This window comes from Micromonospora sp. WMMD956 (assembly GCF_029626125.1).
GTDB classification, from domain to species: domain Bacteria; phylum Actinomycetota; class Actinomycetes; order Mycobacteriales; family Micromonosporaceae; genus Micromonospora; species Micromonospora carbonacea.
This window is the reverse complement of the sequence record NZ_JARUBI010000005.1, coordinates 4,819,978-4,877,648: the sequence shown is the minus strand read 5'-3', so window position 1 is coordinate 4,877,648 and position 57,671 is coordinate 4,819,978. Positions and strand designations below refer to the sequence as shown.

Annotated in this window: 49 protein-coding genes (2 of these 49 only partly in view); 26 read left to right on the top strand and 23 right to left on the bottom strand. The window is 75.8% G+C overall.

The window, feature by feature from the left end:
- The 9 genes from O7628_RS22050 to O7628_RS22010 form a co-directional block, all read left to right on the top strand.
- Positions 1–1,508 carry the 3' portion of an ATP-binding protein gene (locus tag O7628_RS22050; protein WP_074479420.1) on the top strand. 247 nt of this gene lie to the left of the window's left edge, so only the last 1,508 of its 1,755 coding nucleotides appear in the window; its start codon lies off the left edge, out of view; its stop codon occupies positions 1,506–1,508.
- A 12-nt stretch (positions 1,509–1,520) separates the two neighbouring features.
- Positions 1,521–2,669, top strand: coding sequence for an exonuclease SbcCD subunit D (locus tag O7628_RS22045; protein ID WP_278133277.1), 1,149 nt, complete (start codon positions 1,521–1,523; stop codon positions 2,667–2,669).
- On the top strand, positions 2,669–5,143 hold the full coding sequence (locus tag O7628_RS22040) for an SMC family ATPase (RefSeq protein WP_278133275.1): 2,475 nt from the start codon (positions 2,669–2,671) through the stop codon (positions 5,141–5,143). Before O7628_RS22045 ends, O7628_RS22040 begins: the two co-directional genes overlap by 1 nt.
- Before the next feature lie 53 nt (positions 5,144–5,196).
- The gene (locus O7628_RS22035; RefSeq protein WP_246384509.1) at positions 5,197–6,168 is read left to right on the top strand and encodes a hypothetical protein; all 972 of its coding nucleotides are present in this window, start codon (positions 5,197–5,199) and stop codon (positions 6,166–6,168) included.
- Positions 6,168–7,025, top strand: coding sequence for a fused MFS/spermidine synthase (locus O7628_RS22030; RefSeq protein WP_074479410.1), 858 nt, complete (start codon positions 6,168–6,170; stop codon positions 7,023–7,025). Before O7628_RS22035 ends, O7628_RS22030 begins: the two co-directional genes overlap by 1 nt.
- Positions 7,026–7,109: 84 nt before the next feature.
- Positions 7,110–7,808, top strand: coding sequence for a sigma-70 family RNA polymerase sigma factor (locus O7628_RS22025; RefSeq protein WP_043962562.1), 699 nt, complete (start codon positions 7,110–7,112; stop codon positions 7,806–7,808).
- Positions 7,805–8,590, top strand: coding sequence for a zf-HC2 domain-containing protein (locus O7628_RS22020; RefSeq protein ID WP_178063963.1), 786 nt, complete (start codon positions 7,805–7,807; stop codon positions 8,588–8,590). The genes O7628_RS22025 and O7628_RS22020 overlap by 4 nt, the downstream gene beginning before the upstream one ends.
- A gap of 207 nt (positions 8,591–8,797) precedes the next feature.
- The gene (locus tag O7628_RS22015) at positions 8,798–9,457 is read left to right on the top strand and encodes a hypothetical protein (protein WP_278133268.1); all 660 of its coding nucleotides are present in this window, start codon (positions 8,798–8,800) and stop codon (positions 9,455–9,457) included.
- A 339-nt stretch (positions 9,458–9,796) separates the two neighbouring features.
- Entirely contained in the window at positions 9,797–10,714 is a 918-nt protein-coding gene (locus O7628_RS22010) for a DNA-3-methyladenine glycosylase 2 family protein (protein ID WP_278133266.1), read from the top strand.
- Between the two features lie 57 nt (positions 10,715–10,771).
- On the opposite strand, the gene O7628_RS22005 is transcribed toward O7628_RS22010, so the two are convergent.
- A complete protein-coding gene (locus O7628_RS22005; protein ID WP_278133264.1) occupies positions 10,772–11,287 on the bottom strand; it encodes a DUF1990 domain-containing protein in 516 nt (171 codons plus the stop codon).
- Between the two features lie 56 nt (positions 11,288–11,343).
- The gene (locus O7628_RS22000) at positions 11,344–11,556 is read right to left on the bottom strand and encodes a hypothetical protein (RefSeq protein ID WP_074479416.1); all 213 of its coding nucleotides are present in this window, start codon (positions 11,554–11,556) and stop codon (positions 11,344–11,346) included.
- Positions 11,557–11,691: 135 nt separating this feature from the next.
- Between O7628_RS22000 and O7628_RS21995 the strand changes: the two genes are divergently transcribed.
- Entirely contained in the window at positions 11,692–12,804 is a 1,113-nt protein-coding gene (locus O7628_RS21995; RefSeq protein ID WP_278133260.1) for an ATP-dependent DNA ligase, read from the top strand.
- Positions 12,805–12,852: 48 nt separating this feature from the next.
- Positions 12,853–14,436: an alpha/beta hydrolase gene (locus O7628_RS21990; protein WP_278133258.1), complete on the top strand. Its 1,584-nt coding sequence runs from the start codon at positions 12,853–12,855 to the stop codon at positions 14,434–14,436.
- A gap of 33 nt (positions 14,437–14,469) precedes the next feature.
- Here O7628_RS21990 and O7628_RS21985 read toward each other — a convergent pair whose 3' ends face one another.
- Complete coding sequence (locus O7628_RS21985) at positions 14,470–14,946, bottom strand: potassium channel family protein (RefSeq protein ID WP_278133255.1); 477 nt, start codon at positions 14,944–14,946, stop codon at positions 14,470–14,472.
- Between the two features lie 74 nt (positions 14,947–15,020).
- Here O7628_RS21985 and O7628_RS21980 point away from each other — a divergent pair, with 74 nt between their 5' ends.
- Positions 15,021–15,473 (top strand): GNAT family N-acetyltransferase, encoded by a 453-nt coding sequence (locus O7628_RS21980; RefSeq protein WP_278133253.1) that lies wholly within the window; start codon positions 15,021–15,023, stop codon positions 15,471–15,473.
- A gap of 154 nt (positions 15,474–15,627) precedes the next feature.
- Here the strand turns inward: O7628_RS21980 and O7628_RS21975 are convergent, their stop codons facing one another.
- Genes O7628_RS21975 through O7628_RS21960 form a run of 4 tightly spaced genes read right to left on the bottom strand, consistent with a single transcriptional unit; the run spans position 15,628 to position 23,495 of the window.
- Positions 15,628–16,422 carry an ABC transporter ATP-binding protein gene (locus tag O7628_RS21975; RefSeq protein WP_278133251.1) on the bottom strand — a complete coding sequence of 265 codons (795 nt, stop codon included), beginning with the start codon at positions 16,420–16,422 and terminating at the stop codon, positions 15,628–15,630.
- Positions 16,419–17,411, bottom strand: a complete 993-nt coding sequence (locus O7628_RS21970; protein ID WP_278133249.1) for an ABC transporter ATP-binding protein — start codon at positions 17,409–17,411, stop codon at positions 16,419–16,421. The genes O7628_RS21975 and O7628_RS21970 overlap by 4 nt, the downstream gene beginning before the upstream one ends.
- A gap of 55 nt (positions 17,412–17,466) precedes the next feature.
- Positions 17,467–20,307 (bottom strand): FtsX-like permease family protein, encoded by a 2,841-nt coding sequence (locus O7628_RS21965; protein WP_278133247.1) that lies wholly within the window; start codon positions 20,305–20,307, stop codon positions 17,467–17,469.
- Entirely contained in the window at positions 20,304–23,495 is a 3,192-nt protein-coding gene (locus O7628_RS21960; RefSeq protein ID WP_278133245.1) for an FtsX-like permease family protein, read from the bottom strand. Before O7628_RS21960 ends, O7628_RS21965 begins: the two co-directional genes overlap by 4 nt.
- A gap of 159 nt (positions 23,496–23,654) precedes the next feature.
- Here O7628_RS21960 and O7628_RS21955 point away from each other — a divergent pair, with 159 nt between their 5' ends.
- Positions 23,655–23,951 carry a hypothetical protein gene (locus O7628_RS21955; RefSeq protein ID WP_278133243.1) on the top strand — a complete coding sequence of 99 codons (297 nt, stop codon included), beginning with the start codon at positions 23,655–23,657 and terminating at the stop codon, positions 23,949–23,951.
- Positions 23,952–23,981: 30 nt separating this feature from the next.
- On the opposite strand, the gene O7628_RS21950 is transcribed toward O7628_RS21955, so the two are convergent.
- Positions 23,982–24,173, bottom strand: coding sequence for a hypothetical protein (locus O7628_RS21950; protein ID WP_278133241.1), 192 nt, complete (start codon positions 24,171–24,173; stop codon positions 23,982–23,984).
- 88 nt (positions 24,174–24,261) lie between these two features.
- Here O7628_RS21950 and O7628_RS21945 point away from each other — a divergent pair, with 88 nt between their 5' ends.
- Positions 24,262–24,603, top strand: coding sequence for a hypothetical protein (locus O7628_RS21945; protein ID WP_278133239.1), 342 nt, complete (start codon positions 24,262–24,264; stop codon positions 24,601–24,603).
- A gap of 3 nt (positions 24,604–24,606) precedes the next feature.
- Entirely contained in the window at positions 24,607–24,867 is a 261-nt protein-coding gene (locus O7628_RS21940; RefSeq protein WP_278133238.1) for a hypothetical protein, read from the top strand.
- 50 nt (positions 24,868–24,917) lie between these two features.
- On the opposite strand, the gene ligD is transcribed toward O7628_RS21940, so the two are convergent.
- A complete protein-coding gene (gene ligD, locus O7628_RS21935) occupies positions 24,918–25,946 on the bottom strand; it encodes a non-homologous end-joining DNA ligase (protein WP_278133237.1) in 1,029 nt (342 codons plus the stop codon).
- A gap of 47 nt (positions 25,947–25,993) precedes the next feature.
- Between ligD and msrB the strand changes: the two genes are divergently transcribed.
- On the top strand, positions 25,994–26,404 hold the full coding sequence (gene msrB / locus O7628_RS21930) for a peptide-methionine (R)-S-oxide reductase MsrB (RefSeq protein WP_278133234.1): 411 nt from the start codon (positions 25,994–25,996) through the stop codon (positions 26,402–26,404).
- A 43-nt stretch (positions 26,405–26,447) separates the two neighbouring features.
- On the opposite strand, the gene O7628_RS21925 is transcribed toward msrB, so the two are convergent.
- Positions 26,448–26,723, bottom strand: a complete 276-nt coding sequence (locus O7628_RS21925) for an isoamylase early set domain-containing protein (RefSeq protein WP_278133233.1) — start codon at positions 26,721–26,723, stop codon at positions 26,448–26,450.
- 160 nt (positions 26,724–26,883) lie between these two features.
- Between O7628_RS21925 and O7628_RS21920 the strand changes: the two genes are divergently transcribed.
- From O7628_RS21920 to O7628_RS21905, 3 genes are all read left to right on the top strand, one after another.
- Positions 26,884–27,144 carry a hypothetical protein gene (locus O7628_RS21920; protein WP_043962543.1) on the top strand — a complete coding sequence of 87 codons (261 nt, stop codon included), beginning with the start codon at positions 26,884–26,886 and terminating at the stop codon, positions 27,142–27,144.
- A gap of 115 nt (positions 27,145–27,259) precedes the next feature.
- A complete protein-coding gene (locus O7628_RS32710) occupies positions 27,260–27,850 on the top strand; it encodes a GNAT family N-acetyltransferase (protein WP_347405202.1) in 591 nt (196 codons plus the stop codon).
- A gap of 124 nt (positions 27,851–27,974) precedes the next feature.
- A complete protein-coding gene (locus O7628_RS21905) occupies positions 27,975–29,075 on the top strand; it encodes a lytic polysaccharide monooxygenase (protein ID WP_278133231.1) in 1,101 nt (366 codons plus the stop codon).
- A gap of 130 nt (positions 29,076–29,205) precedes the next feature.
- On the opposite strand, the gene hemQ is transcribed toward O7628_RS21905, so the two are convergent.
- Genes hemQ through hemE form a run of 3 tightly spaced genes read right to left on the bottom strand, consistent with a single transcriptional unit; the run spans position 29,206 to position 32,422 of the window.
- The gene (hemQ, locus tag O7628_RS21900) at positions 29,206–29,907 is read right to left on the bottom strand and encodes a hydrogen peroxide-dependent heme synthase (RefSeq protein WP_278133230.1); all 702 of its coding nucleotides are present in this window, start codon (positions 29,905–29,907) and stop codon (positions 29,206–29,208) included.
- A complete protein-coding gene (gene hemG, locus O7628_RS21895) occupies positions 29,904–31,316 on the bottom strand; it encodes a protoporphyrinogen oxidase (protein ID WP_278133228.1) in 1,413 nt (470 codons plus the stop codon). The genes hemQ and hemG overlap by 4 nt, the downstream gene beginning before the upstream one ends.
- 14 nt (positions 31,317–31,330) lie before the next feature.
- Positions 31,331–32,422, bottom strand: coding sequence for a uroporphyrinogen decarboxylase (gene hemE / locus O7628_RS21890; RefSeq protein ID WP_278133226.1), 1,092 nt, complete (start codon positions 32,420–32,422; stop codon positions 31,331–31,333).
- A 196-nt stretch (positions 32,423–32,618) separates the two neighbouring features.
- On the opposite strand from hemE, the gene O7628_RS21885 reads away from it, so the two are divergent.
- Positions 32,619–33,191, top strand: coding sequence for a DUF3000 domain-containing protein (locus tag O7628_RS21885; RefSeq protein ID WP_074473999.1), 573 nt, complete (start codon positions 32,619–32,621; stop codon positions 33,189–33,191).
- A gap of 198 nt (positions 33,192–33,389) precedes the next feature.
- Here the strand turns inward: O7628_RS21885 and O7628_RS21880 are convergent, their stop codons facing one another.
- Positions 33,390–34,490: a hypothetical protein gene (locus O7628_RS21880; protein ID WP_278133224.1), complete on the bottom strand. Its 1,101-nt coding sequence runs from the start codon at positions 34,488–34,490 to the stop codon at positions 33,390–33,392.
- 86 nt (positions 34,491–34,576) lie between these two features.
- Positions 34,577–35,884 (bottom strand): trypsin-like peptidase domain-containing protein, encoded by a 1,308-nt coding sequence (locus O7628_RS21875; RefSeq protein ID WP_278133222.1) that lies wholly within the window; start codon positions 35,882–35,884, stop codon positions 34,577–34,579.
- Positions 35,885–36,098: 214 nt separating this feature from the next.
- On the opposite strand from O7628_RS21875, the gene O7628_RS21870 reads away from it, so the two are divergent.
- From O7628_RS21870 to O7628_RS21855, 4 genes are all read left to right on the top strand, one after another.
- Positions 36,099–37,427 carry a ribonuclease D gene (locus O7628_RS21870; RefSeq protein WP_278133219.1) on the top strand — a complete coding sequence of 443 codons (1,329 nt, stop codon included), beginning with the start codon at positions 36,099–36,101 and terminating at the stop codon, positions 37,425–37,427.
- A 268-nt stretch (positions 37,428–37,695) separates the two neighbouring features.
- Positions 37,696–38,919 (top strand): thiolase family protein, encoded by a 1,224-nt coding sequence (locus O7628_RS21865; protein ID WP_278133218.1) that lies wholly within the window; start codon positions 37,696–37,698, stop codon positions 38,917–38,919.
- The gene (locus O7628_RS21860) at positions 38,916–40,985 is read left to right on the top strand and encodes a 3-hydroxyacyl-CoA dehydrogenase NAD-binding domain-containing protein (protein WP_278133217.1); all 2,070 of its coding nucleotides are present in this window, start codon (positions 38,916–38,918) and stop codon (positions 40,983–40,985) included. The genes O7628_RS21865 and O7628_RS21860 overlap by 4 nt, the downstream gene beginning before the upstream one ends.
- Positions 40,986–41,149: 164 nt before the next feature.
- The gene (locus O7628_RS21855) at positions 41,150–41,863 is read left to right on the top strand and encodes a hypothetical protein (RefSeq protein WP_278133215.1); all 714 of its coding nucleotides are present in this window, start codon (positions 41,150–41,152) and stop codon (positions 41,861–41,863) included.
- A 90-nt stretch (positions 41,864–41,953) separates the two neighbouring features.
- Here O7628_RS21855 and O7628_RS21850 read toward each other — a convergent pair whose 3' ends face one another.
- The 5 genes from O7628_RS21850 to O7628_RS21830 form a co-directional block, all read right to left on the bottom strand.
- The gene (locus tag O7628_RS21850) at positions 41,954–42,337 is read right to left on the bottom strand and encodes a VOC family protein (protein ID WP_278133213.1); all 384 of its coding nucleotides are present in this window, start codon (positions 42,335–42,337) and stop codon (positions 41,954–41,956) included.
- Positions 42,338–42,634: 297 nt separating this feature from the next.
- On the bottom strand, positions 42,635–45,175 hold the full coding sequence (locus O7628_RS21845) for a malectin domain-containing carbohydrate-binding protein (protein WP_278133211.1): 2,541 nt from the start codon (positions 45,173–45,175) through the stop codon (positions 42,635–42,637).
- Between the two features lie 384 nt (positions 45,176–45,559).
- The gene (locus O7628_RS21840) at positions 45,560–46,741 is read right to left on the bottom strand and encodes a HAMP domain-containing sensor histidine kinase (protein ID WP_278133208.1); all 1,182 of its coding nucleotides are present in this window, start codon (positions 46,739–46,741) and stop codon (positions 45,560–45,562) included.
- On the bottom strand, positions 46,738–47,406 hold the full coding sequence (locus tag O7628_RS21835) for a response regulator transcription factor (RefSeq protein ID WP_074473992.1): 669 nt from the start codon (positions 47,404–47,406) through the stop codon (positions 46,738–46,740). The genes O7628_RS21840 and O7628_RS21835 overlap by 4 nt, the downstream gene beginning before the upstream one ends.
- A gap of 127 nt (positions 47,407–47,533) precedes the next feature.
- A complete protein-coding gene (locus tag O7628_RS21830) occupies positions 47,534–48,844 on the bottom strand; it encodes a hypothetical protein (RefSeq protein ID WP_278133207.1) in 1,311 nt (436 codons plus the stop codon).
- 112 nt (positions 48,845–48,956) lie between these two features.
- Here O7628_RS21830 and O7628_RS21825 point away from each other — a divergent pair, with 112 nt between their 5' ends.
- Positions 48,957–50,819 (top strand): hypothetical protein, encoded by a 1,863-nt coding sequence (locus O7628_RS21825; protein WP_278133205.1) that lies wholly within the window; start codon positions 48,957–48,959, stop codon positions 50,817–50,819.
- Between the two features lie 171 nt (positions 50,820–50,990).
- On the opposite strand, the gene O7628_RS21820 is transcribed toward O7628_RS21825, so the two are convergent.
- Together O7628_RS21820 and O7628_RS21815 are read right to left on the bottom strand one after the other, a co-directional pair.
- Entirely contained in the window at positions 50,991–52,913 is a 1,923-nt protein-coding gene (locus tag O7628_RS21820) for a hypothetical protein (RefSeq protein ID WP_278133203.1), read from the bottom strand.
- Positions 52,913–54,802, bottom strand: coding sequence for a hypothetical protein (locus O7628_RS21815; RefSeq protein WP_278133200.1), 1,890 nt, complete (start codon positions 54,800–54,802; stop codon positions 52,913–52,915). Before O7628_RS21815 ends, O7628_RS21820 begins: the two co-directional genes overlap by 1 nt.
- 172 nt (positions 54,803–54,974) lie before the next feature.
- On the opposite strand from O7628_RS21815, the gene O7628_RS21810 reads away from it, so the two are divergent.
- A complete protein-coding gene (locus O7628_RS21810; RefSeq protein ID WP_074474070.1) occupies positions 54,975–56,165 on the top strand; it encodes a hypothetical protein in 1,191 nt (396 codons plus the stop codon).
- Positions 56,166–56,313: 148 nt separating this feature from the next.
- Here O7628_RS21810 and dxs read toward each other — a convergent pair whose 3' ends face one another.
- Positions 56,314–57,671, bottom strand: partial view of a 1-deoxy-D-xylulose-5-phosphate synthase gene (dxs, locus tag O7628_RS21805; protein ID WP_074473988.1) — the 3' portion only. The gene runs 574 nt beyond the window's last position; 1,358 of the gene's 1,932 nt are visible here — the last part of the coding sequence; its start codon lies off the right edge, out of view; its stop codon occupies positions 56,314–56,316.

The following is a 57,671-nucleotide window of genomic DNA, read 5'->3' as shown; positions in this document are numbered from 1 at the left end:
GCACCCTGCCGGCGATGGTGCAGGAGGCCGCCGAGATCACCACCACCCGGGTCGACCCGGAGGTCTACGTCCCGCCGACGCCCGGGGCGGTGGTGCACCGGGCCGAGGGCGACGCGCGGGCCCGCGCGCTGCACTTCGACCGGATGGAGCGGCGGATCCCGATGGGCATGGGCCGCGACGGCGTGCCGGTCTACCTCAACGCCGACTTCCTCGACGGCACCCGGGGCGCGCACGTCTCCATCTCCGGCATCTCCGGGGTGGCCACCAAGACCAGCTTCGCCACGTTCCTGCTCTACTCGGTCTTCCGCTCCGGGGTGCTCGGCGGCGACGCGGTCAACGCCAAGGCGCTGATCTTCAACGTCAAGGGCGAGGACCTGCTGTTCCTCGACCACCCCAACACCCGCCTCGACGACGCCACCCGCGCCGGCTACGCCAGGCTCGGGCTCAGCGCCGGGGCGTTCCCCGACGTGCGGGTCTACGCCCCGCCCCGGGTCGGCGACTCCTCCGGCACCCCCGATGTGAGCAGCCGGCTGACCGGGGTGGACAGCTTCTACTGGACGCTGAGCGAGTTCTGCGCCGACCGCCTCCTGCCCTACGTCTTCGCCGACGCCGACGACGAGCGCCAGCAGTACACGATGGTCGTCCACTCGGTCGCCGCCCACCTGGCCCGCTACGCGCAGCCCGCCGACGGCGGGGTGAGCGTCGACGGGGTGCGCCTGGGTTCCTACACCGACCTGGTCGACCACATCGTCGAGCAGCTCAACGACGACGAGACCCGGGGCGACTGGGCCGGCAGCGCCGTCGGGCTGGGCACGGTCAACGCGTTCGCCCGGCGGCTCATCGGCAGCAAGAAGGACCTGGGGCGGCTGATCCGGGGCGACCTGGCCACCCGCCGCCCGCACAGCATCAACACCAGCGAGTCGGCCCAGGTGACCGTGGTCGACCTGCACAACCTGCCCGACCGGGCGCAGCGGTTCGTGGTCGGCGTGACCCTCAAGAGCGAGTTCGAGCGCAAGGAGAAGGCGGGCACGGCCAAGCCGCTGCTCTTCGTCGTCCTCGACGAGCTCAACAAGTACGCCCCCCGCGAGGGCTCCTCCCCCATCAAGGAGGTGCTGCTCGACATCGCCGAGCGGGGCCGCTCGCTCGGCGTGATCCTGGTCGGCGCGCAGCAGACCGCGAGCGAGGTGGAGCGCCGCATCGTCACCAACTCGGCGATCCGGGTGGTCGGCCGGCTCGACCCGGCCGAGGCGTCCCGCCCGGAATACGGCTTCCTGCCGCCGGCCCAGCGGCAGCGGGCGCTGCTGGCCAAGCCGGGCACGATGTTCGTCAACCAGCCCGACATCCCGGTCCCGCTCTGCCTGGAGTTCCCCTTCCCGGCGTGGGCCACCCGGGTCTCCGAGGCCGGCCGGGCGCCCTCGGAGACGCTACGGTCGATCACCGGGGCCGCCGACCCGTTCGCGGTGGTCGGCTCCGGCGGCGGCACGAGCGACGACGACATCCCGTTCTAGGGGGCACCGGTCATGAAGATCCTGCACACCTCGGACTGGCACGTCGGCAAGGTGCTCAAGGGGCAGTCCCGGGCCGAGGAGCACAAGCAGGTCCTCGCCGGGGTGATCGAGGTCGCCCGCGCCGAGCGCCCCGACCTGGTGATCGTCGCCGGTGACCTCTACGACACGGCCGCGCCCACCCCGGAGGCGACCCGGCTGGTCACCCGGGCGCTGACCGCGCTGCGCCGCACCGGCGCGGACGTGGTGGCCATCGGCGGCAACCACGACAACGGCCAGGCCCTCGACGCGCTGCGGCCGTGGGCCGAGGCCGCCGGCATCACCCTGCGCGGCGGGGTGCGGGACAGCCCCGACGAGCACGTGATCGACGGCACGACGGCCGGCGGCGAACGCTGGCGGGTGGCCGCGCTGCCGTTCCTGTCCCAGCGGTACGCCGTGCGGGCCGTGGAGATGTACGAGCTGACCGCCGCCGAGGCCACCCAGACGTACGCCGACCACCTGGGCCGGGTGCTCGGCCGGCTCACCGAGGGCTTCGCCGAGCCCGACCGGGTGCACCTGGTCACCGCCCACCTGACCGTGGTCGGGGCGGCCACCGGCGGCGGCGAGCGCGACGCGCACACCGTCCTGGGCTACGCGGTGCCGGCGACGGTGTTCCCGGGCACCGCGCACTACGTGGCGCTGGGGCACCTGCACCGGTCGCAGCGGGTGCCGGGGCCCTGCCCGATCCGCTACAGCGGCAGCCCGCTCGCCGTCGACTTCGGCGAGCAGGAGAACGTCCCGTCGGTGACGGTCGTCGAGGTCACCGCGACCAGCGCGGCGCGCATCCGGGAGGTGCCGGTGCCGGCGGCGGTGCCGCTGCGCACGGTGCGGGGCACCCTGGCCCAGCTCGCCGAGATCGCCGCGCCGGAGGGCTGGCTGCGGGTGTTCGTCCGCGAGCAGCCCCGGGCCGGGCTGCGCGAGGAGGTGCAGGAGCTGCTGCCCCGGGCCCTGGAGATCCGGATCGACCCGGAGCTGGTGCCGGCCCCCGGCGGCGGCGCCCGCACCGCCCAGCGGGCCGGCCGTTCGCCCCGCGAGCTGTTCGCCGACTACCTCGACAGCCGGGGGCACGACGACGCCGACGTCCGGGAGCTGTTCGACGAGCTGTTCGAGGAGGTGGACCGCTGATGCGCCCGATGCGGCTGGACATGGCGGGCTTCACCGTCTTCCGCGACGAGACCACCGTCGACTTCACCGACGCCGACTTCTTCGCCCTCGTCGGCCCGACCGGCTCCGGCAAGTCCACGGTGCTGGACGCCATCTGCTTCGCGCTCTACGGCACAGTGCCCCGCTGGGGCGGGACGCGGGGGCTGGGCAACGCGCTCGCCCCGTCCGCCACCGAGGCGCGGGTGCGGCTGGTCTTCGAGTCCGCCGGGGACCGCTACGTGGCGACCCGGGTGGTGCGCCGCGACGGCCGGGGCAACGTGAAGACCGCCAACGCCGGGTTGCAGCTCATGCCGGCCGGGTTCGACGTGACCAAACTGGACACCGGGCTCAGCCCGGAGGACCTGGGCGAGGTGGTCGCCGGCACCCCGGCCGAGATGGACCGGGCGGTGCTGGAGGCGGTGGGGCTGCCGTACGAGCAGTTCACCAGCTGCGTGGTGCTGCCGCAGGGGCAGTTCGCCGACTTCCTGCACGCCAGGCCGGCGACCCGGCAGCAGATCCTGGTGAACCTGCTCGGCCTCGGCGTCTACGAGGAGGTGCAGCGGCGGGCCACCGAGCGGGCCGGGCAGGCCGAAGCCAAGCTGGAGGCGGTCGACCGGATCCTCGGCGGGCTCGCCGACGTCGACGACGCGGCGCTGGCCGGGGCGCAGGAGCAGGTCGGGCGGGCGCACGGGCTGGCCGAGGCGGTGGCGGCGGCCGTACCGGAGCGGGACCTGGCCCGGGCGGCGGCGCGGGACGCGCACGCGGCCCTGGCCGCCCTCGACGCCGAGCTGGCCGTGCTCGACGCGGTGCGTGCGCCCGGCGGGGTGGCCGAGGTGGCCCGGGCGGTGGCCGACGCGCGGGCCGGCGTCGGCGAGGCCGCGGGCGCGGTGGCGCTGGCCGAGGAGCGCGAGGAGAAACTGCGCGGCGAGCTGGCCGGCGCGGGCGACGAGAGCGCGCTGCGGCTGCTGCTGAAGGCGCACGCCGACCGGGACCGGCTCGCCGGGCAGGCCGGGTCGGTGGCCACGGCGGTGACGGCCGCGCAGGCCGAGCACGACGCGGCGGTCGCCGCGCTGGAGGCGGGGCGGGCGGCGGCGCAGCGGGCCGAGGCGGAGCTGGACGCGGCGTTCCGCGCGCACGAGGAGGCCAAGGCCACCGATCAGGCGGTGGCGCTGCGGGCGCACCTGGTCGACGGGGCGGCCTGCCCCGTCTGCGAGCAGGTGGTGGCCCGGGTACCGGCGGTGCCGGCGGGTTCGGCGGTGGCGCGGGCCACCGCCGCCGGGAAGGCGGCGCGGGCGGCCGTGCAGGCGGCCCAGCGGGTGGTGCAGGAGCGCGACGCGGCGGCCCGCGACGTGGAGCGGGTGCTGCTGCGGGCCCGCGCCGAGCACGACCAGTTGCGGGGCCGGCTGGCCGAGCTGGACGACCAGCTCGCCGGTGCCGCCACCCCAGCGGCGCTGCGGCACGACCTGGCCGAGCACGCCCGGCTGCGCAGGGCCCTCGACGACGCGGCGGGCGCGGTGCGGGCAGGGCGCGACGCCGCCCGGCGGGCCCGGGGGGCCCTCGACGCGGCCGAGGAGCGGCTGCGCGGCGCGTGGCGGGACTTCGACGCGACCCGCGACGGGCTGGCCCGGTTCGGCCCGCCGGCCGCCGACCGGGACGACGTCGCCGCGGCCTGGGCGGCGCTGACCGCGTGGGCGGGCGGGGAGGCGGCGCGGCGGCGCGCGGACCGGGCGGGGCTGGCCGGGGCGGTCGCCGACGCGGAGGCCGCCGTGACGGCCGTGCAGGAGCGCATCGCGGAGATCTTCGCCGCCGCCGGGCTCGCCGTCGACGACGACCCGGTCCGGGCGGCGACCGTCGCCGTGGAGCGCGCCGAGGCCGCCCACCGGCGGCTGGTGGAGCGCCGGGAGCAGGCCGCCGAGCTGGCGGAGCAGCGGGCCGGGCACGAGCGGCAGGCCCGGGTGGCGCGGGCGCTGGCCGGGCACCTGCGGGCCAACAACTTCGAGCGCTGGCTGCTGGCCGAGGCGCTGGACCTGCTGGTCGACGGCGCGTCGGGGATCCTGCGCGAGCTGTCGGGCGGGCAGTACGACCTGGTCCACGACAAGGGCGAGTTCTTCGTCGTCGACCACCACGACGCCGGGCTGCGGCGCGGGGTGCGCACGCTCAGCGGCGGGGAGACGTTCCAGGCGTCGCTGGCGTTGGCGCTGGCGCTGTCGGAGCAGCTCGCCGGGTTGTCCACCACGGCGGCGAGCCTGGAGTCGATCGTGCTGGACGAGGGGTTCGGCACTCTCGACGCGGCGACCCTGGACACGGTGGCGGCCACCCTGGAGAGCCTGGCCGCCCGGGGCGACCGGATGGTCGGCGTGGTCACCCACGTGCCGGCGCTGGCCGAGCGCATCCCGGTCCGGTTCGAGGTCCGCAAGGACGCCCGCACCGCCCGGGTGGAACGGACCGGCCTGTGACGGGCCCGGGCGGCGGGGGCCCGGCCGGCTGGGGGCCGGGCGGGGGCGGCCCGGTGGGCGAGGCCCCGGAGCTGTTCGTCGACGCCTGGGACCCGGGCTACGGCGCGTCCTTCGAGGCGGTGCCGGGCGGGCCGGCGACGCCGAGCCGCCAGCAGGTCGACGCCGAGGTGGAGCTGCCGGCGGTGGACTGGCGGGCCATCGACGTCCGGGCCGGCGTCCGCGCCCCGGACGTGGTGCTGCTGGTCGACGGCGTGCGCCGGATCGACGCGAGCGTGTGGACGGCGGAGGCCGACGGGGCGTCGTTCCCGGGGGTGGCCGCCTCCTACGCCGCCGGGGTGGTCCGCTGCGACCTGGAGCGCGGCGCGGCCCGGCTGGCCGGCGCCCAGGTGCGGCGGGGGCTGTTCACGGCCAGCCCGTCGGCGCGGGAGGTGCGCGCCGGCACGGTGCGCTACCCGGTGCACCGGGTCGGCGGCACCGGCGAGCTCAACAAGCTCCAGGCGGCCGTGCAGGGGCCGCTGACCGCGCTGGAGGTGGAGGTCTCCGGTGCGGCCCGGGTCGACGGGGACCTGCTGGTCGTCGACGGCCCGCTGCGCAGCCGCCGGCAGCTGCCCCGCACCCTGGGTTACGTCAAGACCCAGCACAGCCAGTATCTCGACGCCCGGCTGACGGCCGTGGTGACCGGGCTGCGCCCCGGCCAGCGGTCCCCGGTGTTCCGGCTCGTCACTGCCTGGGGTGGCTACTCCTGGTATCTGCGGCTGCCCGTCTCCGGCGGCGCGCCCTGGGCCGGCATCGTGCGGGTGGAGTGCTCGGCCGAGCTGGCCGAGGCCGAGGCGTTCGCGCTGGCCGACCTGTCGCTGGTCACGCTGCCCCGGTTCGCGTCCACCCCGTACAAGGACCCGCGCGCCCCGCAGAACCTCGTCCCGATCGCCGGCCTGGAGCGCCGCCTGCGGGCGCTGCTCGGCGACGCCCGCCTGCTGCACCGGGCGCTGACCGCCGCGGCCCGGGGCCGCGGCCCCCGCGTCTGATGGGCCGCCGCCGGGGCGCCGACCGGGTGACCGCGCGGGTCGACACCGGCGAGGCCGAGCTGGTCCCGGACCCCGACCGGCCGCGCTCGTTCACCCTGCTGCTCGACGGCGCGCCGCAGTCGCACGTGGATCTCGCCGACCCCACCCACCTGGAGTTCGAGTACGTCCGGCGGCTCGCCGCCGCCCTCGACCTGATCGCACCGGCGGGCGCGCCGCTGCGGGTGCTGCACCTCGGCGGCGGGGCCCTGACCCTGCCCCGCTACGTGCGGGCCACCCGCCCCGGCTCCACCCAGCGGGTGTGCGAGGTGGACGCCGCCCTGGTGGACCTGGTCCGCCGGGAGCTGCCCTGGCCGGCCGACCCCCGGCTGCGGGTGCGGGTCGCCGACGCGCGGGCCGCCCTGGAGTCCACCCGCGACGCCGGCTACGACGTGGTGGTCGCCGACGTCTTCGCGGGCGCCCGCACCCCGGCGCACCTGACCAGCGTGGAATACCTGGCCGAGGTGGCCCGGGTGCTGGCCCCCGGCGGCTGGTACCTGGCGAACGTCGCCGACGGGCCGCCGCTGCGGCACGCCCGCGCTCAGGTCGCCACGGTCCGCGCGGTGCTGCCCCGGGCCTGCCTGGTCGGCGACGCGGCGGTGCTGCGCGGCCGGCGCTACGGCAACCTGGTGCTGGTCGCCGGCCGGGTGGAGCCGCCGGTGCCGGAGCTGACCCGGCGGGCGGCCGGGGACTGGTTCCCGGGCCGGGTGCTGGCCGGCGACGAGCTGGACCGGTTCGCCGGCGGGGCCGCCGTGGTGCGCGACGCCGACGCCACCGACTCCACTCCGCCCCCGCCGGGAATTTTTTCGGTGCGCCGTTGATCCGCTGGCCCGTCCCGTGCGTATCACCGGGCGGCCATGCCCGGTGGGGGTCGGGCTGATGTCATCGGACACCCGGAGGTCTGCATGCATGCGGTGGCGGCCGGCTGGCACGGCGACGCGGTGAGGGTGGACTGGATGTCCGCCCGCGCCCAGCCGCAGTCCCGCGCGTCGAGGTCGACCCGAGGGGTCGACGTACGCCCGGCCGATGGCCAGAATGGCCCGGTGTCTCCGCGATCGGCACCCGGGCGGCACCAGGCGGTGTCCACTGAGACCAGCCACTCGGACCAGTTGATCCGGCTGCTCTACGCGGAGCACGCCGGGCCGCTGCTGGCGTTCGTGATGCGGCTCACCGGCGGGGACCGGCAGCGCGCCGAGGACATCGTGCAGGAGACGCTGCTGCGGGCCTGGCGCAACGCCCACCGCCTCGGCGCGCAGGGACAGGGCTCGCTGCGGCCCTGGCTGGTGACGGTGGCCCGGCGGATCGCCATCGACGAGCACCGCAGCGAACAGGCCCGCCCGGCGGAGACGTACGACCGGGACCTGACGGCCTTCGCCGAGTCGGACAGCACCGACCGGGTGCTGCGCACCATGACGGTGGCCGACGCGCTGCGTACGCTGAGTCAGTCGCACCGGGAGATCCTGGTGGCGACCTACTTCCGGGGCCGGACGGTGCCGGAGGCGGCCGAGGAGCTGGGCCTGCCGCTCGGCACCGCCAAGTCACGGGTCTACTACGCCCTGCGCGCGCTGCGCACGGCCCTGCAGGAGAGGGGGGTGACGGAATGAGCCGGGCAGATCACATGGACGTCGCCGCGTACGCGCTGGGCGTGCTGGACGAGCACGACACCGAGCGGTTCGAGGAGCACCTCGCCACGTGCTGGGCGTGCGCCGCGGAGCTGGAGACGATGGTTCCCGTGGTGGGGCTGCTCTCCGACATCGACGGCGAGACGATGACGGCCCTGGAGCAGACCGCCACCGACCCGGCCCTGCTCGACCGGACGCTTGTCGCGATGCGGACGCACCGGCGGCGGACCCGGTTCCGGCAGCTGCTGGCCAGCGCCGCCGCCGTGGCGGTGTTCGGCGGGCTCACCGGGGTCGGCATCGCCAGCGTCGCCGGCGGCGACGCCCCGCCGCGGATCGGCGCGCAGCCGACGGCGCCCACGACGCTCGACGGCACGCCGAGCCCGGGGAAGAGCACCGACCCGAACGACCCGGGCACCGGCGGCAACGAGCAGGAGGGCGAGCCGTTCACGGCCGTCGACGCGTCCACCGGCGTGCAGCTCAACATGTGGCTGATCTCGAAGGACTTCGGCACCCGGATCGACTTCCAGCTCAAGCGGCTGCCGGGGCCGCGCACCTGCCGGCTGATGGTGGTGCGCAAGAACGACACGACGGAGGTCCTGTCGACCTGGTCGGTGCCCGGGGGCGGCTACGGCACCACCACCAATCCGCTGCCGCTGGAGCTGAGCGGGGCCACGTCCGTGCCGAAGGACGACATCGCCAAGGTGCTGGTGCAGTCGGTGGACACCAACGGGGTGGCCAGCCCGCTCGTGCAGGTGCCGATGTAACACGCGGTTCCGAAATCGGCGTCGGTCGCTGTCGCGGCCGGCGCCTTTTCGGCGTTTCCGCAGGCCGTCGAGGGGTTGTCCGGCGGTACGCGCGGCGGCCGGAAATGGTTCAACCGAGATAAGTGAAATTGACCACTGTTATTCGTTCATCCTTGACAGCCGACCGCTCCGTACTAACCGGCGAACTGCTAAGAATGAGGAGGGCACGTGGCACAGCTGAAGCGGACCGTCATCGTCGCAAGCGCCATGGTCGCACTTACGGCCTGCGCTCCCGCAGGCTACAACGGGGCGAACTCGGGCGCGGCCGAGCCGGTCGCAGTGGCCGCGGCCGAGCCCACCGCGGCAGTGGAACCGGAGGCCTCGGCCTCCCCCGACGCGGCGGCCACCACCGCCGCCCCGGACGCCGCGCCGCCGGCCGACGTCGAGCTGACCGACCAGCTCGTCGGCAAGAAGGTGGCCCGGATGGGCAAGGTGGTCACCGACGAGGAGGGCTGGGTCCTCTACCGGTTCGACAAGGACTCCGACGACCCGCCCGCGTCGAACTGCGTGGACAAGTGCGCCGAGGTGTGGCCGCCCGCGCTGACCGACGGCAGCCCGCAGCTCACCGGCGTCTCCGACGACAAGGTCGGCACCATCACCCGGCAGGACGGCACCCGGCAGATCACGCTGGGCGGCTGGCCGCTGTACCGCTACATCGGCGACAAGAAGCCGGGCCAGTGGAAGGGCCAGGGCGTCGGCGGCACCTGGTTCGTCGCCCAGCCCGACGGCAAGAAGAACCTCGAATGCCTGCCGACCGGCACCCCGAAGGCGGTCGCCCCGCCGTCGTCCAGCGACGCGGGCGCGGCGGACTCCAGCTACTCGTACTGACGGACCCGGTGGTCGGTCGCGGCCGGGGAGGGCACGACCGACCACCGCCGTGAACCGGACCGGCGTACCGGCAACGCCGCGTCCCGGCCGCGGCGCCGGCCCCCGACAGGGACGGCCGGCGCCGCGATCGCCGGACCTCCCGGAGCGGAGGAGGGCGGCGGGCGCGCTGACGCCAGCAACCGCGCCCGCCGAGGTCCCCCACCCGCACCCCGCGGCCGACTCCGGCCGCTCCGCTCCGGCAAGGAGGCACCGCCGACGTTCCCCACGTCGGCGGTGCCGCTCTTTGTCCGCCGCGCTCCCCCGCGCCCCGCCGGAGCAGGGCCGTGGCAGAGTGACGGCGTGCGCGAACCCTCCGCCCGCCGGGCGCTGCGCCCGCCCGCCGGCTACCGGCTGGCCGCGTCGGTCCGGCCGCTCACCTTCAGCACGTACGACCCGTGCGCCCGCATCGCCGCCGGCGCCTTCTGGTGGGCGGCCCGCACCCCCGCCGGCCCCGCCACCCTCGCGCTGCGCCCGGCCGGCGTCGGGGAGCTGCTCGCCGAGGGGTACGGCCCGGGGGCCGACTGGGTCGTCGAGCGGGCCGACGCCGTCGCCGGGCTCCGCGACGACCTCACCGGGTTCGCCGAGCGGGCCGCCGCGCACCCGGTGGTGGCCCGGCTCGCCGCGCGCCACGCCGGGCTGCGGATGCCGGCCACCGGCCAGGTCTTCGCCCGGGTGCTGCGGGCGGTCCTGGAGCAGAAGGTCACCGGCACGGAGGCCTACCGGGCGTACGCGGCGACCGTGCGCCACTTCGGCGAGCCGGCCCCCGGGCCGATGCAGCCGCTGCTGCTCCCGCCCGACCCGGCGGCGGTGGCCGCCGCGCCGTACTGGGTGTTCCACCCGTTCGGGGTGGAGCAGAAGCGCGCCGACACGCTGCGCCGGGCCGCCGCCGAGGCCGCGCGGCTGGAGCGCTGCGCCGACGCCGCCGAGGCGACCCGCCGGCTGACCGCCGTGCCCGGCATCGGGGCGTGGACGGCCGCCGAGGTGGTGCGGATCGCGTACGGCGACCCGGACGCGGTCAGCGTCGGCGACTACCACGTGCCGAACACGGTGGCCTGGGCCCTGGCCGGCGAGCCTCGCGGCGACGACGCCCGGATGCTGGCGCTGCTGGAGCCGTTCCGGGGGCACCGGGGGCGGGTGTGCGTGCTGCTCGCCGCCGGGGGCGTGCAGGCACCGAGGTACGGCCCGAGGATGCCGATCCGCTCGTTCGCCCGCTACTGAGCCGATTGCCAGCCAAAGGTGGCGGGCCGGTCAGGCGGGCGCGGCGGCTCGGGGCGGTCAGGCGGGCGGGTTCGGGCGGGCGCAGAGGCGGCGCAGGGTGCGGCCCAGCCACCAGGCGTACCCCCGTTGGAAGGCCCGGCCGGCGGGCCCGGCGGCGCGCATGAACCAGCGGTCCGGCCGGCTGAACGCGCGCACCTCGAACCAGACGGCGCCGGAGTCGTCGCGCTCCACCACGAACGCCTCCTCGCCCCGCGCCGGGTGGCCGGGCAGCGTGCCGTACCCGAAGCCGGCCCGGCGGTCGTCGTCGGCCGCCCAGACCACCTGGCACGGCGCGGCCAGCCGCAACGGGCCGACGCCCAGCCGGGAGACGACGGTGACCCCGGGTGCGGCGCGGGGCGCGGTGGCGTCGATCCGGACGCCGGCGGCCCGGTGCAGCCGCCAGCCCAGCACCGCCGCGCCGGCCGCCTCGAAGGACCCGGCGGGCAGCGGCACCCGGTGCCGGACGTGCCGCCACCCGGCCGGCAGCTCACCGGCGCGGGTCGCGCCGGGGTGCGGGTAGGTCAGCTCGGGCACGGCGGCCTCCTCGCGTGGGACACCCGCCAGGGTACGGCCGCGGGGCGGGGCGGCGGTCAGGCGGCCTCGTGCAGGTCGGCCAGGGTGAGCGGGGTGCGGCGGCGCAGCAGCTCCGCCAGCTCGGCGACCGTGCCCACCTCGCCGAGCACGTCCTTGCCGCCGCCGAAACGGGCCGGGTAACGGCGCACCAGGCGGTACCGGTAGCGCCCGTGGATCAGCTCGACGCTGACCCGCCAGCGTCCGCAGCACCCGCAGACCCACTCCCGCACCCGGCGAAGGTAGCTCTGAGCTGGGCGAACGCCATCCGGTCGCGCGGGCGGGGACGGGACGCGCGGGGACACACCCGCCCATCACCGCCGGTGATCCGGCTCACGACTGTCGGTGGCGTCTGGTTGACTGTCGCCGTGGACCTGCCGATCAACCCACCGGTCGAACCGATGCTGGCCAAGGCCGTCTCCCGGCTGCCCACCGACCCCGGCACGACCTACGAGCCGAAGTGGGACGGCTTCCGCTGCATCGTCTTCCGCGACGGCGACGAGGTGGAGCTGGCCAGCCGGGGCGGCAAGACGATGACGCGCTACTTCCCCGAGGTGGTCGAGCAGGCGCTGCGGCAGCTCCCCGCGCGCTGCGCCGTCGACGGCGAGCTGATCGTGATCCGCCGGGACGGCCCGGACGGGCAGCCCCGGCTCGACTTCGAGCTGCTCGCCCAGCGCATCCACCCCGCCGCGTCGCGGGTGAAGCTGCTGGCCGAGACGACCCCGGCCGACTTCGTCGCCTTCGACCTGCTCGCCATCGACGACGAGCTGCTGACCGCCCAGCCCTACCCGCAGCGCCGGGCCCGGCTGGAGCAGGCGCTTTCCGGGGTGCGCCCGCCGGTGCACGTCACCCAGGTCACCACCGATCCCGAGACGGCCCGCCGCTGGTTCGACGTGTTCGAGGGCGCCGGGCTCGACGGGCTGATCGCCAAGCCGGCCGACCTGCCCTACGAGCCGGGCAAGCGGCTGATGGCCAAGGTCAAGCACGCCCGCACCGCCGACGTGGTGGTGGCCGGTTTCCGCTGGCACAAGACCGGCCCGGTGGTCGGCTCGCTGCTGCTCGGCCTCTACGACGACGACGGCGTGCTCCACCACATCGGGGTCAGCTCCTCGTTCACCGCCGCCCGCCGCAGGGAGCTGCTGGACGAGCTGGCCCCCTACCGGGAGGTCGGCCCCGACCACCCGTGGGCGCACGGCGACCACGAGCGCGGCCAGCGCATCCCCGGCGGGGTGAGCCGGTGGACGGGCACGAAGAACCTGGAGTGGGAGCCGCTGCGCCCCGAGCTGGTGGCCGAGGTGGGCTACGACGCGATGGAGGGCGACCGGCTGCGGCACACCGCCCGGTTCGTCCGCTGGCGGCCCGACCGGGAGCCCCGGTCCTGCGGCTACGACCAGCTCGACCGCCCGATCCGCTACGACGTCGACCAGGTCCTGCGCGGCGATCCGGCGGCGACGGCCGAGCCCACGCCGGGCCGGGCGTAGCCTGAGGCGTCGACACGACCGGTCGACACGAGCACGAGAGGCGCGCCGGTGACCCGTACACCCGACCGGATCCGCCGGGCCCGGCTGGCCCTCGCCGGGCTCGTCGCCACGGCCCTGGTCGCCGCCGGCTGCACGCTGCCCGCGTTCGCCCCGCGCACCGAGGGCGCGGGCGAGGCAGCCCCGCCGGGCACGGCCCCGACCTGGCGGGCCTGCCCCGAGGTGGCCGACGAGCTGGTGGGCCGGCGCGCGCCCGACATGCGCTACGACTGCGCCCGCATCGCCGTGCCGCGCAACTGGGGCACCGGCGGCGGCGCGACGGCCGGGCCGGGCGCCGGGGAGACCTTCGAGATCGCCCTGCTGCGGGCCCGCTCGACGAAGCAGCGCGACCGGATCGGCTCGCTGGTGATCAACCCGGGCGGTCCGGGCGGCTCCGGCGTGGACACGGCCGTCTACCTCTCCTTCGGCCCGGCGTTCGGCGGCCTGCCCCCGTCGGTCACCGAACGGTTCGACATCGTCGGCTTCGACCCGCGGGGGGTGGCCCGGTCCAGCCCCGTGAAGTGCATCTCCGACGCCGACCTCGACGCCAGCTTCGGCTACGACCCCGACCCGGAGTCCACGGCGTCGTTCGACGGCTTCGTGGCGCTCAACGAGCGGATCGGGCGCGGCTGCGGCGACAAGTACGGCGACCAGCTCCCGCTCTTCGGCACCGAGCAGGCCGCCCGCGACATGGACGCCGTGCGCGCGGCCGTCGGCGACGAGAAGCTGACCTACCTCGGCTACTCCTACGGCACCCTGCTCGGCGCGACGTACGCGCAGCTCTACCCGCAGCGGGTGCGGGCCCTGGTGCTCGACGGCGCGGTCGACCCCACGCAGGACCTGGTGGCCGGCTCGGAGGGCCAGGCGAAGGGCTTCGAGCGGGCGTTCGACAACTTCACCCGGTGGTGCGCGGCCAACGCCGGGCGTTGCCCGCTCGCCCCGGACGCGCGCGCGGCGGTGACGTCGGCGATCGACAAGGCGAAGGTCTCCCCCGTGCGGACGGCCGACGGCCGGGAGGCCACCTCCGGCTGGGTCTTCTACGCGGTCATCTCCTCGCTCTACACCGAGTCGGGCTGGCAGGAGCTGGCCCACGCCATCGAGCGGCTGGACGACGGCGACCCGGGCGAGGTGTTCCGGCTGGCCGACGCGTACGCCGGCCGCGACGCCGACGGGAAATACTCCAACCTGTTCGACGCCAACCTCGCCGTCAACTGCACCGACGCGGCCGAGAAGCCGAGCGTGCAGCGCATCCGCGAGCTCCAGGCGCAGTGGCGGCAGACCTATCCGCTGTTCGGCCCGGCGCTCGCCGTCGGCATGCTCGGCTGCGCCGAGTGGCCCGGAGGGCGGGACCCGTACCCGACGGGGAAGGCGGCCGGCGCGCCGCCGATCGTGGTGGTGGGCACCACCGGCGACCCGGCGACGCCCTACGAGCAGACGGCGACGCTGGCCTCGATGCTGGGCGTGGGTCGGGTGCTGACCTGGGAGGGCGAGGGGCACACGGCCTACCCGCAGACGAGCTGCGTGACCGACGCGGTGGACGCGTACCTGATCTCGTTGACGGTGCCCCGGGAGGGGCTGCGCTGCCCGGCCCGGTGAGGGCGCGCCGCCCGGCCCGCGCGGCGGGACGGCTCACCTACGGGTTCTGCGGGCGCGGCGGACACCCGGCGGCGGGGGCGGCGGCGGCTCCGGCGGCAGGGTGATCCCCTGCCGCGCCGCCAGTTCCTCCAGCAGGGCCCGCATCCGCCGCACGTCGGCCTTCAGCTCCTCCTGCTCGTCGTGCTCGAAGGCGTCGTCGTCCACGATCAACTGGCTGGCGAAGTGCGCGGTGATCAGCGGGATGACCAGCAGCACCATGGTCGAGATGAGCAGCGCCGCGAGGGCCCGGCCGGCCCCCGTGGTCGGGGAGATGTCGCCGTAGCCGACGGTGGAGGCCGTGACCACCGCCCACCAGACCGAGTCGGTGGCGCTCTTGTGCTCCACGTGGCTGTAGATCACCCCGGCCACCACGATCATCAGCAGGTACGACGTGATGAGCGTCCGGGGCGAGTTGGCGAACCACACGAGCCCCCGGTAGACCCAACGGAACGGCAGCAGCAGGACGTCCATGCCGCATCATGCTGCCCGGTCCCGGCAAGCCGCGGCCGAGACATCGTCGGCTGCCGTTGTGTCAGGCTGACGCCATGCCCACAGTGATCCTCCGCGAGGCGGTCCGGGCCGACCTGCCGGCCATCCTCGCCCTGCTCGCCGACGACGTGCTGGGACGGACCCGCGACGTCGGCGAGGTCGACGACGCGTACGAGCGGGCCTTCGCGGACATCTCCGCCGACCCGCGCAACCATCTCGTGGTGGCCGACGACGGCGGGGTGGTCGTGGGCTGCCTCCAGATCACCTACATCCCCGGCCTCGGCCGGCACGGCGCCGAGCGGTGCCTCGTCGAGGCGGTGCGGGTGCGCTCCGACCGCCGGGGGCAGGGGCTGGGCGGGGAGATGATCCGCTGGGCGATCGACCAGGCGAGGCAGCGCGGCTGTGGGCTGGTGCAGCTCACCACGGACAAGTCCCGCACCGACGCCCACCGCTTCTACCTGGCCCTGGGCTTCCAGCCCACCCACGAGGGCATGAAACTCCCCCTCTGACAGTCCCCCCTCCCCACCCCCTCCCCCTCTCTCCCCCACCCCCTCCCCCTCTCTCCCCCACCCCCTCTCCCCCGCGATCTTGCACTTCGGGCCCCGACAAATGAGACGAAAGCCCCACCCGAGGGGCCGCAAGTGCAAGATCGCGGGAGGCGGGTCAGGGGGCGGGGGCCAGGTGGCCGTCGCGGAGGGTGAGGGTGCGGTCGGCCAGGTCGATCAGGGCCGGGTCGTGGGTGGCGACCAGGGCGGTCATGCCGCGCGCGTGCACCACGGCGCGGAGCAGGTCCATGATGGACCGGCCCGTCTCCGAGTCGAGCTGCCCGGTCGGCTCGTCGGCGATCAGCAGGTCCGGCTCGTTGGCCAGTGCCCGGGCCAGTGCCACCCGTTGCTGCTGCCCGCCGGACAGCTCGTACGGCCGCTGCGCGGCGTGCCCGCCCAGCCCCACCAGCTCCAGCAGCACCGCCACCCGTTCCTCCCGCTCGGCGGCGGGCACCTTCGCCAGCCGCAGCGGCACCCCGACGTTCTCGGCGGCGGAGAGGATCGGGATCAGCCCGAAGGTCTGGAAGACGAACCCGACGGTCCCCCGGCGCAGCCGCAGCAGCTCCCGCTCGCCGGCCGCCCCGAGGTCGTGCCCGGCCACCCGCACCCGGCCGGAGTCGGGCCGGTCCAGGCCGCCGACCAGGTTCAGCAGGGTCGTCTTGCCCGCGCCCGACCGGCCCCGGACGGCGACCAGCTCCCCCCGCCCGGCGGTGAAGGAGACGTCCCGGACGGCGTGCACCGCGCGTTCGCCCCGGCCGAAGGTGCGGCTCACCCGGTCCACCCGCACCACCTCGTCCACCGTCGAGGTCGACCCGGGGGCGGCACCCGGGGCGGCGGCCACGGCGGTGCCCGGGGCGGCGGCCAGCCCGGCGGCCGTGGCGGCGGAGGGACCGGGCTGCTGCTGCTCGCTCATGCGTCGCTCCGTTCGGCGTCGGCCCGGTCGCCCGGCCGCACCTCGACGTGGTCGGGTTCCAGGGTGAGCCGGACCCGGTCGCGCAGGGCCAGGGCGTCGACGAAGGACTCCGGCAGTTGCATCCGGCCGGCGCGGTCCAGCACGGCGTACTCCTCGCTGACCAGCTCGGTGCTGCCGTCCGCGCCGGTGCGCGCGGTCCGGCGTACCTCGGAGGCGGTCCGGCCGTCGCGGATGGCGACGGTCCGGCGGACCTGGGTGGCCACGGCGTGATCGTGGGTGACCACCACGACCGTCACCCCCAGCTCCGCGTTGATCTGCCGCAGCGCGGCGAAGACCTCCGCGCCGGTGGCCTCGTCCAGCTCGCCGGTCGGCTCGTCGGCGAAGAGCACCTCCGGGTCGTTGGCCACGGCCACCGCGACCGCGCAGCGCTGCTGCTCCCCGCCGCTGAGCTGGCCCGGCCGCCGGTCGGCGCAGTGGCCCACGCCGACCAGGTCGAGCAGCTCGCGGGCCCGCTCCCGGCGGGCCCGCCGGGAGCGCCCACCGGCCAGCCGCATCGGCAGCTCGACGTTCTCCAGGGCGGTCAGGTACGGCAGCAGGTTGCGACCGGTCTGCTGCCAGACGAACCCGGCCATCCGCCGGCGGTAGCTCAACCGGCGGCGGGCGGACATCGCGAGCAGGTCGTACTCGGCGACCCGGGCGATGCCGGCCGTCGGCGTGTCCAGCCCGGAGAGGATGTTCAGCAGGGTGGACTTGCCCGAGCCGGACGCGCCGACGATGGCGACCAGCTCCCCCCGGTCGATGACCAGGTCGAGGCCCTGCAACGCGACCACCTCGACCCCGTCGGTCTTGAAGATCCGCACCAGGCCGTCGCAGACGATGTGCCCGCGCAGCCGGTCGTTCCCGCCGGCCCGCTCGGCCGCCCGTTGCGCGGCCCGCCGTTGCAGGGTGGCCAGGTCCGGGGCGGCGGACGTCGTCACGGTGGCTGTCATCTCAGCATCCCTCTCCACGCATCGTCAGCATTCCCCGCCACGTCTGCACACACGGTCAGCTCCCCTCTCCGAGCCGGAGCACCTCGCCGAGGCGCATGCGGCGGTTGTGCACCGTCTCCACGGTCACCGCGAGGGCCAACGCCACCGCGCCGGCCGCCAGGACGGCCCCGACCAGGCCGGGCGAGAACGCGACCCGGACCGGCTCGCCACCGGTGAACGCGGCAAGCCCGAGCGCCGGGGTGAGCAGCAGGGGCAGCAGCGCCCCCGTGAGCGCGCCGGTGAGCAGCGCGGCGGCGACCAGGGGCGTCAGCTCCACCAGCAGCAGGCCCCGCCACTGCCGGCGGGACAGGCCGAGGGTGCGCAGCCGGGACAGCGCCTGCGCCCGGGTCCGCGCACCGGCGAGCACCGCGAAGGCGACCGCCAGCAGGCCGAACGCGGCGCCCCCGGCCGCGCCGGCGGCGAAGCCGAAGACGAGCAGGCCGTTCGCGCCGCCCCCGCCGAGCTGCTGGCGGGCGCCCTGCCAGGTGGTCACCTCGGCGCCACGCGGGCGCTCCCCCGCGGCGAAGCTGCCGCCGGTCTGGTAGCGGCGCTGACCCTCGTCGCCCGCCCGCCGCAGCGCCTCCACGTCGAACCCGTCGCCGGAGACCAGGAACGCCGTCGGCACCGGGCCGGTCCCGCCCCGACCGGGCGGGCCGGGCGTCCCGGAGCCGGGCGGCGGCGGGCCGGGCGTCCCGGAGCCGGGCGGCGGCGGGCCGGGAGGGCCCGCCCCGGGCAGCGCCTGCCAGGGCAGCACCACGAACCGGTCGACGTCGGGCGGGACCAGCGGGAAACCGTCGGCCGTGTCGGCCACCCGGAACGGTTGGGCGTACCCCTGCACGGTCACCAGGGCCGACCCGTCGAGGCCCGCGCGGGCCAGCTCGGCGGCGAGCGCCGGGGAGACGAGCGCGGGCGTCGGCCCCGGCGACCGGCCAGCCCGCAGCACCGGCGGCACCGACACGTCCACCCCGGCGTCGCGCGCCGTGTCGGCCAGGCCCGGCCCGTCGACCAGCAGCACGGTGACGGCGGCGAGGCCCGCGTCGACGCCCCGCGCGTCGGCGACGCGCAGCGCGCCCTCCCGCAGCACCGGGGTGCTGCGCCGCACGCCGGGCAGCCGGTGCAGGGCCGCGCCGGTGTCCGGGGCGAGCCGCTCCCCGTCGACCAGCGCGGACGCCGGCACGGCGACGGTGGCCGTCCGGTCCCGGCCGGCCTCGATGCCACCCGCCACGACCCCGCAGAACGCGGCCGTGGCGACCGCGACCACGACGACGACCACCGGCCCGGTGGCCGCCGACCGGCTCGCCCCGGCCACCCCGAGGAAGGTCACGCTGCCACGCGTGCGGGCCGCGACGCGGCCGAGCAGCCGCAGCGGCCAGGGATAGAGCCGCAGCACCAGCACCGCGGCGGCCACGGCCAGCAGCACCGGCACCGAGACCAGCAGCGGGTCGACCGAGCCGGGGCTGAGCCCCCGGCGACGGATCAGGAACGTGGCCAGCACGGCGAGGGCGACGACGAGGAGTTCGAGGGTCAGCCGGCGGCCACCGGCGCGGCGGCCGGACAGGTCGCGGCGGCCGCCCGGCGGGGCCGGGGAGCCCAGCGTCGCCAGGGGCAGGGCCAGGGTGGCCAGCACCGCCGCGACGAGGACCAGCCAGTCGGTCCCCGCCGTCCCCGCCGGGGAGCCGGGCAGCAGCCGGCCGAGCAGCCAGCCGAGCGCCGCGGCCGGCGGCACCACCAGCGCCGACTCGGCGAGGCTGCGCCGCGCTCCGCTGGTCGGCGCGCCGCCCCGGGCCACCAGCAGGGCGAACTCGGCCTCCCGGCGGCGGGCTGCCAGCCGCGCCGCGAGCACGATCAGCCCCGCCACGGTCGCGATCATCCCGGCGGCGATCACCGCGAGCAGCGTCCGGGCGGCGGAGACCGCGTCGAGGAACTGCCGCAGCGGGACGTCCACGGCCTGCGTGACGGTGAGCCCGGCCGGGGGCGTGCGCTCCAGCCGCCGTACGCCGTCGATGACGGCGCCCAGGTCGGCCACGTCCAGTCCGCCGAGGCGGTAGCGCCAGGAGAACCGCACCGGCACGCCGGTCGCGATCGCCGCGTCCAGGCCCGCGTCGCTGGTCAGCGCCACCATCTCGTACGGCTGCGCGTCGCCGGCCGGCTCGGTCACCCGCAGCGCCGACGGCAGGGTGTCCCAGACGCCGTCGGCGGTGGGCGCGGGCTCGAAGACGCCCGCCACGAGCAGCGGGAGCGACTGCCCGCCGACGCCGCTGAACCGCAGGCGGCTGCCCGCGCTGAGGTTCAGCTTGCGGGCCGTGTCGGCGGCCAGCGCGACCTCGACGGGCTGCCCCGCGCCCACCGCCTGCGCCGGCCAGCGTCCCGCGGTGAGGGTGGCCGCCCCGGTGACGCCCGGCGCCGAGCGGAGCCGGGCGACGACGAAGTAGTTCTTCGCCGCGAGGTCGGGGCCGGTCAGCCGGCTCAGGGCGGTCTCCGCGAGGAACCAGCGGCTCTGCACCGCCGCCCCGACGGCCTCGGGCAGGTCCTCCTGGAACCTGTCGAGTTCCTGGCCCCGGCCCGCGGTGACCGGCGTGACGACCCCGCCGCCCCCGGCCGGCAGCTCGGGGGCGGTGAGGGTGAGGTCCCGCTCCGCGGCCGGCCGGCCGGCGACGTGTTCCCGCAGCCCCTGCTCGGCGAGCCGGTCGGCCGTCCGCGGCACGGCGGTCACCAGCAGCGCGGCCACCAGCGCCAGCATCCCCAGCAGAAGGAACTGCCCCGCGAACGCCCGCACCCGGCGGACGGCCCCGGCCAGCGCGGCCCCGCCGCCGCCGAACCCCGTCGCCCGGGTTCCCCTGGTCCCACCCCTGGTCATCGCTCTCCGCCGATCCGTAGTTGGGCCGCCGCGACGCGTTGGCGGACGCCGGAGGCGATCACCGTGCTGAACGCGAGCGCCGCCAGCAGCAGGCCGAGGGCGGTGCCGGCGACGGGCAGCCAGGGCAGCGCGAAGGCCGCCTCCGGCACCGGCCGGTCCGCCGACCGGGTGAGCACCACCAGCGGGGCCATGGTGGCGCCCACCCCCGCGCCGACCAGCAGCCCGACCCCGACGCCGATGCCGGCCAGGAACGTCTGCTCGGTGAGCAGTGCGCGGGCGAGCAGCCGCGCCGGTGCGCCCAGGGTGTGCAGCACCGCGAGCTCGCCGATCCGTCGGCGCGCGGTGGCCCAGACGTCCACGCCCAGCCCGACCAGGGCGAGCAGGACGGAACCCGCCGCCGCCGCGAGCAGGCCCGTGCGCGTGCCCAGCCAGTACGGGTCGCGGCCGGCCTCCGCCGCCGTCTCCCGCCGGTCCAGCACGGTCACCCCCGGCAGGCCCGCCGCCGCCCGCGCCGCCTCGGCGGACCCGCCGGCCCCGGTGCGGACCCACCACTCCGAGACCGGCCGGACGGTGCCCGTGGCCCGCAGCAGCCAGTCCCGCGCCGCCGGCAGGTCCAGCAGCATGCCGCCGGCCGCCCCGCCGCTGGCCGGCACCGCGTCGACCTCACCGACCACCTCGACGGTGAGCGTCACCCCGGAGAGGCCGACGTCCATCGTGTCGCCCCGCCCGACGCTCAGCGCGCGGGCCACCTGGGGCGTGATCAGCGCCGGGACCGGTGCGCCCGCGCCGGCCGGCACCACCGCGAAGCGGCTGGCCGGCTGCGTCGCGAACCGGCCGCCCGCGACGCGCGCCACCTTCCGGCCGGCGCGCAGCACGCCGTCGGCGAACCGGGCCGGCTCCGCGCTCTCCGGGTCGTCCAGCCGGGGCACCCAGTCGCCGGCCAGCGGCACCGGGCTGGTCGCGCCGCCCGCGTCCACCGTGCGCAGACCGGTCACCTCCAGCCGGTAGCCGGAGCCGATCGCCGGCCCGGCGTCGACGTCGAACCCGGCCAGCCGGTACGCCCGGCCGCCGTTGTCCGGCAGGTCCACGACCACCGGCACGGGCCGGCCGTCGCTGCCCGCGCTGGCCAGGGGCAGCTTCCACGCGCCGCCGTCGGCGGTGGTGAGCAGGGCGGACACCCGGACCGGGTGCGGCCTGGCGGCATCTGTCACCGGGGTGGCGACCGTGCCGGCGAGCCGGCGGGCGGCGGCGGGCAGCTCGACGCCGAGGGGGGCGGCCCGGCCGCGTACCTGCCGGTCGAAGAGCGTCCGGGGTGGCTCACCGGCGAGCCGCTCGTCGAACTGGACCACGTCGGACGCCGCCGCCGCGTCGAGGCTCAGCACGCTCACCGGCAGGTCCTCGCGGCCCACCCGGATGTCGTCGCGCCAGGCCGGCACCGCCCGGTCCACGCCGGGCAGGGCGGCGAGCCGGCCGGCCCGCTCGGCCGGCGCGGCCCCGGACCGCTCGACCAGCCGCAGGTCGGCCCCGACGGTGAAGTCCGCCTGGTCGACGTGCGACCGTTCCCCGGTGGTCACCAGCGACCAGGCCAGGGTGCTGCCGCCCACGGCGAGCGCGAGCAGCAGCACCGGGCCGGCGTGCGGCCGGCGGCCCGCCTGCCACATGCCCAGCGTCGCGGCCAGCCACGGCCGGCGGTCGACGAACCGCTCGGCGAGCCGGGCCGCCGGCGGCAGCAGGCGCAGCGCGACGACGGCGCCGGCGAGCACGCCCAGCGTGGGTGCCGCCACCAGCAACGGGTCGACGCCGAGCCGGCCGTCGGCGCCGGCCAGCGGGGACGAGTACCGCCGCAGCTGCGTCCAGGCCAGCAGGGCCAGGCCGACCAGGGCCAGGTCGACGCCGATCCGCTGGGCCGCCGCGCCCCGGCTCGGCCGGGACCGGGCCGCCATGTCGGCGACGTACGTGCCGGCGCGGCGCAGCGCCGGCAGCGCCATCGCCACCAGGCAGCCGGCCGCCGTGGCGGAGGCGACCGCCCAGGTGAGGGTCGCGCCGCCAGGGGCGGTCAGCTCCGACCAGCCCTGCTCCCGGCCGATCCGGCGCAGGGCCTCGGCGGCGATCGGCGGCCCGAGCAGGGCGGCCGGCAGGACCACCAGGGCGGCCTCGCGCAGGGCCAGCCCGGCGATCTGCGCCCGGGCCGCGCCCCGGGCGCGCAGCAGCGCCGTCTGCCCCCGACGGTCCTCGTTGAGCAGGGCCGCCACCAGGATCAGCGCGTACCCGCCGAGGACGAGGACGAGCAGCAGCGGGGTGAGCAGCGACGACCGGCCCACCAGGTCGGCGCGGGTCAGCCGGTCGATCAGCCGGTCCATGGCGGTGACGGTCTGCGCGGAGGAGCCGAGGCCCGTCGCCCCGGGCAGGTCGGCGACCTCGGTGGCGACGGCGCGTCGCACGGCGTCCAGCCGGCCCGTCCCGACCGCCGCCAGGTCGGGCTCGACCAGCCAGGCCGCCGAGGTGGTGCCGGGAAACGTCCGGTCGAAGTCGGCCGGGTCGAGCAGGAACGGCCCGTACGACGTCTCGGAGCCGGCGGCGACGGCCCCCGGCGCGAGCCGCCAGTACGACCCGGCGGGGTCCCGGGGCCGGAAGAGGCCGACCACCTCCACCTCGCCGGTGCGCTCGGTGGCCCGGTCCCGCAGCGGCACCCGCTCGCCGACGGTCAGGCCGAGCACCCCGGCGACCCGCTCCGGCAGGAGCACCTGCGTCGGCACGGCCCCGCCCGTGGGCTGCCGTCCCGCCACCAGCTCGGCGTGCCCGGCCAGGTCCTCCAAGGTGGTCAGCTCGGCGAAGACCGGATCGTCGCCCGCCCGGGCGGCGCCGAGATCGCCGGTCAGCTCCCGCCCGGTGCCGTAGCGGGCCCCGCGCACCGTCACCGCCGCCCCGCCGAGCCCGGCGGCGAAGCGGTCGCGGACCGCCCGGTCCCGGGTGGCGAAGGCGGCCCGGTCGGGGCCGCCCGAGCCGCCGACCAGCAGGCTGCGCTCCTGGGCGGGCGACGCGGCGAGCACCGCCCGCTGCCCCGCGTCGACGGCCCGCCGGCTGTAGTCGGCCAGCCCGGTCACGAGGGCGACCGCCACCAGGGCCGCCACCAACGCGGCGGACAGCAGCCCCCGGGCGGCCCACGCCCGCCTCCACACCAGCATCATCTCCGCTGCCTCCCCGGGCCCCCGCGGAGCCGACGGACACAGAGACCCACTGCGGGTACGGAAAGGTTCGCGCCCGTTATCCGACCGTTATGGCCCGGCGCTCACCGGCCGCCGGTCCTGCCCTCGGGGGCCTGGCGGCGGCCTGCTTGGATGGCTGGCATGGAGATCGCCCTCATCGTGTTGACGATCGGCGTCGTGCTGCTGCTGGCCGGCCAGCTCGCCGGCCCCCGGCGGGACCGGGTCACGGAGGCCCGGCTGGCCGAGATCGATCGCCGCCTCCAACTCGTGCTGGACCACCTCGGGGTGGTCGACCGGCGGCCGGAGCCGCCCGGGGTCCGCGAGTATCTGGCCCGGGGCCAGAAGATCCAGGCGATCAAGGCGTACCGGGAGGCGACGGGCGCGGACCTGCGCACGGCGAAGGAGGCCGTCGAGGCGATGACGGGCCCGATCAGCTGATTCCGGACGACACCCCGGCCGGGCACTTCCTCACTCTGGGGCCAGGTCCGGCCGATACTCCCTGATCCACTCCTCGACGTCGGTTTTCCGCCAGATCTGCCCCATGGTCAGCACCTGGTAGGGGGCGGGAAAGTCGCGGCGAGACGCGATCACGGACGCCCGAGCCCGCGACACGCCGCCGAGCATCACTCGTATCTCAGCGATCCCCACGAACTCGACCATGAGTTGACGGTAGGTACTGCCGATTGCTCAGCGATCGTTAACAGCGATCGGGGTTGACGACCGATAACAGCGTAGGCACTATGTGGGGATGCCCCCGCCGAACATCTCCCCCGTGCACGGCCGGCAAGCCCGAGCCGTCCGCCCACACGCACCGATGCGGCCCCTGTGGCTGTGCCGGGTCTGCGCCGCCGCCTGGCCGTGTCCGCCAGCCCGGCTGCTGCTGACGATGGACTACCGCCGGGATCGCGCCGGCCTGCCCGTGTACATGGCCGGCATGCTGTTCGACGCCGCCAGAGACCTGATGAAGCTCACTCCGAGCCAACCGCCGACCCCGGAGGAGCTGTTCGACCGGTTCCTGGCCTGGACGGCCCGAGCGTTCGGACGGCTCGACCCGCCGCCCGCCCCGGGACTTGATCAGCTTGGGTTCTGACCCGTGAACGGCGTGCCGTTCGCCCTGCCCGAGTGCGGAGAGGCTGCCACCGTACGCATGGAGGTCGTCACCCCCGCCGGCCTCGGTCGACCCGCTTCCCTCGACGCGGCGGTGTACGCGTGCGGTCGCCACGTCATGGATGTCGCCGTCGCGATCTGGTCCGCTGACCTGAGCGCCCACCGGGCCTGCACCGATCCCGGAATCACCCGGATCTGCGGCGACTCGTACGTCTTTCCCACCGGCGGCCTGGCCGGCAACCAGTGAACTCCACAGCCTCGCCTTCGGATAGCCGAGAAGGCTCGATGTCGGCCCCGCTAGCTGGTGGAAGGCCGGGCACGACTCGGCTGCACCCGCTTGGGCTCGCCGGGCATCTTCGGGTGGTCCGGCGGGTAGGGCAGGTCGCCCTGCCCCGCCGCCGCGTCCCGGTCGGCCCACTCCAGCAGCGGGGTGATGTCCCACGCCGCGTCGTCGATGCCGGCGTGCGGGTCGCCCCGCTGCGCCAACCGGGCCGGGACGCTGCCCAGGTGCAGGTCGTCGGGGTCGACGTCGGGCAGCTCGGCCCAGGTGACCGGGGTGGACACGGTGGCCCGGGCGTTGGCCCGCAGCGAGTAGGCGCAGGCGATCGTGCGGTCCCGGGCCATCTGGTTGTAGTCGACGAAGACCCGCTCGCCCCGCTCCTCCTTCCACCAGGCGGTGGTGACCAGGTCGGGGCGGCGGCGCTCCAGCTCCCGGGCCAGCGCGATGGTGGCCCGGCGCACCTCGGTGAACGTCCACCGGGGCGCGATGCGCAGGTAGACGTGCACGCCCCGGCCGCCTGACGTCTTCGGCCAGCCGGTCGCGCCCAGCTCGGCGAGCAGGGCCCGCAGCTCGACGGCGGCGGCGACCGCGTCGGCGAAGTCGGTGCCGGGCTGCGGGTCGAGGTCGACGCGCAGCTCGTCGGGGTGGTCGACGTGGCCGGCGCGCACCGGCCAGGGGTGGAACACGACGGTGCCCATCTGGGCCGCCCACGCGACGTGGGCGAGGTCGACCGGGCACAGCTCGTCGGCCGTCCGGCCGCTGGGGAAGGTGATCCGGGCGGTGGTCAGCCACGGGGGCACGCCCCGGGCCGGCACCCGCTTCTGGAAGAACGCCTCCCCGCCGATGCCGTCGGGGAAGCGTTGCAGCGTGGTCGGGCGGTCCCGCAGGGCACGCATGATGCCGTCGCCGACGGCCAGGTAGTAGCCGAAGACGTCCGCCTTGGTGAAGCCGCGCTCCGGGAAGATCACCCGGTCGGGGCTGCTCAGCCGTACGGTGTGTCCGGCCACCTCGACCTCGGCGGCCGGTGCCTTCGCGGTGCCTGCCATCTGGCGACCATATGCCACGGCACCGACAGCCGACGTACCGTTGCGGGGTGAGTCTTGACGACAACGAACTGCCCCGCACCGAGGACGAGTGGCGGGTCCGGCTCAGCCCGGAGGAGTTCCAGGTGCTGCGCGAGGCGGGCACCGAGCGCCCGTGGACCGGCGAGTACGTGGACACGAAGACCCCCGGGGTCTACCGCTGTCGCGCCTGCGGCGCGCAGCTCTATCCCAGCGACACCAAGTTCGACTCGCACTGCGGCTGGCCGAGCTTCGACGACGCGATCCCGGGCGCGGTGAAGGAGATCGAGGACGACAGTCACGGCATGCGGCGCACGGAGATCCGCTGCGCCCGCTGCGACAGCCACCTCGGGCACGTCTTCCGGGGCGAGGGCTTCACCCCGAGGGACACCCGGCACTGCGTCAACTCGATCTCGATCCGGCTGGAGCCGGCCCAGGGTTGACGGGCGGCGGCCCGGTTCCGCCCGACGGAGCGCGGGCCTGCCGTCAGACGAGCAGCACGCTGCCCTGCTCGTCGACCCCGTCGGCCGACTCGTCGTCGAGCCAGACCCCGCCGGTGGCAAGGTAGCGGAACCGGTACGCCCCGGGCCGGAGCCGGACGGTCACCGTGCGGGTGCCGTCGCGTCGGGTGACCAGCTCGTGGCGGCCCGGCTCCCAGTCGTTGAAGGAGCCGACCACGCTCACCGGGCCGGCCGGCGCCTCGCGGGGCAGGCAGAAGGTGACCCGGGTCTGGTTGCCGAAGAGCCTGCTGCGCTTGATCACGTCGTCCTCCGGGGGTCGAGGCTTTCACCAGGCACAACGCCCGACACGCCGGTCGCGACACGCCGCCCGGTAAGACCCTTTTCTGCTGTTTCGGCCGCCCGGTTCGGGCCGCTGGCGCACGCTGGGGGACATCTGTCCTTTCGGCTACGGGGGTTCGGCGATGGCGACGTGCGAGGTCTGCGGCAACGACTACTGGATGGCGTTCGAGGTGCGCACGGTCAGCGGCGACGTGCACACCTTCGACTGCTTCGAGTGCGCGGCGCACCGGCTGGCCCCGATCTGCGAACACTGCCAGGTCAAGATCGTCGGCCACGGGGTCGAGGTGTCGGGGCGCTTCTTCTGCTGCGGCCACTGCGCCCGCCAGGAGGAGGGCGACCGGGGCGCGGAGATCCGCGACGCCGTGGGCGCCCGCCCCCGCTGAACCGCAAGGAAGGGCCCCTTCTTAACACGGGTGTTAACAGGGGGCCCTTCCTCTACAGAATGCGTTAACAAGGGGCCCTTCCTTGCGCCGAGGGCGGGCGGCCTAGCATCGGCGGGTGTCGCCGCAGCCGGTCGAGGCCCGGATCGCCTCCTTCGCCCAGTTGGACGCCCGTACCCTCCACGACCTGCTACGACTACGCGTCGACGTGTTCGTGGTGGAGCAGCGGTGCCCGTACCCGGAACTCGACGGCCGGGACGTCGAGCCGGGCACCCGGCACGTGTGGCTGACCCGCCCGGCTCCCGCCGGCCGGCGGCCCGGGGATGACGCCGACGAGGCGGTCGAGGGCGACGCTGGGAGCGAGGGCGACGCCGGCCACGTCGACGCCGGGGGCGGGGCCGAGAGCTACGGCGGCGTCGTGGCGTACCTGCGGATCCTGGCCGACCCCGGCGGCCTGGCGCGGATCGGCCGGGTCGTGGTCGCGCCGGGGGCCCGGGGCGGCGGCCACGCCGGGCGGCTGATGGCCGAGGCGCTGGCCGCGGTGGGCGACCGGCCGTGCGTGCTGGAGGCGCAGTCCCACCTGGTCGGCTTCTACGCCCGGCACGGCTTCGCCGTCAGCGGGCCGGAGTACGTCGAGGACGGCATCCCGCACACCCCGATGCGCCGGCAGCCCGGCCCCGCCGACGCCCCGGAGGGCGCCGAAAATTGACACACCCCGATGGGTGTGGGAATCTCGCAGCAGAGCCGCCACGGGAGTAGCGCGAACGGCACGGGAGGGGCAACTCCCGCGATCCGGGCGTCGTCACAGTCGACCCCTCATCCCGGAGGCTCCATTGTCCACCCTCGTGCGCAGGCGTTCCACGCCGCGCCTGGCAGCCTGGCTGCTCGCCGTCGGCACCGCCGCCGCCATGCTGCTCACCACCGCCCTGGCGAACCCCGCGTCCGCCCACGGGTCCGTCGTCGACCCCGCGTCCCGCAACTACGGCTGCTGGCAGCGCTGGGGCGCCGACCACATGAACCCCGCCATGGCCACCCAGGACCCGATGTGCTGGCAGGCGTTCCAGGCCGACCCGCAGGCCATGTGGAACTGGATGGGCCTGTTCCGGGAGGGCGTCGCCGGCAACCACCAGGCCGCCATCCCCGACGGCCAGCTGTGCAGCGCCGGCCACACCCAGAGCGGCCAGTACAACTCGCTGGACACGATCGGCGCGTGGAAGACCACCTCGATCTCCAACAGCTTCCGCATCAAGCTCGACGACCAGGCCAGTCACGGCGCGGACTACATCCGGGTGTACGTGACCAAGCAGGGCTTCGACGCGCTGACCAAGCCGCTGGGCTGGAACGACCTCGAACTGGTCGGCCAGATCGGCAACACGCCGGCGTCCCAGTGGAAGAAGGAGGCGTCGGGCGTGTCGATCCAGGTGCCGGCCAACGCGCCGGGACGCACCGGGCGGCACATCGTCTACACGATCTGGCAGGCCAGCCACCTCGACCAGTCGTACTACCTGTGCAGCGACGTGGACTTCGGCGGGGGCGGCCCGACCACCCCGCCCACCACGACCCCGCCCACCACGCCGCCGCCGACCACCCCTCCCCCCACCACGCCGCCGCCGACGACCCCGCCGGCGACCGGGGGCTGCACGGCGACCTACCGGCCCGTCTCCTCCTGGAACGGCGGGTTCCAGGCCGAGATCGACGTGACCGCCGGCTCGTCGGCGATCAAGGGCTGGACGGTGACCTGGACCTGGGCCAACGGCCAGCAGGTCAGCTCCTACTGGAGCTCGACGGTGACCACCAGCGGGTCCACGGTGACCGCGCGCAACGCGGCGTACAACGGGTCGCTGGCCGCCGGGGGGAAGACCTCGTTCGGGTTCGTCGCCTCGTCGACCGGCACCAACACCGCGCCGACCCCCACCTGCACGCCGACCGCCTGACGGCCGGCGGCACGCCGTCCGCGCGACAGGCCGGCGGCACGCCGCCCACCCGGCGCGGCGGCGCGCGTTAAGAAGGGCCCCCTGTACAACGTTTCGCGTTAACAGGGGGCCCTTCCTTGCACTCAGCCCGTCAGGGCAGGCAGGTGACGATGTCGGCGATCGCGCGGCGGCGGCCCGTGTAGAACGGGACCTCCTCCCGGACGTGCCGGCGGGCCCCCGACGCCCGCAGGTCACGCATCAGGTCCACGATGCGGTGCAGCTCGTCGGCCTCGAAGGCGAGCATCCACTCGTAGTCGCCGAGGGCGAACGAGGCGACCGTGTTGGCCCGCACGTCCGGGTATCCCCGGGCCATCTTCCCGTGCTCGGCGAGCAGCTCGCGCCGCTCGGCGTCGGGCAGCAGGTACCACTCGTAGGAGCGGACGAACGGGTAGACGCACAGGTACGCCCGCGCCTCCTCACCGGCCAGGAACGCCGGGATGTGGCTCTTGTTGAACTCCGCCGGCCGGTGCAGCGCGAGCTGCGACCACACCGGGGTCAGCGCCCGGCCCAGGGTGGTGCGGCGCAACCGCAGGTACGCGTCCTGGAGCGCGTCGCTGGTCGGTGCGTGCCACCAGATCATCAGGTCGGCGTCGGCGCGCAGCCCGGCGACGTCGTACGTGCCGCGCACCGTCACGTCCTTGCCGGCCAGCTCGGCGAAGAGCGCCTCGACCTCGCCGGTGACGTTCTCCCGCAGCGACGGCAGCGGGCTGGTCGCCCGGTACACCGACCACATCGTGTAGCGGATGCTCTCGTTGAGCTCCCGCAGCCGCGCCGCGTTGGTCTGCTCGGTCATGCCGATCCTCCCAGTGCCGTGATGATCTCCTCGGCCGCCGTCGCGCCGGAGCGGACGCAGACCGGGATGCCGACGCCGTCGTAGCCGGCGCCGGCCAGGGCCAGCGTGGGGTGCGCGCCGCGCAGCGCCGCCCGCACGGCGGCCACCCGGTCGAGGTGCCCCGGGGTGTACTGCGGCAGCGAACCGCCCCAGCGCTGCACGTGGCGGGCCACCGGCGCGGGCAGCGGGACGCCGAGCACCTTCGACAGCTCCCGGTGCACCGCCTCCGCCAGGTCGTCGTCGGTGACCTGGAGGGACGCCTCCTCGCCGTAGCGGCCCACGGAGGCCCGGACCAGGGCCAGCCCGTCCGGCCGGGCCAGGTGCCCCCACTTGGTGGTGAAGAACGTCGACGCCTTGATCAGCAGCCCCTCGGTGGCCGGCACCAGGAACCCGGACAGCGCCGGCAGCTCCGGGCGGGGCAGCGCGAGGGTGACCAGCGCGACGCTCGCGTAGTCCAGCTCGCCGACGGTCGCCGCGGCCCCGGCGAGGTCGGCGACGCCGGCCAGCAGGCGGGCCGCCGGCCGGGCCGGGACGGCGAGGAGCACCGCGTCCGCGTCGACCAGCTCCGGGTCGCGGGTGGGGCCGACGGTCAGCCGCCAGCCGGTCGCCGTCGGGGTCAGCTCCCGCACGGCCGCGGTGCGGCGGATCGTCGCCCCGCCGGCCGTGGCGGCGGCCTCGACGAGCCGGCTCAGCCCGCCGGCCAGGGTGCCGAAGACCGGCTCGCCAGGGGCGCGGGGCGCGGCGGCCTGCGCCGCCCGGACCGCGCCGAGCAGGGTGTGCTCCACCCGGGCCGCGCGGGCCAGCGCCGGCATCGTGGTGGCCAGGGACAGGTCGTCGGCCCGGCCGGCGTAGACGCCGCCGAGCATCGGGTCGACCAGCCGGTCGACCACGGCGTCGCCGAACCGGGCGCGGACCAGCGCCCCGACGGAGACGTCCGCGTCGGGGGCCAGCAGCGGCCGGCCGGCGTCGCGGTCGGCGTCCGCGGCGGGCTCGGCCACCGTCGTCACCTTCTCCAGGTCCCCGGGTACGCCCACCAGCGTCCCGCCCGGGACCGGGCGCAGCCCCCCGTCGACGACCAGGGCGGCCTGCCCGACGCTGGGGTGCACGATGTCGCCGGCCAGGCCGAGCCGGCGCACCAGGGCCACCGCGGCGGACTCGCCGCCGGCCGGGTCCCGCATCAGGAACGACTCCGCGCCGAACTCCACCGGCCCGCCGGCCAGCTCGCCGGTGCGCAGCTTCCCGCCGAGCACGCCGGACTGCTCGTAGACGGTGACCTCGGTGCCGGCCGGGGCCCGGTCGGCCAGCCGGACGGCGGCGGCCAGCCCGGTGATCCCGCCCCCGACGATCGCCACCCGCCACGGCTGCCGCACGGTCGCCCCCTCTGCTATTCGCCCGGGCGCGCGGACACCTCGTGCACCAGCGCGACCACCCGGGTCAGCACGTCCGGATCGGTCTCCGGCAGGACGCCGTGACCCAGGTTGAACACGTGGCCGGGGGCCGACCGCCCCTCGGCGAGGATCCGCCGCACCTCCGCCTCGACCACCGGCCACGGGGCGAACAGCACGCACGGGTCGAGGTTGCCCTGCACGGCCTTGTCCGCGCCGACCCGGCGGGACGCGACGTCCAGCGGCGTACGCCAGTCGACGCCGACCACGTCCGCGCCGGCCTCGCCCATGGCGGGCAGCAGCTCGGCGGTGCCCACCCCGAAGTGGATCCGGGGCACCCCGGCGTCGGCGAGCCCGGCCAGCACCTTCGTCGAGTGCGGCAGCACGTAGCGCCGGTAGTCGGCCTCGGACAGCGCCCCGGCCCACGAGTCGAACAGCTGCACCGCCGACACGCCGGCCTCGACCTGCACCCGCAGGAACGCCAGCGTCACCTCGGCCAGCCGGGCGCACAGCGCGTGCCACAGCTCCGGCTCGCCGTACATCAGGGCCTTGGTCTTCGCGTGGGTCCGCGACGGCCCGCCCTCGACCAGGTAGCTGGCCAGCGTGAACGGGGCCCCCGCGAAGCCGATCAGTGGGGTGTCGCCCAGCTCGGCGACGAGCAGCCGCACCGCCTCGTCGACGTAGGAGACGTCGGCGCGGGTGATGGGCCGGATCCGCTCGACGTCGGCGACGGTGCGCACCGGCTCGGCGACCACCGGCCCGGTGCCCGCGACGATGTCCAGCTCGACCCCGGCGGCGGCCACCGGCACCACGATGTCGCTGAACAGGATCGCCGCGTCGACCCCGTGCCGGCGGACCGGCTGGAGGGTGATCTCGGCGACCAGCTCGGGGCGGCGGCAGGACTCCAGCATCCCGACGTTCTTGCGGATCTCGCGGTATTCCGGCAGCGAACGGCCGGCCTGGCGCATGAACCAGACGGGGGTGTGCGGGCCGGGCTCGCGCCGGCAGGCCCGGACGAACGGCGACCCGCCCGTCCCGGTGCGGCGGGATTCTCCGTCTCGGGCGGCGGTGCCCGTCGTCTCGGTGCTCATCGCGGCTATCGTGCCACGCCCCCGGACCCCCTCCCCCACCCCGGCCGCCTTTTGTGACGTGCAAGGAAGGGCCCCCTGTTAACGCATCCGGTAGAGAAGGGTGCCCCGCTCACCGTCCACCGTCGGTGGGGCCGCCGCCGCAGGCCGTCGGCGTGCCGTTCCGGCGGCTGGGCGGCAGGCGGCATAGGCTGCCGGCATGGCCCCCCCGATCGCGCTCCCGGAGACCTTCGCCCGCGCGGTCGCCGGGCTGCGGTCGGCCGCGCCCCGATCGGAGATCGTCCTGGAGGAGGTCGGCGCGCCGCAGCGCCTCGCGCCGTACGCTTTCGCGCTCTCCGCGACGGTGCTGCGCGACGGCGACGAGGTGGCCACCGGGCGGCTGATCCTGCTGCACGACCCCGCCGGGCACGAGGCGTGGCAGGGCACCCTGCGGCTGGTCACCTACGTCACGGCGGAGCTGGAGATCGACCTGGCCGCCGACCCGCTGCTGCCCGGGGTGGGCTGGACCTGGCTGACCGACGCGCTGGACGCGCAGGACGCCCCGCACCGGGCGATCGGGGGCACGGTCACCCAGACCATGTCGACCCGGTTCGGCGACCTCGCCGGGCCGCCGGCCGCCGGCGACATCGAGATCCGGGCCTCGTGGACCCCGCTCGGCGAGGACCTCACCCCGCACCTGATGGCCTGGTGCGCCCTGCTCGCCTCGACGGCGGGCCTGCCTCCGCCCGGGGTGACCTCCCTGACGGAGCGCCGCCCGGCGGGCGCGGCCTGACCGACCGCCCGCCGCAAGCCGCAAGCCGCAAGCCGCAAGCCGCAAGCCGCAGATCTTGGCAAATTCCGGCCCTTGGAGGGGCTTGGAGGGGCCGTTTCGCTCCAAGATCTGCGGGTGCCGGGCCCGGTGCAGCCCAGCCCCGCCCGTCGTGGCGCGGGCGGGGCTGGGCTGGGCGGGTGGCTTCCTGACTGCGCGCTGTCAGAGGTAGTTCTCGGCCTCGTCGCAGACCTTGTTCATGCCCTCGGTGGCCTTGTCGTACGCGGCCTTGTTGTTCGCCGCCGCGGCGGTCAACGCGCTGGTCAGCTTGTCCAGGCAGGTGGCGATGACCTTCTTCTGCCGGGCCTGCTCGTCCCGGTCGTTGCGGGTGCCGGTGAGGTCCTGCTCGGTGTTGGAGAGCTTCTCCCGCACGGCCTGCAGATCCGTCTTGAGCTTCTCGATCTCGGTCTTGTTCGCCGCGATCGTGCCGTCCCGCTCGCTGACCTGGCCGGTCAGCCGCTTCTCGGTGCGGTCCAGCTCGCTGCTCTTGGTCACGTAGAGGCCGGTCATCACGCCGCCGAGGACGAAGAGCAGCCCGGCCACCACGGCCAAGACCAGCACCTTGCGCCCACCTCGGCCCGCGCCCGGCGTCGGGGCGCCGTAGGGCGGCGGCGCGCCGGGCGGACCGTAGGACGCCGGTGCGCCCGGCTGGCCGTGGGGCGGCACCGTTCCCGGCGGGCCGGACATCGGCTGGCCGAAGGCCGGGCCCGTGGCGGGTGGCACCGACATCGGCTGGCCGAACCCCGGCGACGGCTGCCCCGGACCGGAGACCGGCGGGTGCCCGGCACCGGAAACCGGCGGCGTCGACACCGGTGGGTAGCCGGCGCCGGAGACGGGCGGCGTCGACACCGGCGGGTAGCCGGCGCCGGAGACCGGCGGCGTCGACACCGGCGCGGTGAACGGCTGCGTCGGCTGCGGCGGCGGCGTCCCGTACTGGCCCGGGGCGAACGGCTGGGTCGGCTGCGGCGCGCCCTGCTGGACCGGTGCGAACTGCTGCGTCGGCTCCGCCGCCGGCTGCGGCGATCCGTACTGACCCGGGGTGAACGGCTGCGTCGGCGGCGGCGCGCCCTGCTGCTGGACCGGGCCGAACTGCTGCGTCGGCTCCGCCGCCGGCTGCGGCGTCCCGTACTGGCCCGGGGCGAACTGCCGGGTGGGCTCCGCCGGCTGGCCCGTCGGGTCGTACTGCGGGGGCACGGGCTGGCCGGGGCCGTCCGGCGGCGGATACGGCGGCTGGCTCCCCGGCCCGGTCGGTGGCTGCGACATTCTTCTCTTCCTCCAGGTGGGGCGGCCCGTGGCCGGGGCCGCGACGAACCGGCTGGTACGGAACGGACGGCGCGGAACGGCCGAGGTCAGCAGATCCGGAAGCCGTCGCAGGCGACCTTGATGGGTACGGCGAGGCCGATGCCCTCGGCGTCGCGGGCCTTGGCCGTGGCGATGCCCACCACCTGCTTCTGGCCGTTGATGACGGGGCCACCGGAGTTGCCGGGGTTGATCGGCGCGTCGAACTGGATGACCGGGCCCGAGCCCTGCCCCGCCTCGCGGAAGGCGCTGACCACGCCGGTGGTGACGCTGTCCTGGAGGCCGAGCGGGGCGCCGACGACGACGATCTGCTGACCGGGCTTGACCGCGGTGGACGCCGTCACCAGCCCGGTGAACTTGCTGGTGGTGCGCAGCTGGGCGATGTCGTTGGCCTCGTCGACCTTGACGATGGTGGCCGGGTAGCGCTGGTCGGTGCGCTCCAGGAAGACCTCCCGGCCGCCGCCGACCCAGACCGACTCGACCACGTGGAAGTTGGTGAACAGGTTGGTGCCGCCGCCGGTGTCGGGCTTGCCGACCGCGAAGGCGGTGCCGGTGAACTGCCCGGCCCGGACCCGGAACACGCTGGGCAGCACGGCGCTGGCCACCGCCTCCGGGTTGAACTGCGCCCCGGCCTGCTTCTCCAGGGCCTGCGCCCGCTGCTCCAGGCCGTCGAGCCGGGTGGCGTCGTCGGTCTGCGCGGTGGCCAGCCGCTGATCGGTGTCGGCCAGCCGGTCGGAGAGCCGGTTGATCTGGTACGCCTGCACGCCGCTCACCACGGCCAGGACCAGGGCGAGCCCGAACGCGACGAACGTCAGCGCCCTGCCCCGGGGCCGCGGGGTGGCCCCGCCGGCCGGGGCGGGCGCGGGCCACGCCGACCCGGGGGCCGGGGACGCCCCGCCGTGCGGGTACGCCGGGCCGGGGAGCGCGGGCGACGGCGGCGCGGCGTATCCGGCCGGCGGCTGTTGGCCGGCGGCGGGTGACTGCTGCGGGGCGGGCCAACCGGCGGGCGTGGGGCCGGACCACTGGCCCGGCACGGCGGACTGGGCGGGCGGGGACGACGCGCCGGGCCAGTGCCCGGAAGGGGTGGCCTGGCCGGCGGGCGGTGGGGTACCGCCGGCCGGCGGGTAGGAGCTCCCGGCCTGCGGATACACGGCGGCGCTGCCGCGGTGCGGGTCGGACCGGGGCGGATCCATGCGGGGCGGCAGCGGGCCGGGGCGGGCGTCGCCGGCCGAGGTCGCGGCGGCGGGCTGCTCGCCCATCGGCGGCTCGGCGGGTCGCGCCGGGGCGGCCCAGCCTCCGCCCGAGCCGTCGCCGGGCCCCTGCCCCGGGCCCGTCGCACCGTACCCAGCCGTCGTCATCGTCACGTCCTCCCCGTCGCCGCCCTGGTGCCCGCCGACGCCGGTTCCGTCCCGGGCGGCGGCCCGAAGGAACGTACCCGCGCCGCCGCGCTTTGTCTTCCCCGATGTCCGACCCTGGCATGCCGGGTCAAGTAGCCGACGCGGACCGCACGACGCCGACACACACCGCACCCGGCTGCGCGCGCCGGATCGCCGCGCGCACTAGGGTTGTCAGGTGACCGACGAACCACCCCTGCGCCGTCGGGCCGCCGAAAGCCGAACGGGAAACGAGCCGCACCAATCGCCGTCGGCCGCGCCGGAGCCGGTGGACGCGGGGCCCGAACCGACCGTCGACGGGCCCGTGCCCCTGACCGCCCCCCGCGAGGGGACACCCGAGCCGGTGACGACCGAGGCCGGGCTGGCCGAGGTCGTGGCCCGATTCGCCGCCGGCACCGGCCCGGTCGCCCTGGACGCGGAGCGCGCCTCGGGCTACCGCTACAGCCAGCGGGCTTACCTGGTGCAGCTGCGCCGGGCGGGGGCCGGCACGGCGCTGGTCGACCCGCTGCCGCTGCCCGACCTGAGCAGCCTCGACGCGGCCATCGCCGACGCCGAGTGGGTGCTGCACGCCGCCAGCCAGGACCTGACCTGCCTGGCCGAGGTGGGGCTGCGCCCGCGCCGGCTGTTCGACACGGAACTGGCCGCCCGGCTGGCGGGATTCGAGCGGGTCGGGCTGGCCGCGCTGACCGAGCAGCTACTCGGCTTCAGCCTGGAGAAGCACCACTCGGCGGCGGACTGGTCGAGCCGGCCGCTGCCGGAGTCGTGGCTCACCTACGCCGCGCTGGACGTGGAGATGCTGACCGACCTGCGTGACGTGCTCGACGCGGAGCTGGCCCGTCAGGGCAAGTCGGCGTGGGCGGCGGAGGAGTTCGCCGCGCTGGTGCGCAGCGTCGACCGCCCGCCCCGGGTCCGGGCGGAGCCGTGGCGGCGCACCTCCGGCATCCACCGGGTGCGGGGGGCGCGCGCCCAGGCGCGGATCCGGGCCCTGTGGTACGCCCGGGACCAGATCGCCGCCCGCCGGGACGCCGCGCCGGGCCGGGTCCTGCCGGACTCGGCGATCGTGGCCGCCGCCGAGCTGGACCCGAGGGACGAGAAGACGCTGCTGACCCTGCCGGGCTTCGGCGGCCGGTCGGTGCGCCGCCTGGCCCGCACCTGGCTGGCGGCGCTGGACGACGCCCGGCAGTTGCCCGACGACGCGCTGCCGGTGACGCCGGTGGTGGAGGGGCCGCCCCCGCCGCACCGCTGGGCGGAGCGGGACCCGGTGGCGGCGGGCCGGCTGGCCCGGTGCCGGGAGGTGGTGGTCCGGATCGCGGGCGAGCACACCCTGCCGCCGGAGAACCTGATCGCCCCGGACTCGATCCGCCGGCTCGCCTGGACCCCGCCGGCCGAGGTGTCCGAGGCGACGGTCGCCGAGACGCTCCGGGGCTTCGGGGCGCGGGAGTGGCAGCTCACGCTGCTGGTGGCCGACCTGACCGCCGCGCTGGCGGGTCCGGCGCCGGCGGCCTGACCCGGCGGCCCGCATCGCCGGCGGCCTGACCCGGCAGCCGGCACCGGTGGCGGCCTGACGCGTCGCCCCGGGGCCGGCGGCGGTCGCGGCCCGGCGGTGCCACCGCCGGACGTTCCGGCGATGTGGGGTGGGCCACACGGGGCGTGGTGTCGAGGATGGTTACTGGCGAGTAGCATCCGAGGGACCACGCCCGTGCCGCGATCCTCGTTCGGTCCGTGGTGCCGCTGGTCGGCGACGTGGCCGAGTCAGGGTCGAAAAGGAGGCTCAAGTGCCCCGTGAAGTCCGCGATGTCGTCTTCGTCGACGGCGTCCGCACCCCGTTCGGCAAGGCGGGTGGCATGTACGCCAACACCCGCGCCGACGACCTGGTGATCCGCTGCATCCGCGAGCTGCTGCGCCGCAACCCGCAGCTGCCGCCGGAGCGGGTCGAGGAGGTCGCCATCGCCGCCACCACCCAGATCGGCGACCAGGGCCTCACCATCGGCCGCACCGCCGCCCTGCTGGCCGGCCTGCCGAAGACCGTCCCCGGCTTCGCCATCGACCGGATGTGCGCCGGGGCGATGACCGCCGTCACCACCGTGGCCGGCGGCATCGCCATGGGCGCGTACGACGTGGCGATCGCCGGGGGCGTCGAGCACATGGGCCGGCACCCGATGGGCGAGGGCGTCGACCCCAACCCGCGGATCGTCGCGGAGCAGCTGGTCGACCCGTCCGCCCTGGTCATGGGGGCCACGGCGGAGAACCTGCACGACCGGGTGCCGCACATCACCAAGAAGCGCACGGACGCGTTCGCGCTCGCCTCGCAGCAGAAGACCGCGAAGGCGTACGCCAACGGCAAGCTCCAGGGCGACCTGGTGCCGATGGCGGTCCGCGACGACGAGGGCGGCTGGGGCCTGGCCACGGTCGACGAGGCGCCCCGCGACACCTCGCTGGAGAAGCTCGCCACCCTCAAGACCCCGTTCCGCCCGCACGGAAAGGTCACCGCGGGCAACGCGGCCGGCCTCAACGACGGCGCCACCGCGAGCCTGCTCGCCGCCGAGGACACCGCCCGCGAGCTGGGCCTCCCGGTCGCCATGCGGCTGGTGTCGTACGGCTTCGTCGGCGTCGAGCCGGAGGTGATGGGCGTCGGGCCGATCCCGTCGACGGAGAAGGCGCTGCGCATCGCGGGCCTGGGCATCGACGACATCGGCCTGTTCGAGCTGAACGAGGCGTTCGCCGTGCAGGTGCTCGCCTTCCTCGACCACTTCGGCATCGCCGACGACGACCCGCGGGTCAACCCGTGGGGCGGCGCGATCGCCATCGGTCACCCGCTCGCGTCCTCCGGGGTGCGGCTGATGACGCAGCTCGCCCGGCAGTTCGCCGAGCACCCCGAGGTCCGCTACGGCCTCACCGCCATGTGCATCGGCATCGGCATGGGCGGCACGGTCATCTGGGAGAACCCACACTGGACGGAGTCCAGCAAGCAGGCTCAGCGGGAGGGTGGAGACAAGTGAGCGCGCTCGCCGCACCGAACGAGGTGGTCACCCGGGCGCTGCTGCGCCAGGTGCACGTGCCGGGGCTGGCCCGCCCGGCCGCCCTGATCACCCTCGACAACGGCTTCGACCACACCAAGCCGAACAGCTTCGGTCCGGGCGGCCTGACCAGCCTCGACGAGGCGATCACCGCCGCCCTCGCGGCGGACCCGGCGTTCGTCGCGGTCACCGGCAAGCCGTACGTCTTCTGCGTCGGCGCCGACATCACCAGCCTGCCGCAGCTCGCCGACCGGGAGCAGGCCCGCCAGATCGGCCGGCTCGGCCACCGGGTCTTCGCCCGGCTGAAGGACAGCACCGTCCCGACGTTCGCGTTCGTCAACGGCGCGGCGATGGGCGGCGGCCTGGAGCTGGCGCTGCACTGCCACTACCGGACGCTGTCCGGCGGGGCGTCGGCCCTGGCGCTGCCCGAGGTTTCCCTCGGCCTGATCCCCGGCTGGGGCGGCACCCAGCTCCTGCCGAACCTGATCGGCATCCCGGCCGCCACCCAGGTGATCCTCCAGAACCCGCTGATGCAGAACAAGATGCTCAAGCCGAAGCAGGCCGCCGAGCTGGGCATCGCCGACGTGCTGCTGGAGCCGGCCGACTTCCTGGAGCGGTCCCTGCAGTGGGCGGCCGGCGTGGTGCGCGGCGAGATCACCGTGACCCGGCCCGAGGTCGACCGGGACATGTGGGCGGGCGTGCTCTACTTCGCCCGGCAGACCCTCGACCAGCGGCTGCACGGCGCGGTCCCCGCCGCGTACAAGGCGCTGGACCTGCTGGAGACGGCGAAGGACGCCGACTTCGCCGCCGGCACCGCCGCCGAGGACGAGGCCCTCGCCGACCTGGTCTTCTCCGAGGAGCTGCGCAGCGGGCTCTACGCGTTCGACCTGGTGCAGCGGCGGGCCAAGCGGCCGGCCGGCGCGCCCGACAGGGGCCTGGCCCGGCCGGTGAACAAGGTGGGCATCGTCGGCGCCGGCCTGATGGCCAGCCAGCTCGCGCTGCTGTTCGCCCGCCGCCTCCAGGTGCCGGTCGTCCTGACCGACCTGGACCAGGGCCGCGTCGACAAGGGCGTGGGCTACGTGCACACCCAGATCGAGAAGGCCGTCAGCAAGGGCCGGATGGACAAGGGCACGGCCGCCAAGCTGTACGGGCTGGTCAGCGGCTCGGTCGACAAGGCCGCGTTCGCCGACGCCGACTTCGTCATCGAGGCCGTGTTCGAGGACCTGGACGTCAAGAAGCAGGTCTGGGCCGAGCTGGAGAAGATCGTCTCCCCGGAGGCGGTGCTCGCCACGAACACGTCCAGCCTGTCGGTCACCGCGATGGCCGCCGAGCTGGAGCACCCGGAGCGGGTGGTCGGCTTCCACTTCTTCAACCCGGTCGCGGTGCTGCCGCTGCTGGAGATCGTCCGGGGCGAGCGCACCGACGACGCCACCCTGGCCACCGCGTTCGCGGTCGGCAAGCAGCTCAAGAAGTCGAGCGTGCTGGTGAAGGACGCCCCGGCGTTCGTGGTCAACCGGCTGCTCACCCGCTTCCTCGGCACCGTCTTCGCCGCCGTCGACGCCGGCACCCCGCTGGACGTGGCGAACGCCGCGCTGGACCCGCTGGGCCTGCCGATGCGCCCGCTCGCTCTGCTCCAGCTCGTCGGCCCGGCCGTGGCGTACCACGTGGGCGGCACCCTGCACGGCGCGTTCCCGGACCGGTTCGCCGTGAGCGAGAACCTGCGCCGGATCGCCGAGTCGGGCCAGCCGATCGTGGTCGACGACGAGATCAACGCCGACGTCGCCAAGCTGCTGGTCGTCGGCGACGAGCCGCTGACCGCCGAGCAGGTGCGGCGCAACGCACTCGACGCGCTGGCGCAGGAGGTGCGGCTGATGCTCGACGAGGGCGTCGTCGCCGAGGCGCAGGACATCGACCTGTGCCTGATCCTCGGCGCGGGTTGGCCGTTCCACCTGGGCGGCGTCACGCCGTACCTGGACCGGACGGGCACCAGCGAGCGGGTGACCGGCCGGCGGTTCCTGCCGCCCGGCGTGGCCAGCCTGCCCGCCTGATCCGCCCCGCTCCCCCGCGACCGCGGCGGCCGAACGTCCCTTTCGTGGGCGTCTCGGCCGCCGCGGTCGTCGTTCACCTCACCTTCGCCCCGACGGAGTCGGCGGCTGTCGGTGGGGCTGGCTACGATCACCGCTCCTGATCAACTGACTGGAGCTGAATCGACATGTCCCAGCCGTCGGGCAACCCCTATCCGCAGCAGCCCTACGGGGAGCAGCCCGCCCCGCAGCAGCCGGGCGGCTACCCGCCGCCGGCCGGCCAGCCCTACGGCGCGCCGGCCGCCGCGCCGCTGCCGCCGAAGAAGTCCAAGGCCGGCAAGATCGTGCTCATCGTCCTGGCCGTGGTGCTCGTGCTCTGCCTCGGCGGCGCGGCGATCACCTGGTTCGCCGTGAAGGACGAGGTCGGCGACGTGGTCGACGCCACCAAGACCCGGGTCACCGCACCGGCCACCCTCGCCGGCCGCAAGCAGGTCACCGACCCGGAGCTGACGAAGCTGTCGGACGAGCTGGTCGCCGAGATGAAGTCGACCGTGCAGAACGAGACCAGCACCGCCGGTGCGTTCTACGGCGACGCCGCGAAGCAGGACCTCGTGATGATCGCCGCAGCCTCGGGCGTGCTGGCGGACCCGAAGAAGGAGCTGGACGACGCGATCGCCGGCCTCAAGACCCAGCTGACCGTCCAGGAGATGACCGCCACCGAGCCGGGCCCGCTCGGCGGCGAGGCGCGCTGCGGCGACGGCAAGACCGCGGGCATGCCGCTGGGCGTCTGCGTCTGGGCCGACCGGGGCAGCCTCGGCATGATCGTGGTGTTCTTCAAGTCCGCCAAGCAGGCGGAGGCCGAGTTCGTCACCATGCGCGGCCAGATCGAACAGCGCTCCTGACCGGCGGGTGACCGGGCCCCTCACGGGAGGCGGCCCGGGCGAAAGACCGGGCCCCCGCGCACCGCGCGGGGGCCCGGCCCGTTTCCGGGGCTACGCCGACGCGGCCCGCTCGGCGGTGCTGCGCAGCACGCAGAACTCGTTGCCCTCCGGGTCGGCGAGGACCACCCAGCCGGCGCCGTCCGGCCGCCGCTGGTCGTCGACCTGGGTCGCGCCGAGGGCGAGCAGCCGCTCGACCTCGGCGTCGCGGGACCGGTCGGCCGGCTCCAGGCACAGGTGGACCCGGTTCTTCACCGTCTTGCCCTCCGGCACCTGGAGGAACAGCACGGTCTCCCCGTCGGCGGTGCGGACCATCGCCTCCGGGTCGCCGGGGAGGTCGTCGGGCTGCCGCCCGGTGCCGAACACCTGGGCCCAGAAGCCGGCCAGGGCGTACGTGTCGTGACAGTCGATGCTGAGGTTCCTGATCCGTGCGCTCACGGTCGCCTCCGTGGTGGAGTGGGGCGCCCCGCGGGATCGACAGAGGTCAGCGGCGGGTGGAGCGGGGCGCGGGACTGGTCGTGGTGGACATCAACCGCACCTCCCTCCGGTCGTCGGGCTGACGGCAACGATCCTGGCACGCCGCCGGCCGCCCCGGCAACGGGGTTGCCGGCGGGCGGGCCCCGGCCGACGCCCGCCCCGGCGGGGGCACCGGTTGCCGTACCCCGGAACGGGCACCGGCCCGGCGCCGCGCGGACGCGGAGCCGGGCCGGGGTGCCCCCGTGGTGCGGCGGGGGTCTACGGGCCGACGAAGACGGCCTTGGCGCGCCAGTCCACCCCGTCGACGGCGGGGCCGCTGACGGTGGTGAACGCGCCGGTGGGCACGCCGCCGGCCCACGCGGTCGAGGCCAGCGCGCCGGTCGAGCGGCTGACCCGGTAGAGGGTGCCGCCGGCGAGGAAGATCGACCCGGTGTCGGCGAACCCGGTCACCCCCGCGACGGTGAACTTGTCGGCGCCGACCGCCCCGCTGTCCGGGGTGAACCAGCGCCAGAACAGCCCGTTCTGGCCGGAGAGGGTGTAGTAGAGCCGGCCGCCGGTGTAGAGCATGCCGGTGACATTGGCGATCTCCGCGTAGAAGTTGCTGGTGACCCCGGTGTACGTCTGCCCTGCCGGGCCGGAGTCGGTCTCCACGTTGTCCCAGTAGGCGTCGTGGTACGGGTCGACGAGGCTCGGCGTGCCGAAGGTCGTCCCGTCGAAGGTGCGCCGCTGGAGCGCCCCGTTCATGCCGTAGAACAGGGTGCCGCCGACCCAGAACGCGCCCTTCGCCGACGACCAGTCCGTGTCGTCGGGGTTGGCCACCGGGACGGGCGTGCCGACGGCGCTCGCCCCGTCGTAGGAGAGCGTCTGCACCTCGTCGCCGGTGCCGGCGGGCGGCGGGCCGGTCTTGACGATCTCGATGGCGTTGACGAGCGGGTTCTCCACCACGTGCCCGAAGTCGATGTCGACGTTGCCGTCGCTGACGATCGTGAACGCCCGCATGGTGCCGATGTCGTGCCCGGGGGTGACCGCGAGGTCGAGGTCGTTCAGGACGAGCGCGCCGTCGAGGGTCACGTCGAAGACCCGCTTGCCGGGGGTGCCGGTGCCGGCGTACCGGTTGGCCAGGTAGAGCCGGACGGTGACCTCGGTGCCGGCCGGCACCGGGAAGTCCCACTGCATCTCCGGCGCGCCGGCGCCGTCCCACCGCTCGCTGTTGTAGAGCGCGGCCGGGGTGCCGGCCGGGACGGTCCCGTCGAGGTTGGGCACGACGCCGTAGCTCGCGGCGCTGCTGCCGGTGTTGTGGTACGGGCTGGGCGCGTCGGCGGTGTCGGCGCTCCAGTCCGGCCCGTTGTCGGTCGACGCGACGGCGGGACCGGCGGCGTTGATCCGGTACAGCACGTTCGTCGGCACCGGCACCCCGGCCTGGTACACCGCGCCGGGCAGGTCGGCGGTGGCGGTCGAGTGCGGGGCCTTGCCGCCGGCCAGCGGGAAGAACGCGATCCGCTCCCGCCGGTACTGGAAGTTGCCGATCCAGGACTGGTCGGAGCCCAGCCAGAGGCCCTGCGGGGTGACGAGCATCTCGGCCACGCCGTAGCCGCGCGGGTGCCGGCCCGGGTTCCACGACAGCGGCAGGCCGTTGCGCGGGTCGAGGGCGGCGATGCTGGCCCGGCCGATGGCCCCGGCCTGCGCCGAGTCGCCGCCGAAGGTGTTGTTGAGCCAGCGCAGGTGCCCGCCGACGTAGACGGCCTGCTCGCTGACGCCGACCGAGAGGAAGGTGTCGCCGCCGGAGTAGTTCACCCAGGTGGGCTGCTGGGCGTCGCCGGTCGCGCCGGCCTCCCAGCGGGCGGCGGTGTCGCAGAGCGAACCGCTGTACTGGCCGCCGGTGGTGACCACCACGAAGTAGCTGCCGTCCGGGGCGAAGGACACGTCCCGCATGTACGAGTCGAAGGACTTCCACGAGCAGCGCGGGGTGTACCTGCTGGTGTTCCAGTCGGCCACCGTCGCGGCGGTCGCGCCGAGGTCCAGCCGCACGATCTGGTCGTGCAGCACCCCGTCGGCCTTCCGGAAGTTGCCGATCACGACGAGCTGGGTGCCGTCCGGGGAGAGCGCGAGCTTCTCCGCGCCGACGCCGGCCTTGGCCCCGCTCACCCCGTCGTAGTTGTGGTTCTCGGTGAGCGTGGTGGTCAGGTAGCTGTCCAGCGCGCCGGTGGTGGCGTTGAGCGAGGCGAGGCCGCCGCGCGGGTTGGCGTTGCCGGCGGTGGTGAAGATGCCGCCGACGAGCAGCCGGTTGCCGACCAGGGCGACGTCGTCGACGAGCCCGTTGAACGCCGGCCCGGCGAAGCTGGTGACGGTGGCCCCGGTGGCGACGTTGACCAGGGCCACCTTGCGCCGGGTCACCCCGTTGACCGTGTTGAACTTGCCGGCCAGGTAGACGGTGCCGGCGGTCGGACCGGCGGCCACCGCGCTGACCTCGTTGTCGACGACCGGCACGAAGGCGGTGTCGACCGCGCCGGTGGCCTTGTCGAAGGCGAGCACGTAGTTGCGGGTGATGTCCACGTCCGAGTTGCGGTTCTGCACCGTGGTGAACGAACCCGCCGCGATGATCTTCGTGCCGGCGTCGTGGATGGCGAACACGGTGCCGTCCACGATGTCCGGCGACGCCGTGGACGGGACCGCGGAGACCACCTTGTCGTGGCCGGGCGCGGCGCTGGCCGGGCTGCCGGCGACGAGACCGGCGGCGGTCAGGGCGACCGCGGTGAGGACCGCCGGGGCCCGGCGGGTCAGGGACGAGGAACGAATCACGGGCAGCTCCCGGAGCACGTGCGGGGTGGGGTACGGCTCACAGCCGGGCCGCCGGGGACGGCCGGCTCGGCGGCGCGCACCACGTGAGGCATGGCGCCATCACACCTTCACGCACCGGAGCCGCCGAGTCCAGCGGCGGGGTCCGATTCTGCCCCAACCGCGCGACGGCTCCAACCGAGCACCCGACGCCGGGCTGCCCGCCGGAGGCGTGGCTCGCCGGGTCAGCCGGGCGGCGCACACGAAAAGCCGACCTCGACCGGCCCCAGGGCCAGGTCAGGGCCGCCCTGCGGGCCGTCGGTCCGCGCCGACCGGCAGGCCCGGCCGGCGCGGGACGGCCAGGGTGGCCCGGCCCGGCGCCCGTCCGGGCCGATCGACCGGAAACGGTCAGGGCCGCCCGGCGTGGGACGGGCCGACGGCGGCGGGCACGGCGTCGGCCGCGGGCAGGGTCACCGTCACCTCCAGGCCGCCGCCGGGCTGCGCGAACACCCGCACCGTGCCGCCGTGCGCGTCGCAGACCGCCCGGACGATGGACAGGCCCAGCCCGGAGCCCCGCGCCCCGGTGCGTTCCTGCCCGCCCCGGCGGAACGGCTCGAACAGGCCCGGCACGTCGCCCGGGCTGACCTCGAAGCCGGTGTTGGCGACCACCAGCCAGGACGTGCAGCCGTCCGTGCCGGTGCGCACCGTGATCCGGCCGTGCAGGTGGTTGTAGCGCACCGCGTTCTCGATCAGGTTGCCGGCCAGCCGGTCCAGCAGACCGGGGTCGCCCACCACCGGCGCGGGCTCCAGCGACGTCTGCACCCGCAGCCCGATCCGGTCCACCTCCCGGCGCACGGCCGACAGCGCGTTGGCGGTGCCGGCGGCCAGGTCGCACTCGGTGCGCCGGCCCAGCCGCCGGCCCGCCTGGGCCTCGCTGCGGGCCAGCACCAGCAGCGCGTCGACCAGGCCGTTGGCCCGTTCCGAGGCGTCGCGGACCACGGTGGCCATCCGGCGGTACTCGGCGGCGTCGGCCTCGTCGTCACTGAGCGTCACGTCGATCTCGGTCCGCATCACCGCGAGCGGGGTACGCAGCTCGTGCGAGGCGTTGGCGACGAACCGCTTCTGCGCCTCGAACGCGGCGGCGATCCGGTCCAGCATCGCGTCGAACGTCTTGGCCAGCTCGGCCACCTCGTCGTCCGCCCCGGACCAGCCGATCCGCTGGTCGAGGGTGGCCTCGCCGAGGCGCTGGGCGGTGGCGGTGACCTGGTGCAGCGGGCGCAGCGCCCGGCCCGCCACCGCGTACGCGCCGGCCACCCCGACCACGCTGATCGCCAGCAACGCCAGCAGGCCCTTGACCAGCAGCTCCCGGGACGCGGCGTCGACGAGCTGCCGCTGCCACTCCCCCGCGTCCAGGGACCGGCCGTCGGCCAGCAGCACGGTGGTGCCGGGCAGCAGCTCGTCGGTGGGGCGCAGCGCGTCGCGGACCAGCAGCCAGGCCAGCAGCACCAGGATCGTCCCGGCGCCCACCAGCAGCACCCCGTTGAGCAGGGTGAGCCGCAGCCGCAGGGTCGGCCGCAGGCGGACGCTCACGCCAGCCCCTCGGCGGTGCGGTAGCCGGCGCCGACCACCGTCTCGATCAACGGCGGGTCGCCGAGCTTGCGGCGCAGCGTCATCACCGTCACCCGGACGATGGTGGTGAACGGGTCGGTGTTGGCGTCCCAGACCCGCTCCAGCAGTTCCTCGCTGGAGACCACCGCGCCGCGCGCCTTGAGCAGCTCGGCCAGCACCCCGAACTCCTTGTTGGTCAGGTCGACCGGCGCCCCGCCGCGCGTCACCACCCGGCGGGCCGGGTCGAGCACCAGGTCGGCGACGGCCAGCACGGGCGGGGCGGCCGGGGTGGCCCGCCGGCCCAGCGCCTGCACCCGGGCGACCAGCTCGTCGAAGGCGAACGGCTTGGGCAGGTAGTCGTCCGCGCCGAGCTGCAACCCCTCGACCCGGTCGGCGACGGTGCCGCTGGCGGTGAGCATGAGGACCCGGGTCAATGTGCCGGAGGCGGCCAGCTCGGCGCAGATCTGGTCGCCGTGGACGCCGGGCAGGTCCCGGTCCAGCACCACCACGTCGTACCGGGTGACGAAGGCCATCTCGTGACCGCTGTCGCCGTCGTAGGCCACGTCGACGGCCATGCCGCGCTTGCGCAGCCCCCGCGCGATCGCGTCGGCGAGGTTGCGCTCGTCCTCGACCACCAACACCCGCATACCCGCCTCCTCGCCGGCCGACCTCCCGACAACCTAGTGCCGGCCACCAAACCAGCGTGGCACCCGGCCCGGCCGGGCGTCCGGGCGGTCAGCCGCCAGGCGGGGAGCACCCGGGCGGGGAGGGCCGTCAGGCGGGCAGCCGCCACCAGCCGTACGTGCCGGAGTGCCGGCGGCAGACGATGTCCCGGCCGTCGGCGGCGCAGTCGCCCGCCGCGCCGGGCAGCACGTCGCGCACCCGGGCCGCCGCCCCCGTCAGGTCCAGCTCGGCGACCACCAGGCTCCGGCCGTCGCGGTCGGCCCGGGTGCCGTAGTACGGCCCGCCCGGGGTGCGGCTGAACACCAGATCCCAGCTGCCCAGGTCGGCGACCTCCCGCCCGGTGGCGGCGTCCAGCACGCCGAGGTGGCTGGCCGTGCCGCCCGCCTGCTCGTCGGCGATCGCCAGGAGCCGGTCGCCGCGCACCGCGATGACCGTCTGCCAGCGGGGATTCGTCCACCGGATCCCGCCGGTCGCCGGGTCGAGCCCGGACAGGTCGAAGCCCCGGTACGCGTAGGCGCAGAGCACCGGCCCGCAGGCCCCCGCGTAGCCGAAGGTCGGCTGCGCCAGCGCCCAGCGCCGGTCCAGCGCGGCGAGCCCGTACGCGGTCACCCGCCGGACCTCGCCCTTGTCCTGCTCGAAGGCCAGCAGCAGGTCACCGGCGACCTCGACCTGGAGGTCCCCCCGCCAGCCGCCCGGCGGCGCGACGAGGCTCGCCCGCACCGCCCCGGAGGCCGTGTCGCGCAGCTCGATCCCGCCGGCGGCCGTGACCAGCGCCACCTGCTCGGCCGCCCCGTCCTCGTCGCTGTCGGCGAAGGCCGCCCACCCCAGGCGGCCCGGCACCGACCACCGGAGGCGACCCGACGTCGGGTCCACCGACCGCAGCTCGCCCCGCTCGATGTCGTCGCCGAGGAGGAGCAGCCCGCCGCCGGCCGCGAGCACCGGATAGCCGGCCTGCTGCCAGCGCCGCTCGCCGGTCCCCGCGTCCACGGCGAGGGTCTGCACCCCGTCCGTCCGGTAGTCGACGAGCAGGGCGACGCCGTCCTGCTCCTGCACGCCGCTCAGCCGGCCGAGGCCCGGCAGGACCGTGCGCCACAGCGTCCGCACGCCGGCCCCCGCGCCGGTGGGCGTCCCGTGGGCCGTCACCTCCCGGGCCCCGTCGGCGCCCGGCGCGCCCGGGTCCAGCAGGTAGACCCGGCCGTCGAGGACGACGACCTCGATGCCGAGCCGGCCGCCGAGCACCGCCGACGCGGGGCTCGCCACGGGCGTCGACGAGGCCAGGACGAACAGCGCCAGCACGCCGGCCAGCGCCACCCGCAGCGGCCGGCCCACCGCCCGGGGCGGCCGGGACGCCGACGCCGATTCCCCGTCGCCGCGCACCTCGCCGAGGTCGATCAGGGTCACCCTCGCTCCTTCCCGGGCCGTGGCCGGCGCTGCGGCGGCGCATCTCGCCGGGCCGTCGTGGGGCGCACCGGCCGACCGGGACCGCGCGCACGCGCCTGTACGATGGCGCGTCGTGGCCGTGCCGGTGGTAGACCCCTCCCTGAACTCCGACTCCGCACCCGTCGACTCCGCACCCGGGGCGACGCGGGCCGCGTCGACCGGGCCCGGGGCGGCGGGCACAGGCACACCGCGCCGGCCCCGCTGGCGGCCGGCCCGCGCCGACCTGCTGGCCATCGGAGCGTACGTGCTCCTCGGCGTCCTCGTGTGCCTCAACTACTGGGGCGACGTCGAGCACCGCGTGTCGTCGCACCTGCCGACCGACCACAGCTGGTTCGAGTGGCTCTTCGCCCACGGCGCGTACTCGGTGCAGCACCTGGAGAACCCGCTCTTCTCCACCCGCCAGAACGCCCCGGACGGGGTGAACATGATGGCGAACACGTCGCTGCTCGGCGCGACCCTGCCGCTGGCGCCGGTGACGCTGCTGCTCGGCCCGCAGGTGACGTACGCCCTCTATCTGGGCGGGGCGCTCGCGGCGACGGCGGCCACCGCGTACTGGATGTTGTCGCGGCACCTGGTGCGCTCGCGCGCGGCGGCGTTCCTCGGCGGCGCGTTCCTCGGCTTCGCGCCCGGCATCGTGCACCACGCCAACGGGCAGCCCAACTTCGTCTCCAACTACCTGCTGCCGCTGATCGTGGCGCGGGTGCTGCTGCTGGGCGCGGCGGGGCGGAGCTGGCGGCGCGACGGGGTGGTGCTGGGGCTGCTCGTGGCGTACCAGATCTTCATCAACGAGGAGATGCTGCTGCTCACGGCGCTGGCCTGCCTCGTGGTCGTGCTCGCGTACGCGGCGCAGCGCCCCCGGGCGGCGTGGGCCCGCACCCGCGGTTTCGGATCCGCGCTCGGCCTCGGCGGCGTGCTGGCGCTGCTGCTCACCGCGTACCCGATCTGGTTCCAGTTCAACGGCCCGCAGTCCTACCGGGGGTTGCAGGGCGGGGTGTTCCACAACTGGGGCGAGGACCTGGTGGCGTTCGTCACGTTCGCCCGGGACACCGTGGCCGGCGACGAGGCGGTGGAGAAGACCATCGGCCTCACCGAGCAGAACACCTGGTTCGGCTGGCCGCTGGTGCTGGTGGGGCTGGTCGCGCTGACGCTGCTGGTGCGCCGGTCGCTGGCCGCCCGGATCGTCGCCGTGCTGGTGGTCGTGTTCACCGTCGCCTCGATCGGCCCGGTGGTGCGCTTCGACGGGGCGGAGACCACGATCGACGGGCCGTGGGCGTACATCCCGGACGACCTACCGCTGGTGGAGATGATGATGCCCACCCGGCTGGCCCTGGTGGTGGCCGCCGCCGTCGGCGTGCTGCTCGCCCTGGCCTGGGACGCGCTGGCCCGCACCGCGCCGACCGGGGCCGGGGCCGCCGGCCGGGCGGGCCGCTGGCTGCGCCCCGTCGGGTACGCGGCGCTCGCGCTCGCCGTGCTGCCGCTGGTCCCCCGGCCGCTGCCGGCCGAGCGGATCGACCCGCCGCCGCACTTCATCACCTCCGGCGGCTGGCGGCCGTACGTCCCGGCGGGCCGGACCCTGGTGCCGGTGCCGATCCCCAGCAACGTGCACGGCCTGCCCACGCTGCGCTGGAGCGCCCTGACCGGGCACGAGTTCCCGATCCCCGGCGGCTACTTCATCGGGCCCAACCCCGACGGCGAGGGCGTCTTCGGGGCCCCGAACCGGCCGACCAGCACCCTCATCTACGCCACGATGGACTCGGGCACCCTGCCGGCGCTGACCGAGGAGAACCGCCGGCAGGCCGCCGAGGACCTGCGCTACTGGAAAGCGTCCGTGGTCGTCCTCGGCGCGCATCCCCGCGAGGCGGTCCTGCGCGAGCTGATGACCGCCCTGCTCGGCCCCCCGCAGCGCGTCGACGACGTCTGGCTCTGGCCGGTCTGAGGTGCAAGGAAGGGCCCCCTGTTAACGCATTCTGTTGTACAGGGGGCCCTTCCTAACACGCATGCCGCCCGCCGCCGCACGCCGCCGCCGCACGCCGCCGCCGCACGCCGCCGCCGCACGCCGCCGCCGCCGCGGCACGCGGGCGCGCGGCCCGCGGCGGCGCGGTGGGCGTCAGCCGACCAGGGGGCGCACGTCCCAGACCCACGCGCCGTCGACCTCGCGCCCCGGGCCGACGAGCGCGTCGACGGTGCGGCGGACCGCGTCGCCCCGGTGCAGCCCGCCCTGCACCAGCACCGCCGCCCGCCAGTGCCGCAGGTCCGCCACCGCCTGCCGGCGGTCCGCGTCGGTCACCACAGGCGTCTCGCCGGTCTCGGCCGCCCGGCGCAGCAGCGCCGCCGTCGGCCGGTCGGGCGCGCCCCAGCGGGCGGTCGGGTCGGCGGCGGCGCTCGGGCCGATGAAGTAGCCGCCCGGCGCGGTGAAGGCCAGCCCGGTGCGGGCCGACCAGAACGTCGCCGGGCTGACCCCCGCGCCGGTCACCGGCGGCACCGGCACGAGGGTCCGCCCGGCCGGCACGTACGCCCGCCAGCCGCCGTCGGCCACGAACGCCGGCACCGGCCACGTCGGCACGGTGCGGATCGGCGTGGGGGCGAGCGGGAGCAGCGCGGCGGCCACGGCCCCGCCCCAGAGCAGCCGCACCGGCACCCCTGGCCGGTCGGCCGCCGCCCCGCCCCCGGAGCCGGTCCCAGGCAAGGCAGCCGCCCCGCCCCCGGAGCCGGTCCCAGGCAAGGCAGCCGCCCCGCCCTCGGCGCCCGGCACGGCCGGCACCGCGCCGCCCCCGACCGGGGCCAGGGCGAGTGCCCGGTCCAGGGAGAGGGCGACCAGCACCCCCAGCACCGGAACGCAGATCAGGGCGAACCGGGCCGGCACCACGAGGTCGAGCAGGGGCACCCCGGCCAGCAGCCGGTACGGCCCGGGCAGCCCGGTCGACGCGCCGTCGACCCGGACGGTGTCGCCGAGGGAGAACAGCGCGGCGAGCAGCCCGACGGCGGCGAGGGCCCGCACCAACGGCCGACGCCACAGCCAGACCACGACCACCACGGCGAGCACCAGCAGGCCCGGCCCGAAGAACGAGTTCTCCTCGGTCGGGTTCGGCGAGAGCAGCCCGGGGACGTACCCGTCGCCGAGGACCGTCTGCCGGGCCGACGCGGTGAACGAGGCCGCGTCGAGCTGGAAGCCCCGCGCGTGGAAGGGCATCCCCTGGTAGTGCTGCGGGCCGAGGAACTGGAACCACAGGGGGTACGCCAGCAGCGCCCCCGCCACCAGCGCGCCCACGCCGAGCCGGCCGAGGAGGGCGGGCGTCAGCCGGCGGGCCGCCGCCCGGTCGGCGAGGGCGTACGCCACGGCGAACACCCCGGCGGCGAGCGCCAGGAAGACGAGCAGTTCCTCGCCGACGAAGACCTGGTAGGCCACGAGCAGCCCGAGCGCCACCCCGTGCCGGCGAACCCGGTCGGTGCCGGGCCGGAACACCAGCGCCAGGATCGGCGGCGCGAGGAACTGGGCGGCCATGTGCAGGTGCGCCCCCGCCTGGGCCACCATGCCGGGGGCGAAGCCGCAGACGAGGCCGCCGACGGCGGCGGCGACGCGGGAGCCGACCAGCCGGCGGGCCAGCAGGACGTACCAGGCGGTGGCGGTGCCGGCCAGGCTGACCACGACCGCCACGAGGAAGGCCGCCTGCGTGCCGAACAGCAGCGTCACCGGGGTCAGCGGCACGCCGAGGCCGAGCACCGACGTGTTGGCCATCAGGTTCACCCCGTCCGGGGCGTTCAGGGCCGCGCTGTGCAGCGGATTCTCTCCGGCGGTGACCGCGCGGGCCGCCCGGGCGAGCATCCACTCGAACAGCATCTGGTCGTTGTCCTGGTGGAACAGCCGGTCGGGCCGGCCCCACTGGCGGCTGGTGAGCAGCACCGCCAGGCCGAGGTAGCCGGCGACGACGGCGACGTCGACGCCGCGTACCCGCCGGGGCCGGGCGGCGACCGGCGGCGCGACCGGCGGCCGCCGCCCGCCCGGCGCGCCGACGGCGGCGGGCGCGGCCATCAGGCCGACGGGTCGGTCAGGGTCCGCACGTCCCAGACCCAGACGTCCAGCTCGCGGCGCGCCGGGCCGACCAGGTCCTCGACGGTACGCCGCAGCGGCTCGGCGTTGTGCTGGCCGACCGGCAGCACCAGGATGGCGGCCCGCCAGTGCCGCAGCTCGTCCAGCGAGCGGCGGCGCTGGCGGTCGTCGAGCTTCGGGGTGCGGCCGGTGCTGGCCACGTCCTCCAGCAGCTCGCCGACGCCGCTGGGCCGCCCGCCGAAGCGGCCCGGGTCGCCGGTGTTGCCGTTGCGCGGGGCGAGGAAGTAGCCGCCCGGGATCTTGAAGTCGAGGTTGGTGCTGGCCGCCCACCGCATCCCGTGCGTGTTGCCCATGCTGGGCACCGGGATCGGCACGAGGGTCTGGTCGGGGCCGACGTAGTCGCGCCACCGGTCGGCGGTGATGAACTTCGGCACCGGCGGGCGCGAGGTGACCTTCAGCGGCATCGGCGCGATCGGCAGCAGGGCCATGACCAGGGCGGCCACCCCGAGGGTACGCATGGTGCGGGCCTCGGCCGTGCGCAGCGCCCAGACCCGCTCGACGGCGAGGGCGAGCAGCACCCCCACCACCACGCTGGTGATCATGCCGAACCGGGTGGGCACGACGGCGTCGAGCAGCGGCAGCCGCACCAGGAACTCCCACGGCCCGGTGAACAGCTCCCGGTCCCACCAGGACACCCGCTCACCGAGGGAGAGCAGCGCGAAGAACGCGCCGGTCGCCGCGAGGGCGCGGACGATCGGCTCGCGGCGCAGCCAGAGCACGATGCCGACGGCGATGAGGGCGAGGCTCCAGCCGAGGAAGGCGTTCTCCTCCGAGTAGTTCGGGGCGAGGTTGACGTTGGCGCGCTCGTTGCCACCGAGGGTGGGCGAGCCGGGGGCGAAGAAGGCGGCGATGTCGTTGCCGTAGTCGCGGACGGCGTCGCTGAGCCCGTGGTACGCCATCGGCCCGGCGAACTGCACGTAGAGCGGGTACGCCAGCAGCGAGCCGGCCAGCACGGTGCACACCGCGACGGCGACGCCCAGGGGCCGCCACGCGGTCGACCACAGCCCCGGCCGCTGCGCCAGCACGGCGATCAGGAACACCCCGCAGGCCAGCGCCGTGAAGAGCAGGATCTCCTCGTTGATGAACGCCTGCACCGTGACCAGCAGCGCCAGCAGCGCCCCGTCGCGGACGGGCCGCTTCGACCGGGTGATCACCAGCACCCGCCAGACGATGAACGGCAGCAGGAACTGGCTGATGATGTTCGGGTGCCAGTTGGCGTGCGAGAGCATCGCCGGGGAAAAGCCGCAGAACCAGCCGCCCACGGCGGCGGCGAGCGGGTTGCGCACGACGTGCCGGGACAGCACCCGGTACCAGGCGGCGGCCGTGCCGGCGAGACCGCAGGTGACCAGCACCACAAAGGAGACGGCGGGCCCGAACAGCAGGGTCACCGGCACCATCGGGATGCCGAGCGCCAGGACGGCCGTGTTGGCCATCAGGTTGACCCCGTCGGGGTAGTTGAACTGGTCGGTGTAGAACGGGAACTCGCCGTGCAGCACCACCCGCACCGAGTGGGCGAGGAAGAACTGCACCTGGGCGGGGTCGCTGCTGTAGAGCGAGGCGACCCGGCCGGCGGGGTCGATCCAGATCTGGCTGGTCACCCAGAGCGCGGCGAGCAGGAAGACCCCGTAGACGGCGAGGTCCCGCCGCCGGGGCGTCCACCGCCAGCGCCGCCGGCTGCGGGTGCCGGCGGCCGGGGCCGCGGCGGGCGCGGTCGGCGGGGCTGCGGCGGGCGGCGGGGCGGCTGCGGGCTCCGCGCCGGCCGGGGGCTCGACGGTCGGAGGCTCGACGGTCAGGGGCTCGGCAGGAGTCACAGTCGGCGGAGTCTACCGGAGGCGGGGCCACGCCCGACAATCACCGTTGCGTCCCTTGTGGGCGGTCGGCGCGCAGCTCGCGGCCGGGGATCGAGGTGCCGGTTCGCGGTCCGCCGCCGTCTCGTACCATGTGGGGCGCAACACGACCGGCGACGCGATCGGGGGCGTACACGTGGCTTCAGCGCGCCGGCGCGGCGGGACGGCCACCACGCTGCTCGCCCTCCTGCTGACCGCGACGGCCTGCGGCCCGGTCGCCGACCGCAAGCCCGACGCCCTCCCGGTGGGCTACGACAGCCTGGACGGCACGCTGCGGGTGTGGCCCGCGCGGGGCGGCCTGGCCGGCGACGCGGCGGCGACGGCGGCGGTGACCGACGCGGTCCGCGCCTGGCGGACGCCGGTCGACGACCGGGCGCACCTGCCGTCCTCGGGGATCCTGTGGTCCGGCGAGGCCGACGGCGCGCCGCTGGCCCTGGTGGCCGCCGACGTCCCCGGCGAGAGCGCCTCCTGGCTGCTGCAACTGACCCGCGACGGCAACCGCTACGTGGTCGACCGGGCCAGCGAATACACCGACCCCGGCTACCTCGTCTACTCCGACGTGCTGCCCGTGCAGACCAGCGCCGGGCGTCGCTACCTGCTCTCCGAGCGGGTGGAGCGGCTGCTCGGCCCGAAGGGCCGGGCCCTGGTCACCCGCGACGGGCTGACCGACCCGGTGGACGTGCCGGCCTGCCAGGCGGTGCCGCTGACCGCGACGCTGCGGGCCACCAGCTCGCTGCCGCGCGGCCGGGCCGCCGACCGCCTGCTCGACCTGGGTACGGCCACCACGGACCCCCGCTACCCGCTGGTGCGCGACGAGACGGGCTCGGGCCGGCGGGCGCTGGACGACCTGGACACCTGCGAGCTGGCCGACGAGCGGGGCCCGTTCGGCAGCATCCCGCGCCGCATCGGCGACCGGGACGCGCCCCGCGCGGTGCCGGAGTCCTGGCCGCGGGGCAAGGTGAGCGTACGCGCGCTCGGCGAGGTGGCTCTCGGCGGGGGCGACCCGGCCGACCTGGAGCAACTGAGCTGGGAGACCGGCACGGGCACGATGACGGCCGTCGTCTACCGCCCGGCGGCCGGCGACCCGGTGTTCTCGCCGGCCGACCGCGCCAACACGTTGCAGGCGTACGTGCTGCCGGTGCCGGGGCAGCCGCTGGTGGTGCTGAGCTGGCGGGCCAACCGCTACACCTCGCTGTCGGTGCCCCCGGGCACCCCCCGGCTGGTCGACCGGCCGGGGCTGGTGGTGGTGCCGCAGCCGACGAGCAAGGCGACGTTCAGCCTGGCCGGCGCGGAGAAGACCTACTACCGCTCGGTCGGCGGCCGCTGACCCGGCCCCGCAGCCCGCGGCGGCGCGCCACCCCGCGCCCCGCCACACCGCGCCCCGCCGTGCCGCCCCGCCCCGCCGCCCCACGGCGGACAGGTGAGAAGGGGCCCCTTCTCGACGCCAGGCGTTAAGAAGGGGCCCTTCCTTGCACTCAGTTGGGCAGGCGGACCGGCTCGGACTGCTGCGCGTCGAGGCGGGAGATCCAGCCGGTGACGTCGCGGGCCACGTCCTGCGCGGTGAGGCCCAGGTCGGCGAGGATCTGCGCGCGGGTGCCGTGCGGGTGCCAGTCGGCCGGCACCCCCAGGTCCCGCAGCGGCACCCGGACGTCGGCGTCCCGCATCGCCTGGGCGAGGGCGTCGCCGACGCCGCCGACGCGCACGCCGTCCTCGACGGTGACGACGAGCCGGTGGCCGGCGGCCAGCTCGACCAGCTCGGCGGGGACCGGGCGCACCCAGCGCGGGTCGACCACGGTCACCCCGTAGCCCTGCTCGGCGACCCGGGCGGCGACCTCCATGCCGAGGTGGCCGAACGAGCCGACCGCGACCAGCAGCACGTCGGCGCGGTCCGCCTCGGCCAGCACGTCGACCGGGCCGACCCGGCGCACGGCCGGCAGGTCGGCGGCGACGGTGCCGGTCGGGAACCGCACGACGGTCGGTCCGTCGTCCACGGCGATCGCCTCGCGCAGCTCCTCGCGCAGGGTCGCCGCGTCCCGGGGAGCGGCGATGCGCAGGCCCGGCACCACCCCGAAGACGGACATGTCCCAGATGCCGTAGTGGCTCGGCCCGTCCGGGCCGGTGATCCCGGCCCGGTCCAGCACGAACGTCACCGGCAGCTTGTGCATCGCCACGTCCAGCAGGACCTGGTCGAAGGCCCGGTTGAGGAACGTCGCGTAGACCGCCACCACGGGGTGCAGCCCGCCGAGGGCCAGCCCGGCCGCCGAGGTGGCCGCGTGCTGCTCGGCGATGCCGACGTCGTAGACCCGGTCGGGGTGCTTGCGGGCCAGCTTGGCGATGCCGGTCGGCTCGGCCATCGCGGCGGTGATGCCCACCACGTCGGGCCGGGCGTCGGCGATCGCGACCAGCTCGTCGGCGAAGACGCCGGTCCACTTCACCGACGGGGCGGCGACCAGCTTGCCGGTCGCCACGTCGAACGCGCCGGGACCGTGGAAGCAGTCGGCCTCGTCCTCCTCCGCCGGCCGGTAGCCGTAGCCCTTGCGGGTCACCGCGTGCACGATCACCGGGCCGCCGAAGTGCTTCGCCGCCCGCAGCGCCGACTCGACCGCCGCCACGTCGTGCCCGTCGACCGGGCCGACGTACTTGATGCCCAGGTCCTCGAACATGGCCTGCGGGGCGACCGCGTCCTTGATGCCCTTCTTGACGGCGTGCAGCACCTCGTACATGGGACGGCCGACCAGCGGCGTCGAGCCGAGGGCGTCCTTGACGGTGTCGAGGACCTTCTCGTAGCCGGGGTTGAGCCGCAGCGACGACAGGTGGTCGGCGAGGCCGCCGA

What these genes read in the sequence shown, in the direction of transcription:
- hemE (WP_278133226.1), bottom strand. Translation starts at nt 32,422, where the DNA reads ATGAGCACCGAGACGACGGGCACCGCCGCCCGAGACGGAGAATCCCGC.
- hemQ (WP_278133230.1), bottom strand. Translation starts at nt 29,907, where the DNA reads ATGACCGAGCAGACCAACGCGGCGCGGCTGCGGGAGCTCAACGAGAGC.
- O7628_RS21955 (WP_278133243.1), top strand. Translation starts at nt 23,655, where the DNA reads ATGGAGATCGCCCTCATCGTGTTGACGATCGGCGTCGTGCTGCTGCTG.
- O7628_RS22020 (WP_178063963.1), top strand. Translation starts at nt 7,805, where the DNA reads ATGAGCCGGGCAGATCACATGGACGTCGCCGCGTACGCGCTGGGCGTG.
- O7628_RS21945 (WP_278133239.1), top strand. Translation starts at nt 24,262, where the DNA reads ATGCCCCCGCCGAACATCTCCCCCGTGCACGGCCGGCAAGCCCGAGCC.
- O7628_RS21875 (WP_278133222.1), bottom strand. Translation starts at nt 35,884, where the DNA reads ATGACGACGGCTGGGTACGGTGCGACGGGCCCGGGGCAGGGGCCCGGC.
- ligD (WP_278133237.1), bottom strand. Translation starts at nt 25,946, where the DNA reads ATGGCAGGCACCGCGAAGGCACCGGCCGCCGAGGTCGAGGTGGCCGGA.
- O7628_RS21985 (WP_278133255.1), bottom strand. Translation starts at nt 14,946, where the DNA reads ATGGACGTCCTGCTGCTGCCGTTCCGTTGGGTCTACCGGGGGCTCGTG.
- O7628_RS21855 (WP_278133215.1), top strand. Translation starts at nt 41,150, where the DNA reads ATGTCCCAGCCGTCGGGCAACCCCTATCCGCAGCAGCCCTACGGGGAG.
- O7628_RS21975 (WP_278133251.1), bottom strand. Translation starts at nt 16,422, where the DNA reads ATGAGCGAGCAGCAGCAGCCCGGTCCCTCCGCCGCCACGGCCGCCGGG.
- O7628_RS21965 (WP_278133247.1), bottom strand. Translation starts at nt 20,307, where the DNA reads ATGACCAGGGGTGGGACCAGGGGAACCCGGGCGACGGGGTTCGGCGGC.
- O7628_RS21960 (WP_278133245.1), bottom strand. Translation starts at nt 23,495, where the DNA reads ATGATGCTGGTGTGGAGGCGGGCGTGGGCCGCCCGGGGGCTGCTGTCC.
- O7628_RS22040 (WP_278133275.1), top strand. Translation starts at nt 2,669, where the DNA reads ATGCGCCCGATGCGGCTGGACATGGCGGGCTTCACCGTCTTCCGCGAC.
- O7628_RS21950 (WP_278133241.1), bottom strand. Translation starts at nt 24,173, where the DNA reads ATGGTCGAGTTCGTGGGGATCGCTGAGATACGAGTGATGCTCGGCGGC.
- O7628_RS21920 (WP_043962543.1), top strand. Translation starts at nt 26,884, where the DNA reads ATGGCGACGTGCGAGGTCTGCGGCAACGACTACTGGATGGCGTTCGAG.
- O7628_RS21820 (WP_278133203.1), bottom strand. Translation starts at nt 52,913, where the DNA reads ATGGCCGCGCCCGCCGCCGTCGGCGCGCCGGGCGGGCGGCGGCCGCCG.
- O7628_RS21880 (WP_278133224.1), bottom strand. Translation starts at nt 34,490, where the DNA reads ATGTCGCAGCCACCGACCGGGCCGGGGAGCCAGCCGCCGTATCCGCCG.
- O7628_RS21980 (WP_278133253.1), top strand. Translation starts at nt 15,021, where the DNA reads ATGCCCACAGTGATCCTCCGCGAGGCGGTCCGGGCCGACCTGCCGGCC.
- O7628_RS22030 (WP_074479410.1), top strand. Translation starts at nt 6,168, where the DNA reads ATGGGCCGCCGCCGGGGCGCCGACCGGGTGACCGCGCGGGTCGACACC.
- O7628_RS22045 (WP_278133277.1), top strand. Translation starts at nt 1,521, where the DNA reads ATGAAGATCCTGCACACCTCGGACTGGCACGTCGGCAAGGTGCTCAAG.
- O7628_RS22025 (WP_043962562.1), top strand. Translation starts at nt 7,110, where the DNA reads ATGCATGCGGTGGCGGCCGGCTGGCACGGCGACGCGGTGAGGGTGGAC.
- O7628_RS21970 (WP_278133249.1), bottom strand. Translation starts at nt 17,411, where the DNA reads ATGACAGCCACCGTGACGACGTCCGCCGCCCCGGACCTGGCCACCCTG.
- O7628_RS21885 (WP_074473999.1), top strand. Translation starts at nt 32,619, where the DNA reads ATGGCCCCCCCGATCGCGCTCCCGGAGACCTTCGCCCGCGCGGTCGCC.
- O7628_RS21835 (WP_074473992.1), bottom strand. Translation starts at nt 47,406, where the DNA reads ATGCGGGTGTTGGTGGTCGAGGACGAGCGCAACCTCGCCGACGCGATC.